We start from the raw sequence: 48,249 nt of genomic DNA on the forward strand, positions 1-48,249 counted from the left end.
TATGCAGCAGATAAAACTCGGATTAAGAGAAAACCGACAGCAATTCACCTTACTGGTTATTGTTAATGCTTTTGTTGGTGGTATGGTCGGAATGGAGCGGTCAATTTTACCACAAATCGCCGAGCAGGAATTTGCCATTGCTGCTAAAACTGCTATACTTTCTTTTATTATTGTTTTTGGAATTGTGAAAGCCATAACTAATTATTACACCGGAGTTTTAGCAAATAAATTCGGACGTAAGAATCTATTAATTACCGGTTGGATTATTGCCATTCCAATTCCCTTTATACTCATGTATGCACAAAGTTGGAACTGGATTATTGCTGCCAATGTTCTACTAGGTATAAACCAGGGACTCGCTTGGAGTTCAACCGTAGTGATGAAGATTGATCTAGTCGGTGAAAAGCAAAGAGGTTTTGCTATGGGTCTTAACGAATTTGCCGGTTATATTGCTGTTGCCGTAGTAGCTTTCCTTACCGGTTGGATCGCTTCTGAATTCGGAGTTCGTCCCTACCCTTTTCACATCGGTATCGGGTTAGTTATTCTTGGTCTATTTACCAGTCTCCTATTTATCAAGGATACACGACATCATGTCAATGCAGAAACAAAAAACAATACTGTTCCACTATTGAAAAACGTATTCTGGGATACTACCTGGCGGGATAAAAACTTAGGCTCTGTCTCTCAGGCTGGAATGATTAACAACCTGAATGATGGAATGGCATGGGGAATTTTCCCGATTCTTTTAAGTAGCAAAGGATTTTCGCTTGAAGAAATCGGTATCATCGTATCTGTTTACCCCGCTGTCTGGGGATTAGGTCAGTTATTTACTGGAAAAATGGCTGATAAATTTTGTAAAAAGAGCATGTTGTTTATAGGTATGTTATTGCAGGCCGTCGCTTTACTGTTCTTTGCCGGGGCTACCTCTTTTACACACTATATTATTCTGTCTGCCATTCTTGGGTGGGGTACCGCAATGGTATATCCGACTTTTTTGGCAACAGTAGCCGAAAATACACATCCGCAAGACAGAGCTAAGAGCATTGGTGTCTTCCGACTCTGGCGAGATCTCGGCTATGCTATCGGTGCGATATTAACCGGAATAATTGCTGATACCTTCGGGATTTTATCCTCTATTCTCTTTATCGCTTTTCTTACATTTATTTCTTCAGGGATCATTCTTTTCAGAATGCAATGTCGTCAAAAACATCACGCAACAACCTGAAAACAAATCGACTTCTCACAACTATCAGATCAGGTTAACAAATCATTAAACCTACTCTCTCCTCGTAATTTAGAATCATTATTAAAAGTAATTGTTCTAACTTTGTAGTAATGAGATCGTGGTTTATTATACCTATAATGACCTTACTGGTTCTTCAGTCTATCAATCTGAATTTGGTAGATCTGGTTAAAATTCCTGTTCTCATTGAGCACTACAACCAACATCAAGAGGAGTATGGAGATGATTTTTTCTCTTTTCTTGACAAGCACTATGGACACGATAAGGAAGAGCATAACACTGAACATTCAGAACATCAGGATCTTCCCTTTCACCACTCATTACAATTTCTTACCGGTGTAGAGTGGCAGTATTCAACTGTATTTTCCTGGAAACATTATTTTGTATTTGAATCTTCGCATTATTTCGTTTATAAAGCACCTCACAGTGCGAGTGCTGCTATTTCGATTAATCAACCACCCCAGAAAACCTGTTAGAAAAAGAATTTAGTTATTCATTTTTTATCAGGTAAAACATGTTATCATCAATTATACGTTCCAGTGTAAGGAACAAATTTATAGTACTTCTTTTCACGATTTTTATAATCGGATACGGTGTCTATTCTATTTTTCAAATTCCGGTCGGTGCCGTACCGGATGTAACCAATAATCAGGTTCAGGTTCTGACGACATCCAGGAATTTGTCTACGTTGGATATTGAGCAATTTATTACGTATCCTATTGAACTGGAGATGGCAAACCTCCCTGGAATTCAGGAAATCCGATCCGTTTCCAAATTCGGGTTATCTGTCGTAACACTTGTGTTCGATGACAAAATGGGGACTTATTTACCCCGTCAGCTTATTGCTGAAAAGATTAAATCGGCCACAGAAAAAATTCCCCCGGAATTTGGATCACCTGAAATGGGACCTATAACAACCGGACTCGGAGAGATCTATCAGTACACACTGGAAGTTGAAGACGAATTTAAAGACAACTACTCTTTAACCGATCTCCGTACTATTCAGGACTGGATTGTAAAACGGCAACTTGCGGGAATTCAGGGAGTCGTTGAAGTCAACACATGGGGCGGTTATCTTAAGCAATACGAAGTTGCCATACGAACAGAAGACCTGAATGCCGTAGGTGTGACTATTTCCGAATTATTTAATGCGCTCGAAAATAATAATGGAATTGCCGGAGGAAGTTATATCCAACGGGAGGGACAGGCTTATTTTATACGTGGTGAAGGACTCATCGGAAGTATGGAAGATATCCGGAACACGGTTGTTGCTGTCCGGAACACAACTCCCATACTGGTAAAAGACATAGCCGAAGTAAAAATCGGTCACGCGCCAAGATTCGGAGCAGTAACCGGAAACGGAGAAGGAGAAAAAGTACTCGGACAGATCATGATGTTAAAGGGAGCTAATTCCGAAAAGGTCATCTCTGAAGTTAAAAGCCGTGTAGAAAAGGTACAAGAATCACTTCCTCCGGGTGTTTATATTCATCCCTTTCTCGATCGGAGCGATCTTGTAGAAAAAACCATCTCTACGGTCATTGAAAATCTGGTAATTGGTTTTCTAATCGTCGCCGTGATCGTCGTTCTTTTAATCGGGAATTTTCGTGCAGGGATGATCATTGCATCCGTTATCCCGATTTGTTTTCTTATCGCCCTCTCCTTCATGCATATCTTCCAGATTGATGTAAATCTTATGAGTATGGGAGCCTTAGATTTTGGGATTATCATTGACGGTGCTGTGATTATAGTTGAATTTGTTGCCCTTCAATTATTCCGGAAATCGGGTGAATTTAAGAATATTTCTGGTCCGGAACTTCATTCTCTTCGCGATTCCATCACCATTGAGGGTACAACAAGAATGATGAAATCTGCCATATTCGGTCAGCTGATTATTATTATCGTTTTCATACCTATATTATCACTGGGTGGTGTTGAAGGGAAAATGTTTATTCCAATGGCACTAACGTTTATTTTTGCCATTATTGCCGCCATACTTGTTTGTCTAACTTACGTACCGGTAATGGCGTCCATTTTTCTTAGTACGAAAGAACAACCTCGCTTTGCTATTTCGAGAAAAATAATGGATTTTCTGGACAAACTCTATGTTCCGGTTCTAAAGACTGCTTTGAATAAGAAAAAAACGGTTCTTCTGGTAAGCCTGGCTGTTGTTGTATCCGGAATTTTTCTATTCAGACAAATGGGAGGCGAATTTATTCCGAAGCTTGACGAAGGTGATTTTGTTATCCAACCTGTAATGAAGACCGGAAAATCACTTGACGATGTCATTGCCACGACGACAAAAATAGAGAAGATACTACTGGATAAATTTCCTGAAGTAAAAACAGTAGTGACAAGAATCGGAGCGGCGGAGGTACCCACAGACCCCATGTCTATGGAAGAGACCGATGTTATGGTAATGTTACACCCCAAGTCAGAATGGGTAACCGCCGAAACAAAAGATGGATTAGCTTCTGCAATTGGAAAAGAGTTAAAGAAGATTCCCGGAGTCGAAATTGAATTTACGCAACCGATTGAAATGCGCTTCAATGAATTGATTACCGGTGTACGTTCTGATATTGCCATCAAGCTTTTCGGGAATGATTTAGATGTCCTGCAACGCAAAGGACAAGAGATAAAATCGCTCATTCAACATATAGAAGGTGCGGCCGATATCGTTGTTGAAAAAGTAACTGGTTTACCTCAACTTTCTGTCCGTTATAATCGGGAAAGCCTTGCCGCACATGGCTTACAAATTGCCGATATAAATTCACTGGTTGCCCTGGCTTTTGCCGGTAAAAACTCAGGTGTAATTTTCGAAAAAGAAAAACGATTTGATCTTGTAATCCGATTAAGTGAAGACAAACGAAAGGGGATTGAAGATCTGAAAAACTTGCTGGTAGACACGCCAAAAGGCACCAAAATTCCTCTTCGGGAACTGGCGGACATTCGAATTACAGAAGGACCTGCCAAAATTTCCCGCGACGAGACCAATCGTCGGATTGTTGTAGGAGTTAATGTCCGGAACAGTGATCTCCAAACGGTTGTAGACAAAATCCAAAAAACGCTGGATGAAAAATTATCGATTCCTCCCGGCTATCGGATCACTTATGGAGGTCAGTTTGAAAATTATCAACGTGCTACCAATCGGTTATTATTAGCTGTTCCCGTTTCTTTGATTCTGATCTTCCTCATGCTCTATTTCGCATTCAAATCAGTTACGGAAGCCCTGCTGATTTATACCGCTATTCCAATTGCAACCATGGGAGGGGTCTTCCTTCTATGGGCGCGTGACATGCCGTTTAGTATATCGGCAGGAGTCGGTTTTATCGCTCTTTTTGGAGTAGCTGTTCTCAATGGGATTGTACTTCTTGAGCACTACAAAACATTTGATTTTTCAGGTGGTACTACTTCGATAAAAAACTTAATTATTGAAGGAGCCCGTGATCGATTATTACCGGTTATGCTTACTGCCAGTACAACAGCTTTAGGGTTTCTTCCTATGGCTATCTCTAGCGGAGCAGGTGCAGAAGTACAACGTCCTGTTGCTACAGTAGTGATCGGTGGTCTAATCACTTCTACGCTTTTAACACTGATTGTACTTCCAGTGTTCTACTCTATTCTAAAACAAAGACAAATTACAGCTAAAGGTACCGGAATGAAAACAACACTTGTATTACTCTTGCTTATCAGTCCTATGGCGCACGCACAGTCACCTGAAATGGATTTGGATCAGTTAAAGCAAATGGCTCTGGAAAATAATCGGGAGATCAAATCGAATCAGTTAAACGTAGAAGCCAATCGTCTGTTAATTCGCTCTGCCTTCACATTTTCGCCCACCGAAATTTATCAGGCATTTGATCAGAATGACCTGGCTCTGAATGGTCTTCCTAACTATAAATTTGGTCTGCAACAGGATTTTGAATTCCCCACAAGTTATGGCAGTCGTAAACACTTAACAGAATCGCGTTATCATCTTGCTAATCAGGAGTACCAATTTCTGACAGCGCTTATTTTTCAGGAGATAACCCGCAAGTACTATCAGGTAAACTACCTGCATAGCAAAGAACGGATTTTACGTGAACTGAATGCTTCTTATGAGAATTTCACACAACTTGCCCGACAACGCTTTGAAGCAGGAGAAACTAATAGTCTGGAGAGCTCATTAGCCACAGCCCGACATCAGAAAGTACAAACGGAACTCCGTTCTGTATCTCTCGAACTTAAAGCTGCCTATGAGGAATTATACAGTCTAACCCAATCTCCTTCAGAGTTTAGTATAAAAGAAACAAAATATGCGCGGTTCCAGACTACTGAAAACGATACTCTGACCGCATCGGGAAAAGACGTTGTTCAATTTCAGAAAACAGTTTCTGTCAATGAATACAAGGTACAGAAACAGCAATTCCTTCCCGGAATAAGTATGGAATATTTTGCAGGAACAAACCGGGGAATCAATCAATTTCTTCACGGATACCAAATCGGGTTAAAAATTCCGTTGCTATTTGGTGGGGATAAAGCTCAGGTCAAAGCCAAAGAACTGGCTGTTCAGATGGCTGAACTCGATTATGCAAATTATACATATCGATTGGAACGTTACAAAAATCAACTTCAACAACTTTTGGAGGCACATGCACTAAAAGTAACCTATTACGAATCCGAAGGGCTTGATCTCGCAGATAATATCCTTCGTACTTCCTCCTTGAGTTACGAATTGGGAGAAATTGATTTTTTCCGCTATATCCAAAGTCTGGAAAGTGCCCAAATGATACAACTTGAGTATCTGGATGCGCTGAATAGTTACAACCAAACTGCTATAACACTTAGTTATTTACTTCTTTAAAATCAAAAAAATGAAAATCTCATATCTATTTCTTCTGACTCTGTTTCTTATAGCCTGTTCACCAAGTTCCCCCGAAACCCAAGAACAACAAAAAGAAGCATTCCACCTTGTCACTCTTTCTGAAGAACAATTACTGACGAATGACTTGAAAATAGGTTCTATTGAAACGCATTTCTTCAACCGCAAAGTTCAGACAAACGGAACAATTGATGTTCCTCCCGCTAACCGCTTTAAAATAAGCGCCTACTTTAAGGGGTATGTAAAAGAAATCCGCGTTATTGAAGGAGATGTTGTAACTAAAGGTCAGCTCCTGGCACGCATCGAGCACCCGGACCTGTTAGAACTCCAAAAGCAATACGCTGCGACAATAAGTCGTTTTACTTATATTGAAAAGGAATACAATCGTATTCAACTACTCGAACAAAATGACGCTATCGCAAAAAAAGAGCTGAATCGCATCCAAAGTGAGTTTGAAACACTGAAAGCTGAACGCAATAATCTGGAACAACAACTGGTATTAATTCATTTACCAATATCGAAGATTGCAGAAGGTAACTTTTTTAGTAGTTATGGAATATATGCTCCCACATCCGGACAGATCACTCAGATTAATGTTTCAAGCGGACAGTTTGTGGGGGATGAAAAACCTATTCTGGAGATGATCAATACAGAAAAAATCAGAGTTGAACTGGAAGTTTTTGAGAAAGATATTGTCCACTTAAAGGAACAGCAACCTGTTCACTTTACTGTTCAGGGAGACGACACTATCCATACGGGAGTTATATTCAGAATCGGGTCAGAAATAAAAGCCGACAGAAGAGTCACCGTTACAGTTGATATTACGGATTCAAAATCGCTTGTTTTTAAAACAGGGGCATATGTATCTGCCAATATTATTCTCGATCAAAAAAAGCTACCTGCTCTTCCAGGTTCGGCGATTGTCAAAAAGGGAGAACAATACTTTGCATTGCTTCTGACCCGAGAAGAAGGCAAATATTACTACTTTAAGCAGGTGAAAGTCCCGGTGACATTAACAAACGGCAACTGGTATGGGATTGATCCGGAGCAAATTGACACGTCAGCCCAATTTCTCCTGAATGGTGCATTCGATCTTATCTATTAAAAGTACTACGTAACAAAAGTCACTTTGTCGTTAGTTAATTATCAATATCTTGATCAAAAAAAGCTATGTTTAAATACTACCTACATTTATTGATTCTAATTCTGAGTACATTTTCACTACAGGCTCAGGATGAATTTGAGTATTCCGTCGAACTAACCCCTGTTATAATTCCAGGTTTACCGGGAGTACATTCTTATGCATTTGGTCAACACGAAGGAAAGTGGTTAATTTTGGGAGGACGTTTAGATGGTATTCATGCCCGACAACCCTTCAATGCCTTTCCTGCATCACAAAATAACACTGAAATTTTTGTAGTAGATATAACAAGTCAGCAATTCTGGGCTGCTCCTTTAGCAGTTTTACCTACAGGTATCGCCGAACAGTTGCAATCTACCAATATGAACTTCTACCAAGATGCTGATACCTTATACATCATTGGTGGCTACTCATTTTCTACCAGTGCCAATGACCATATCACCCACGACAAGATGACCTCTATTCTTGTTTCTGCAACTATTGATGCTGTTATTAACGGAAGTTCATACACCAATTATTTTAAGCAAATAACAGATCCCATATTTGCCAATACCGGGGGACAGATGGGTAAAATCGGCACCTTTTTTTATCTCATTGGAGGACAACGATTTGACGGCAGATACAACCCTATGAATAATCCTACCTTTACCCAAACCTATCATACAATGGTTCAAAAATTCAAAATCAGTAATAGCGGCCAGTTGTCTTTCTCCGATTACTCATCAGTGAGTGATCCGATACACTTACGTAGAAGAGATTATAATTTGCTACCCCAACGATTCTCTGACGGAACAGAGGGATATATGATTTCCTCCGGAGTATTTCAGCAAGATACGGATCTTCCTTTTCTATACCCTGTTTATATCACGGAAAATGGATATACGGCTGTTACAGAATTTAATCAGTACTTGAGTAATTATCACAGTGCTACTGCTGCCCTTTATTCTGTAGCCAATAACACAGCACATAATTTATTCTTCGGAGGAATTAGTCAATATTACTACGAAAACGGACAACTTATTCAAGACGATCTTGTTCCCTTTGTAAAAACAATCAGTAGAGTCAGCCGATCTTCAGATGGTACCCTGACTGAGTTTAAGCTCCCTGTTGAAATGCCGGGTCTCAAAGGAGCCGGGGCAGAGTTTATTCCGGCAGAATCAGCGCCTTATTCAGAAAAGGACATTCTTCTGATCGATCAACTAACGGAGGATGAAACGGTAATAGGTCACATTTACGGTGGAATAGAAAGCTCTTCCTTAAATCCTTTTTCCAATAACAGTGTAAATCAGACACAGGCCGATCCCATTATTTATGCTGTCACATTGATAAAAGCACCTGATCTCGGAACAGAGGAAATTCAGGGAAATAATCCTTTCAATATGTCGGTTTTCCCTAATCCGGTTAAAGATCAATTTAAAGTAGAAATAGACTTACAATATGCTACGTCTGCAAGATATTTCATTTATACCATGGAAGGAAAAATGGTTCAGGAAGGCCAATTTGATCAACCAAAAAACGGAATACATACGGAAACAATAAAACTGAAAAGAACAAAAAATAACCAGACGGTCAATTTTGTTGTAGTAGTTGACGGAAAGTACTTTTTATCCGAAAAAATAGTATTATACTAAAATGGAAACCAACAAAAAAAGCAGGTAATAATTACCTGCTTTTTTATATACAGTTGATTCTGTAATTACTTCACAAACCCTGTTATTGTCTTTTCAATAATAGCAACACATTCCATTAATTGCTCTTCAGTCATTACTAATGGAGGAGCGAAACGGATAATGTTTCCATGTGTAGGTTTTGCCAAAAGACCGTTATCTCTTAAAGAAAGACACAATCTCCATGCTGTATCACTATCCGGTGTATCATTCACAATAATCGCATTTAACAACCCTTTTCCTCTCACTTTCACCACTAAGTCAGAGCTTTCAATGATACGATTCATCTCCTTGCGGAAAAGCTCTCCTAATCGCATCGCGTTTTCTGAAAGTTTTTCGTCCCGGACAACTTCCAAAGCCGCAATAGCAACCTTAGCTGCGACAGGGTTTCCACCAAAGGTAGATCCGTGTTGCCCCGGCTTAATTACCATCATTATTTCATCATTCGCCAGTACTGCTGAAACAGGATAATTTCCACCTGAAAGCGCTTTACCAAGAATTAAAATATCAGGTTTTACATTTTCATGATCACAGGCCAAAAGTTCTCCTGTACGGGCAATTCCTGTTTGTACTTCATCAGCTATGAAGAGTACGTTGTTTTGTTTACACAATTCCTGTGCACCTGAAAGGTATCCGTCCTGCGGAACATAAACACCTGCTTCTCCCTGGATTGGTTCCACTAAAAAAGCAGCCACATTTTCCTCTTTCAAAGCCTTTTCCAACGCAGACAAATCATCATACGGAATACGGATGAATCCGGGAGTATAAGGTCCAAAATTCTTTCTTGCATCCGGATCGTTAGAGAAAGAAATAATTGTAGTTGTTCGTCCGTGGAAATTATTTTCACAAACGATTATTTTTGCTTCATTTTCAGCTATTCCCTTCTTCTCATACGCCCATTTTCGAGCCAGCTTAATTGCTGTTTCTACAGCTTCAGCCCCGGTATTCATGGGAAGAACCTTATCAAAGCCAAAAAAATCCGTCATGAATTTTTCATAGACGCCTAATGAATCATTGTAGAATGCCCGTGAAGTCAGCGCCAGTGTTCCTGCCTGATCCGCCATTGCCTTAACAATCTTCGGATGACAGTGCCCCTGATTGACAGCCGAGTAAGCCGATAGAAAATCAAAGTAGTGCTTTCCTTCCACGTCCCAAACATGCACTCCTTCACCTTTTGCCAGTACAACTGGTAGTGGGTGATAGTTGTGTGCTCCATGTTTGTCCTCCAGTTCCATCAGTTGCGATGAGGATAATTTTTCCTGAGTCATGTCCATAATTTTATGTATTTAATGTAATCACACTCATCGCGGAGAGTGTACATCCTTTCCTACTTTTATTGGAGAGAAATCATCCGGTTAACAAAATTAATGAAGGAAAAATGAATAAGCAAATCTAAAAGGGGATTCAACAGGACATCATGCAAAGAAAAAGGTGTAGATTTTTCTACACCCCATCTACTTTATTCACTTCACCACAACTATCCTTTTTTCACTTTCATATACCGCTGCAATGCCCAAATAGGGAATATGTTTCGGTAATTGATGTATCCGGTCGTACAATTCAGGTTAAATATCCCGGAAATATTCTGTTGCGGCCAGTCTCCCGTATCAATCTGGCGATCTACCAGGAATTGAATAGCTTTTTCCACTTTTTCGTCAACAGGATATCCCGCTTCAAACAACCCCAACAAGGCCCAGGCTGTATTTACCACCTGACCATCCTCATTTTCAATGTATCGTTTCTCCGCACATGCCTGCCATACTTCTCCCCAACTGCCATCAGCTTTCTGGATTGAAAACAAACCATGACAAGCTCTAGTTACAGGATTTTCACTATCATTTGCGTCATATTTTATGCCTCCCGCCTGAACAAGGGCTTCTATCCCAAACCAGGTTGCATACGTATAACAAACACCCCAATTTGCATACCAAAGCCCGTCATCCTGTTGGCGATCCATGATAAATTTCAGCCCTTTAGCAACTGCTTTGGATATATCATCTTTCCGGTAAGACGGATTGAATTTTCTGTATGCCAATAATCCCTGAATAGTAGCCGAACTGCATTCAGTATACGAATACTCAATCATGATATCCCCAAAAACACGGGAAGGGTTCATTTTTTCCAACCACTTTGGAGCACGTGTCGGCTCGTAAGAGGCCCAACCACCGTCTTTATTCTGACAAGAGAGCAGAAAATCTACGGAATATGTCAAATTTTTGACAATTTCCTGATCTGATGCGAGGCCCAATTTATTTAACCCTAAAACTGTACGCATCCCTTCAGAAGTACAATCTGTTACCGGCCATCCGTTTTCTTTCGTTGAAAACGGCCACCCTCCTTTGGAAGGAAGACGATCAAAACGTTCTGTCTCCCATCGGTCTTCATCCAGAAAGGTGTAGTTAACGAAATGATCAATTTTCTTCAGCGCTTCTTTTATCCCCGGTATACGATCCGGATCTTCCAGAAGTGCCTGCGCCACGAAACACGTATCCCAGAGTTGGGTACCATTATACATGTTCATTTTAATACCATCTTCGCTCAACCAGATATAATCCTCCAAACGCTCTCTGTGTTTCTTAAATTCAGGAGACTCGATTCCGTCAATATAATATACAGCCAGCAAATTAAGAACCTTGTTCACGGGCCCCAGATTCACACTATCTGTATGTCGATCTTCAGCGTGAATACGGTCAGCGACGTTTTTGAGGGCTTTTTTCCGTAATCCTTTCCAGGTGATTTTTTCAAGTACTCCCAGAACTCCTGCCAAAAATTTATACAATCCTTTTTCCGTATAGTAATCGTCAATCGGACAGCAAGCTCTACGAGCTTTTTTCCAGTTTACCTGATCATACTTTCCCTGGTATAGCATATCCCGAAAAGCACGCAGATTATCATCTGTTTTGGTTAATTTTCTTCCATACATATATGACATAGGAAGATAAACCATCCGCGTATGATTCCAATAATTCCCAGGGTAAAATGGCAACCATTTTGGTAACAGCCATAACTCCGGCATCAAGGGGTCCATTCCTTTCCAGTCATACAATCCAATAGCGGCAAGATAGAACTTTCCCCATGAAGGAACGCCTGTAACACCACCATTCGCATGAATCCATGCAATTGCTTTCTGTACGGGTTCACTATGTATATCCTGTCCGCCAACAACCAGACCAGCAAGATTTACTGCTGTTCCGAACATGGAAGAATCTCCTTCAATATGTAATCCCCATCCTCCATCCGGATTCTGATGATTCAATAAATAACGTCTCATCAATACCAGACGCGCTTCGTCCGGCATTGAATCGGAACAATAGGTTGCTATCAGTAATCCTGGAAGTAAAAAATGGGGTCCTCCGGACTCTCCGCACCAGTTCCCGTCTTCCTGCTGAATGGAAAGAAAATAGTTAAGCCCATTATTCAATGCTTCATCAGCTGTTTCCGGTTTCTTTCCAACAGGTCGGGCATATTTATCTCTATAGAGATTATCCTGCGCGTTCGGGTTTCCGGATTTGTCCCAGATAAATTCTTCATCCATCTTTTTCCAGAGCTCCTTATCACTCGTTGTACCCGCTATTTCCTGTGCTTTTTCTTTATTGAAAAACCACAACTGACGACCGTTGGTATTCGTAAATGTCCACGCTTCCTTGAGAGACTGCTTCATAGCAATTCCTGATCTAGTTTATAACTCTTGTTCTTCTGATTATATCTGTCCCAAAAGGGGTATCCGATGCTTTCCTTACTTCACACGACGTAACATCACATCTCCCAGATACTCTAACCTTTCCTTGTTCTCTTCACTTATTGTGGTAGAACGCAGACGCTCCAGTGCCTTATCGTGTAGTTCTTCCATCTTATTCAAACACAACTGAGGTAGGTTCATTTCCGTAAACAACGCTTTAAATTCTTCAATTTTAGACGCTTCATTTGTCTCGTTAAATAAAGTCTCTATTCGTTGTTTTTGCTCGGGCGTTGCCATTTTTATTGCATTTGTCAACAAGAATGTTTTCTTGTTCAGCAAAATATCTCCTCCTACTTTCTTTCCAAACGTTTTAGGGTCTCCGAATGCATCGAGATAATCATCCATAATCTGGAACGCAAGCCCTGTGTACAAACCAAAATCATATAATTTCTGACGATCATCTTCTGACGCGCCAGCGATAACTCCACCAATTTCCATAGAAGCACCAAACAAAACAGATGTCTTCAAACGGATCATTTCCATGTATTCTTCCGGAGTAACTTCGTCCATTGTTTCGAAGTTCATATCATACTGCTGCCCCTCCATCACTTCGATAGCCATTTTACTGAAAACTGCTAACAAATCAGCTGCTTTATCTTCGTTACCCAGCGTTAACAGATTATACGAATGGGGTAACATAGCGTCACCGGTAACAATCGCTTTGTTTACACCAAACTTTTCGTGTACGGTTACCTGACCGCGACGTACTTTCGCCTCGTCCATGATATCGTCATGAACAAGTGTGAAATTATGGAATACTTCGATAGCGATAGCTGCATTCAACGCCTTCTCATATTTTTCATCATACGACATATAACTCATCAGTACCATAATCGGACGCAATCTTTTCCCGTCCAATGTCATAATATGATGAGCCGAATCAGTAAGATTCGAAGGAAAATTCTTCAGCGAATATTGCTCAAGGTAATTTTCAATAATTTCTTTATAATTGTTCAAATCGATTTTGTTCATTGTTTCCATTTCCTAAAATTTATAAATTACCTCAACGTCTAATCCATTAAGCGCTTTTTCAGTCGCTTCCCAATCTTTTGTAAAACCAAGCATAAATCCTCCTCCTCCGGAGCCACATATTTTCAGGAAATAATCCCCGTTATGCAATCCGCCTTTTACCGCATCTTTAAATTGATCCGGGATCAGGTAATGCATTTCTTTCAGTTGAAATTGCACCAGGTTGTCCAGGTTCATGTATAGTTCTCCGGCTTGATTGTCTAAAAAGGACTGAATACTACCATTAGTAAATTGTACCAATTCACGATCCATTCGCTCTCTAAAACCCTGATCTTCACAAGAAGTTTTAAAGCGATTCACAAGACCTGAAGTACTTCTGCTAAGACCTGTATTCAGAAGAAAAACAACATTTTTTCCTTCCGGATTGAACGCTGGAATTTTAACCGGCGCTACATCATGTGTATTTCTGAATAAAAGAGGCTGATTCAATAGAATACTCAACGGGTCAATCCCGGAGCTAGAACCATGAAAATAAGATTCCATCTGACTCAGTGTTTTTTTGAGGACAGATATCTTCTCTTTAGTAAGGTTTTTCAGTTCGGATTTGAACTCATGTGCTTTGTCCAGATAGCGCAGAAATATAGCTGCAACGATAGCTCCGGAACTCCCCAGTCCAAATCCCTGTGGGATGTTACTCTCGAAAAAGAGACCGTCTTCCAACTCCTTCTTAAACTTCTTTACATTCAGCGCAAAATTCTCGTCCATGTGATTTTCGAGAATATGATGACAGAAATTGGTGAGGCTTAAGTTAGACGACTGTATGGAAGGATCTGTAAGTCCGTCTTTACAGAATGTAAATTTTCCTGAAAAACGATCATACGGTATTGTAAGAGCCATGCTGTTATACATCAGGCTATACTCTCCGAACATCAAAACTTTTGAGTTAAGGGTATCCATTTTCGGCAATTTATTTTACTGAAACCGGTCCTGTTCCTTGTTTGTCAAAAATGACCTTTTTATACGTATCCTGTAAATCATTCATGATAAAGCTTTCTACTTTATCCTTGTACTGTTCCGGATAAAGGACATGCACATTAGGTCCTGCATCCAGTGTGAAACAAACAGGAACTCCTGTTTCACGACGGTATTCTAACAATCGTTCTATTGCCAGTAATGTTCCCGGTTTCATTAACAGATAATAATCCACGGATGTCATCATCATAGCGTGCAATGTCAGTGCTTCCGATTCTGCAATATGAATAAATTCTGCATAATCTCCGTTCTTCAATACCTCAGCTAATCGTGCTGTACGTTCGTTTGCCTGCAGAAAACGCTGATCAGCATATTGATGATTGTTCATCAACGAATGTCCTGCACTGGAAGAGACTTTTTTCGGCTCATCTTCCACAATCAGAATCGCATCGTACATATTTGAAAAATTCGCATGAATATCCGTAACAGGAATTGCAAATTCATCCGACGAACCGGGTATCAACGTGTTTTTACCCCATTCTGCCCAATTCGCAAACATAGAACGTGAAGCACTTCCTGACCCTAAACGGGCAAGATTGGATGCCACATGGTAAAATTCCTGATCCAGTTCTTTATTCTCCAAGCGATAGGTAGCTTCATATAGAGAAAGTGCAATAGCGCCGAATGCCGATGCAGAAGAAGCTATTCCGGCAGAATGCGGGAAGCTGTTCTCAGAATCAATACGTACAGCATAATCGGTAAGAAATGGGAAAAAGCGTGCATTATCCTGCATGTATTTTGCCACACGCTCCGAAAATTTTTCATTTTTCTGTCCCTCGAAAAAATAGTCCAGCTCTACAGGAGAAATCGTTTCTTTTTTCTGCAAAGCCAGTTTAACTTCCGTGTAAGAGTTCGAAAGTGTAAGACTCAAAGATGAGTTACAGGGAATCTGATTAGCTCTTTTTCCCCAGTATTTTACAATTGCAATATTGGACGGACATTGCCATGTCAGAGCCAATTGCGTTTCACGTTTTTCTGTTGTTGATTGCATTTGATTGGTTTCTTTCTTCTTTTATCTAAAAATCAATTCACGATACGTAAACATAGTATCATATCCTTTTTCAAGGAAATAGGCTCTTGCCTGCTCTTCTTCCCGAAAAGTCGCAAGAAAAAAATCTCCTCCCCAGGCTCCCAGTGATTTAATCTCAAACGGATACTCAGGGAAACGCTCTTGTTTTAGCGTTCGCATTCCCAGAATTTCCGATAACAGATTTTCACTTTCCGACAACGACTTCTCAAAGTCGCTAATGGTTTCTGCACGTAGAGATTGAGTTATAATTTCCTGAATCTGTTTTACATCTTCTGGTGCTGTTTCTCTCTTATTAAATCGTTTAATCTCATTGCGAGAATTTTGTTTATTTCCACTATAAACAAACAAAAAATTACTTGTAACGGATTCCGGCAGTTCTATCTCCTGCGTTTTTCTCCCCGCAACCTCATAAAGTATCGGCTTCACAGCAGTTGCGCAGGCTATGTCATAGCCTGAACCGCCAAACGTCTCCTCTAAAATCTTATATGGATTAACTCCTGACCACTGCGCCAGTAAACTAACTAATGTAGAACTGGACCCCAGCCCCCATTGCAGGTTAAAATCAGACTGAGCTTTAAATCGTAATCCGGTTTCAAATAATTCCGGTTTCTCCTCTCGGATGACATTTAGCAAATTCACTAACACATCTGACTTTTCCTGATCAGAAGTCTCAAGAATGTTAAATGCCGTATCCAGACGAGTTGTAAACCATACCTCGCTCAATTCAAAGCTTTTCCACTCTATCCCTGACGCAGAAGTTTCTTCAACCTGTAAGGTTTGTCCGTAGTGAAGAGGAATAGCTAAACATGGCGCTCCTTTGAGCACCATGTATTCTCCGAACAGCATCAATTTCCCTGATGCTCTGTATGTTTTCGTTTCTGTAACTATCATATATTCATGCAACCTGCGTCCTGTACCATTCGGAGTTCTTCCACAAATTTCCGCACTCCTGAAACCGATACACTTCGGTCTTTAAAATATTCTACTACACGGTCTTTTTCAGAATTACACACATCCAACTGTTTCATAATATTGAACAGGTGCATTTTCATGTGCCCCTGCTGAATTCCGGTAGTTACTAATGACTTAACGGCTCCAAAATTATTCGCCAGACCTGCCGCCGCCGCAATACCCATTAATTCACGGGCATCCGGATTCCCTAGCATAGCCATAGAAAGCTTGACCAAGGGATGCAGATTTGTCAATCCTCCGACAACTCCCAATGCAATAGGTAAATGTAGTGTGAATGTAAACTTATCTCCGTCTATCTGACAATCGGTAAGAGATGAATACCCTCCGTTCATAGATGCGTATGCATGCCCACAAGCTTCAACCGCGCGAAAATCGTTTCCACTCGCCAAAACCACAGCATCTATACCGTTGTAAATTCCTTTATTATGTGTTGTTGCTCTATACGGATCAATTTGTGCAATACGAACTGCCGTTCGGAAACGACGGGCAAAATCAGCACCGTCTGTCCCCGGTACAAGGTTATCAAACTCTTTCACATCACATTCCACCCAACATTTTACCATACAATTTGGCGTAAGGTTGGATAAAATACACATAACGATTTCAAGTCCTTCCCCTGAAAATTCAGATTGAGAAGCATACCATTTCTTGAAAAGGTCAGCAAAGCGCTCCAGACAGGAATTAACAAAGTTTGCTCCCATCGAATCCTTTGTTTCGAAGGTTACAAACAACTGCATCAATCCTTCTTCCTGATCACTAAAATCTTTCAGTTCAACATCAAGAATACCTCCACCACGCTTACGCATATTTTCAGTAATATCTTCCGTTCCTGAAATCAGGTAATGTTTTAATTCGTTAAATCGTTGGATCAGTGTCTCTTTATCATCTTTCCAAATGAAGTGAACCTGCCCTACTTTTTGAGTATCAACGATCTCAGCATGAAAACCACCTCTGGAAAACCAAAACTTAGCGGCATTTGAAGCGGCAGCAACTACTGAACTTTCTTCAATTACCATTGGCACTACGTACGGTTTTCCGTTAATCATAAAATTAGGTGCAACGCTGTAAGGAAGATGAAAATTAGAAATAGAATTTTCACTGAATTCACTAATCATTTCCTGAATAACTTCATCCTGGTGCTCAAAACCTTTAAATCTTTCGATAACTTCATCGCCGTTATCAAACAGCCCGCCAATCACCTCTAACTTCTCCTCTCTCGTAAGCTTTGAAAAACCATTTAACAAACTCGCTCTATTATTCATCTTCTCTTATTTATCTATCTACGCTCTTCTATTAGTCCCTTCGCTACCACAAAGGTACGTCATTTAATCCACTATTATTTGCCCGTATCGGTGTTCAATACAGCGGGTTTACCTTCTTCTTTCAGTATCGGACGGATAATCCCAACGGCTTTATTCAATAAACGAAACTGTTTCGCCGGACGTATAACAAAATCTACCGGATGCTGCATAGCAACCCGAAAAAAATGCTTCAGTAAAAACTGTTTATCCCGGTTCATCCCCGCAAGAATAGAAAGAGGCCCCGAAGACTTCTCTCCTCCCGCATTCAAATATTCGAAACAAGCCATCTTAAGATCTTCATCAATCATCACCTGATAAAGTGCATTCGCAAGGATGTTAATTGTTTCAACCCCTCTTGATCGATTCAAATAGTAAGCATTTATTGCCTCTGCTATTTTCTTTTTATCGGAAAAATCAACTCCGTCTAACTTTGAATTTAGTGTGATAATATCCGAAAAGACAGCTGTCATACCTCCCCCTGTTAACGGGTGACGCATATTCAGAATATCTCCCAAAAGAGCGACCCCGTCCTTATGCCTTGCCTGTGCCTTCATCTTATGATTTGGCATAACTTGTAACGGATCATTCTCCAAAGCCGTAACAAAAGGTTGTTGCATTCCTTCAGGTAACAAAGGTGTGACTTCCTTTTTCAGGGATTCTTTCAATTTCTCTCCCAAACGCGGAGGCTTTGTCCCAGGGTAATCAATAAGAATTCTCCATTCGTTATCATTGATCGGATAAACCAAAACCGGAGAGTCTCCCGAAACGATCATATGACCGTGACTTTCTTTCAACGGTTTAACATCCTTCAAGACTAACCCCATGAAGTAGCTACTTACTTCCTTATTCGGGACACTTAATTTTTCACGAAACAACGACAATGGCCCATCACACACCACCGTTAACGGCGCATGTGCTTCAACCTGATTCCCGGTAGATTTGTCCGTGTATTTCACTCCTGTCACACGACCATCGGATTCTATTGTATCTGTTACATCTCCTTCAACAAGGTTGACATTCTCCAGATTCTGTAACTCTGTGCGAATAGACGTCAGGAATTTCCCATTTCTCAAACCCAGACCATAAGCAGCAAACCCTGCATCTTTGTATTCAATCGAGAAGTTACGATCTCCCTTAATTAAAGTGTAACCATACACGGGTTGTGCCCCGAAGCCTTCCGTAAGGTAATCCAGCTTCAACGCTTTTAACGATTCCAGACCTCCGGGTTGCAATAGTTCTCCTATAATACGATCCGGTTCAGACAAATCTCTCTCAACAACAAGTATTTTCCGCCCTGTATCTTTTTGAGAACATGCAAAAACACCTCCTGCCACGCCAGCTCCAACTACTATGATATCATACTCCGACTGCATTGCGTTGTTCAATTTTATTTATAATGTCTTTAATCGTTTTATCTCCGCTTCTATTGTAGAGCTTTTCTAAAAAAGTTCTAAATTCTGACTCCGTCGCCTGAAAGTCCATGTCGGACATAAAATAGCGCGCCGTTTTCCCTTTTCTGATCTTTACATTTTTAATCAAAACATCCTGATTACCATAAAGTTCAAAAAGAGTAGCTATTGCCATCAACTGAGGAATTGCACAAAAACGGAAAACATCATAATTTTTCAGAGCACTCATATAATTTAAACAGTGAGGAACATGCTGAAGCGCATTTACAACCAAACTATTCAATACTTCCATTCCCTGTTTTTCATTGTTTTGCAAGTCAGCAGGGTCGGAAACAACTTTATTCCAGGCTGCTTTTGGCCAGAACAGACGATCACCGTCAAGATCCTCGGCAAAATCCCTGATAATATTCGTTTTCTGCAACAATAACCCCATATGATTGGAAAGAGCTTCATCTTTCAGACGGTCATCATCTTCTATTCCCGATGCTATAAACAACTGGCTCAAACCAATTCCCACCAAACCGGCAACATAATAACAATAGTCATCCCAATCTTCGTACGAATCAACTTCTCCCACAAAGTACTTATTCATTCCAAACGCCATGCGTTCAGTAATATCCGTAATAACTACTTTGTACTTTTCTTCCAGTTTATGATATTCACGAAGCACTTTATCAAAATGCTTCATCAAATCTCTGTAATCCTGGGTATCTCCTACATTATCCAATGTAAATGCTTCCTGATTCATTCTGGAAGCAAATGTATTTAACCACTCAACTTTCTGTTCGTGGTCTATTTTCATATCATCTTCAACCGTATCCAAGCCGCGAAGAATCAGATAAAATAAACAGACAGGCTTCCGGAGCTCTTCAGGCAACTGTTGAATTACCACAGAAAATGAACGGGAAACTTTTTTCAGTGCTTCAAAACAAAACTCATCATCCGACATATCCGGAGCCATCGTATCCAAACGCTCTTCCGAAGGACGAAAGTCTTTAAACTTCCGTTTCATCTGAAACAAATACGTTAGCTCAGACGGGTGAACTGAATAATATAATAATCTTTCCAGCATAGAAAAGTTTTGCTGTAAGACGGGGACCTACCTTATAAGTTACACCTAATTTCATTTTTTTAAAATTTTAACACTCTTCATCCTGTACACAATCCTCTTCTAACATCAGATCATTTCATTATTTTTGCAAAAAAAGCCATGCTGAAATTTATTGTTTACATTTTCCCTGCCACACTATTTTTCTATTCGTGTTCACCGGATACCGAGAGTATTGAAGCTGCCATCCTTGCTGGAGACTATAGCATATATGAGAAGTTGGAAAAATGTGATTGTAATGAATTGGAAAAACAACAAAAAGGATCTACCGAAACTTATATAAAAGCAGACATTCCTTTCAGTGGAACCTGTTACAGAAACTACCCCAACACAGAACTGGTAATGGAGGAAAAACAATTATTCAAAGGCAAGTTATACGGTTACACTTTTATTTATGACATGGAAGGGAACCTCATGACAAAGACACTATACAAAGACGGGATTTTACTCAATCCAACAGCCGACAACGCTATTACTTGCTCTTGCAGTGAATTAACTGATTATAGAGATACGCTGAACGGACAAGATTTCAAACTGTATCAAAACGAATTCTTCACCGGAGTCTGCCATAATTACTATCCTGACTCCACACTTTCTCTTTCTGCAGAATATCGTGCTGGTGTAAAACATGGGAAAGTAACATTTTACAACAAACAAGGGGAAGTAATCGTTAATGAGTTATACGAAGAAGGAACACGAACTGAACAGCAATAAACACTGGAAACATTCGATTAACACCTCCCTGTGGAAACATCAGGGAGGTTGCGCCCATTATTTTGTTATTTACCTGTTATCTTCGTAAGATTAAGAATTTCTGTAAATGGCAAAAAAGAACAAACTTGTAACCAAGGAAGATGAAAAAAAGGAGAAAACAGCAGCTAAAAGTGGCTCCAAATTTTCTATTCCTTCGTTTAAGGGCGGGAATTTCTTAAAAGGTAAACTGAATAAGAATAAAACCCGGAATATTCTTGGAGCTGTTTTCTTACTCTTTTCTGTTTATTTTCTTTTGGCGTGTATCTCCTATTTCTTCACCTGGCAGGCAGACCAGGATCGGGTAATTGGTAAGAGTCTTTGGGAGTTTCTATTTGAAGAAAATGCTGATCCGGTGGAAAACTGGCTAGGAAAATTCGGTGCATGGATTTCCCATCTTTTCATTTATCGCTGGTTTGGTGTCTCTTCCATGCTCTTCTCTTTTGTAGCATTGGTGATAGGATCAAAACTATTACTTCGGCTACATATTATGAAAATCAGTAAAATGCTGGCAATTTCGTCTATCAGCATTGTATGGTTCAGTATTTTCCTTGGTTTTTTTGCTGCTCACATCTCCAATTTAGGAGGAACTTTTGGTTACGAAATTAATGAATGGCTCAAGTTGAATCTTGGAGGATTCGGCGCCTTCTTATTTGTTGCCATTACCGGATTTATTGGATTTATCATCCTGTTCAACCCCAACATACAGGCGTTCATGGTCCGGCTAAAAGGAGAAGCTTCAGAAGAAACTACACCTAAAACGGAAGAAGAACATATTAATACAAACGAGTACGAAGCTGTAAGCACCATTCGGGAGGAAGATATTACAGAAGAAAAACCCGCAACGACCATTGACCTTACTGAAGAAGACGAAGAAGAAATGACAGAGGAAGAAGAGGAAGCCTTTGAAACTCTGGAAATCATTTCTACCGGAGAAGCTGAAAAGCAAGCGAACACTTCTTCTGACAACGAAGAAAATGATAATGATCTGAGTGATGATGAAGATTTCTCGGTTGAGATAGCAGAAACCGAAGAAGAACTAACAGATAGAGAAATCAACCGGAAAGTAGAAGAGTTCGGAGAGTATGATCCCACACTCGAATTGTCCAGCTATAAGTTACCCCCAATTGACCTGATGAGGGATTATGGCGGTAAGCAAATTAACGTTGACAAATCGGAACTTGAGAACAATAAAAACAGGATTGTTGAAACGCTCGGAAATTACAAAATTGAGATTTCCAAGATCAAAGCTACTGTGGGACCTACAGTCACTTTGTATGAAATTATTCCTGCTCCGGGAGTGCGTATTTCGAAAATAAAGAACCTGGAAGACGATATTGCATTGAGTCTTGCCGCTCTCGGAATACGTATTATTGCTCCTATCCCCGGAAAAGGAACGATCGGAATTGAAGTTCCTAATTCAAAACCGGAGATGGTTTCCATGCGCTCATTAATTTCTTCCGAAAAATTCCAGAACGCAGATATGGAGCTTCCCGTTGTGATGGGAAAAACCATCACCAACGAAACTATGGTTTTCGATCTTACAAAGATGCCTCACCTTTTGGTTGCTGGAGCTACTGGTCAGGGTAAATCTGTCGGATTGAATGCCATCATGATTTCCATACTCTACAAAAAACACCCTGCTCAGGTAAAGTTTGTTCTTGTCGATCCTAAAAAAGTGGAATTAACGTTATACAATAAAATAGAGCGACATTTTCTGGCTAAACTTCCGGGAGAGGAGGATGCCATTATTACGGATACCAGTAAAGTAGTTGCTACACTAAATTCGCTTTGTATTGAGATGGACGATCGTTATGAGCTGTTGAAAGAAGCACATGTGCGAAACATCAAAGAATACAATCATAAATTCATCAACCGAAAGCTTAATCCTGAAAAAGGACACCGGTATATGCCGTATATTGTTGTTCTTATTGATGAGTTTGCTGATCTTATTATGACAGCCGGCAAAGAAGTTGAGCACCCAATTGCGCGACTGGCTCAGCTTGCACGTGCCATCGGAATCCACCTTATCGTTGCAACTCAGCGTCCTTCGGTGAATGTTATCACCGGTATGATCAAAGCCAACTTCCCCGCGAGGATCGCTTTCCGTGTTCTTTCTAAAATTGACTCGCGAACCATTCTGGACGGCTCCGGAGCTGATCAATTGATCGGACGGGGAGATATGCTTATTTCTACAGGAAATGACCTTACCCGTCTTCAATGTGGTTTTGTCGACACACCGGAAGTGGATGAGGTTTGTGACTTCATAGGAAACCAACGTGCCTATCCAAGCGCTTACGAACTACCTGAGTATGTTGGTGAAGGAGGAGATTCTACAGATGTCGATATGGAAGACCTGGATTCGATGTTTATTGAAGGTGCCCGTGTAATAGTAACCCACCAACAAGGATCTGCCAGTTTATTACAACGTAAACTCAAGTTAGGCTATAACCGTGCCGGAAGAATTGTAGATCAACTTGAAGCTCATGGAATAATCGGGCCTTTCAAAGGTTCTAAAGCGCGGGAAGTATTGGTTCAGGATGAAATACAACTGGAAGAGTTGCTAAAATCAAAAGGACTTTTGTAATTTTGGCATGGTTTATGCGTAACTAGCATTAAAATAATAAACATCATGAGATTTTTAGTAGTATTTTTTTTATTGGCCACAACGCCATTCTTTGCTCAGGATAAATCACAATCCATCCTGAATGATTTGAGTAAAAAGATCAAATCTTACAAATCCTTTTATCTGGATTTTAAAGCTACCATAAAAAACACGGATACCGGAATCAATGAAAACACTACCGGAAAAGGATGGGTGCAAGGTGATAAATTTCATACTGTTTACGGAGAAAACACAATTATTTCAAACGGAATTAAATTGTGGGTTGTTTCCAAAGAAGATAAAGCGGTTTATATTTCTTCTGCCGGAGATGAAGATGATGAATCATTAAATCCTAAAAAGTTAATGAGCATTTGGGAAAATGGTTTTTCCAGTAAGTATGTTAAACAGGAAGGAAATAATCACGTTATTAATTTGTATCCGAAAGATCCGGGAAAAAGTGAATACCACACGATTATCCTGAAGGTTTCTACTTCAAATGATCTGAAATCCGTTCAGGTTAAAATGAAAGACGGAACTTCAATGACTTATGAAATGGTAAAATTTGATGGAAATATTGATATTCCTGCTTCAAAATTTGTTTTTGACAAACGTAATTACCCAGGTTATCAGGAAGTCGACAATTAAAAAACTATACTAATTTATGAAAAGAGGGGGCAGCCCCTCTTTTTTGTTTTCCAAAGGTTTTAGCCGTGTTTTTTTAACAAGTGATTCGAATTAATCTCTAAATTAGCGACAAATTCAACACAATTTTCATGATATGTTAACCATCGGGAAGATAACAGAAGACATTATTAATCGTTCACCTTTTTTACGAGAAGCCATCACTGAAGAACTCATTAATATTTCTGCATTAGCCAGGAAGCTAAAGCCCGAAATAGAGGAGTTGATGAAAAAGGAAGTAAAGGAAGGCGCCATCGTTATGGCTATTAAACGTATGTCTCCCGGTTCGTATCACAAAATCAACATGAAAATTCGCCACATGATGGGTGAATTGGGTGACTTCCTTGTTCGTAGTGATCTGGAAGATTACACGTACCAGAATTCAGACAACCTGAAAAACAAACAGATAGAACTCATGCGCAAACTATCTGAAAAACAAGATACATTTTTCACCGTATGCCATGGCGTTACAGAAACTACCTATATAACAAGTAGTGTTGCCGCTCCCTTGTTTAAGGAGATTTTCGCCGGAGAAAGTCTGCGGGCTCACATTGCCAATTTGGCTTCTGTTACCATAAAACTTCCTACAACCAACAAGGATATATCAGGTGTTTACTATTACATTCTGAAACATCTGGCATGGGAAGGAATTAATATTGTTGAGATCGTATCTACCGCAAACGAGTTTTCAATTATTGTTGACACCAACGATATTGATTTGACTTTCTCGGTTCTCATGCGCCTGAAAAAAGGTATTTAAGAGTCTACCTCAAAAAGAAACAGCCTTCACGTAACATTTTTTAGTTATCATGAAGGCTGTTTTTTTATTTCCTCTACGTTTTATTTATTCTCTAGCAATTCTGTAAGAATCTTTCCCGTTGTTCCTCCGGGCTTTGTCAGCCCCAACAAAATAGCCAAAGTAGGTGTAATATCAGTGATTTCAACTTCCCTGTACACATTGGTTGAAGAAACTCCTTTTCCAAAGAAAATCAAAGGAACCTGCGTATCATAATTAAATGCAGAACCGTGACTTGTCCCCTGTTTACTCGCAAAAGAATCCTCCTTTACCCCCAGATAACCCGGTTCTAATGTAAAAAGTACATCACCTGCCTCTGCCGGATGGAAACCTTTCGCAATCCGAACTGACCAGTCATGTACGAAATTATTATTCATCAATTCAGAAGAAGTGTAAGCCTGTTTAACATGTGCGTACGCAGCTACCTCTGCACGCACAAACGTCACAACTTCCTGTTTATCAAAACCATTAATCTGAATAAGGCTATCATTCAGGTATATAGAGTAATTATACATATCCGAGACAATATCCTTCCCAAACTTTTCTTCCGTTCTCTTTTTAATCTGTTCAATAAATGGTTTGTAAAAGAAATACCCTGCAGCCATTTTGTGATCAATCAGATATTGCGGAATAGGTTCAACCGCATGATCCGCTGTCAGAAACAACAGGTACTCCCCTTTCCCAACCGACTCGTCCAGAAAATTTAGTAAATCAGCGATATCTCTGTCCAGACGAATCATGACATCCTGCATCTCTTTTGAATAAGGGCCATACGAATGCCCTATTATATCCGGAGAAGAATAACTAACAGCTAAAAAATCGGTTACCTCGTCTTTTCCTAACCCTTCACTAACAACTCCTTTTTTTGCAAAATCCGTCAGGAAAGTATTAGCAAAGGGTGTTTGCACAAATAACTTGGTTAAACTTTTCCCTTTCTTAACCGCTTTTTTTAATTCGTATGGAAATACAGGATTTTCTCCTGTCACAGCACGTTCAAAAGCATAATCATCTTCTCTGCTTTCCAGGTAAGTTGAGATCGGTTTTATCGTTTCCCAGATCGCTGGAAAATATGTTTGAGCTGCATTTTCTTTATTAAACCTTGCTACCCACTCCGGAAGTTTTTCTCTGTAATAGGTTCCCGTCATAAAACCACCGTTGGAATAATCATACCAGTATGCTCCATCAGGATGATGCCCACCGGGCAGAATGGCTCCACGATTCTTTATCGAGACGGAAAGAATTTTAGCACGACTATCAGTCAATTTAATCTGATCGGTGATGGTATTTGCTTTCAGGCGGGCAGGTGAGAAATTCCCCTCTGTTTTTTCGGATGACCCTACCGGTAAACTTGTTATATCCTCTACGCAATTTACTCTTTTCTGTTCAGCTTTACTATACCAGGTGTTTGCTACAATACCATGATTTGCAGGAGTTGTCCCGGTATAAATTGATGCATGTCCCGGTCCTGTAAAGGTTGGAACGTAATTGTAATGACAGTTCTGGTAATTTACTCCTTCTTTCATCAATCGCACAAATCCGTCCTCCCCATAATGATGAGCAAACCGATATAGGTAATCCGCTCTCATTTGATCGACAACTACTCCTACAATCAATTTAGGATTTTTCTTCTGCCCCCACCCTACCATTGATGACAGGATACAGATCAATACTAACCAACTTGTTTTAACCATTTCCAAGTGTTTTAAAATATTCTTTGAGGTACTTATCATTCACGGTTCCGGGAGTAAAAACTTCCAGTAGTACAGGACGGTTATTTTCAACCGGTCTGTATAGCTCTGCAATATTCGTTTCCAGTTCTTCTTCTGAAGAAGCTGATAAATAGGTTATATCAAATGCTTTACAAATATATTCAGCAGAGTATGCGTGTTGTGTAACGAAATAATCGTCTAATTGCTCAGTTGTATCCGGACCGGGAATGATCCTGAATATTCCTCCTCCGCCATTGTGAATAACAATTATGCGCAGATTTGTCGTTAAAAACTGATTCCAGAGTGCATTTGAATCGTAGAAAAACGAAATATCACCTACAATAAGCGTGTGAGCCGACTTTGTATCTGCATATGCGGCCCCTGCTGCCGTACTGACACAACCATCAATTCCACTGGTTCCTCTGTTACTTCTGTAGGTAACAAATCGCAGCGGATCAAACAACTGTGCATAACGCACCACCGAACTATTCCCCAAGTGTAGTACGCTTTTCTCGGGAATAGAATCATGGACGATTTCCATTACTTTTAAATCACAGAATGACAAATCACGCAGGTACGTATGATGTAGATCTATCGCTTTGTAATCTGCCATTTTCCACTTATTTCCAAATCCAGACACAGTCTCTACTTCCAATCCGGCTGTAAATTGGGCCAGAAAGTCGACAGGTGAAACGGGAATTGACTGTGTCAAATGCTTGTAGGTATCCATAAACGGCATATCCTCCCCTATCCTCCAGTGTTTTAGAGTTGCTGACCGCAAAAAAGCTTTTATTTTTTTAGAAACGACAGCTCCTCCAAAGGTAATTAACAAATCTGGGAGGTATTCCTCTTTTTCTCCTTCAATAACTGCAAGTGTCCTGTCAATACAATGAACTGCTCTTTGATGGACAATATTGGAGGTGTTTTCAACCAACACAGTCGTATCATCATCGTTTAAAAGAGCATCCAGTAAAGTTGTAAATCGCGGATCACGATCCTGTTGTCCAACAATAATCATTTTCCGTTTTGCGTGCTTCCATTCTTCCCGTAACGAAGATATCACAGCATCACTCAAGTATTTTTTTACCTCCGGAAAATGAATGGATTCTCTTTCACGGGTAGTTTCAACTTTTTGAGCGTACAAAGGCTCTTCAAACGGTATATTAATATGAACCGGTCCCTTTGCAGAAAGATTAACAGCTGTTTCTACTTCTCTGTGATACAACCACTCCTGAGTTTCTGTAGCAGGCTCCACAGGCAAACTCACCTGATAGTCAATAAAATTGGAATACACCCCCGCCTGGCGAATCGTTTGCCCGTCTCCCTGATCGATCCACTCTAACGGTCTGTCGGCAGAAATTACTAAAAAAGGAATTCGTTGATAGAATGCTTCTGCCACTGCGGGAGCATAATTCAGCAAAGCACTTCCGCTCGTACATATAACAGGCACCGGTCTTCCGGTTTGTTGGGCTATTCCCAATGCAAAAAAGGCAGCGCTTCGCTCATCCGGTAATGAAATGGTCTTGAACTTTCCCGAACCAACAATACCCACCACCAATGGTGCATTTCTGGAACCCGGGGAAAAAACAATATCAGTTACTCCATGCTTCAACAGTGAATGAACCAGAATCTGAACCCCCGTTTTTACGGTACTATCTTTCATGTTTACTTAAAAATTGTCCCAGCGTATTTGCTTTTCGAACGGTTTCGTCCCATTCCTTACCAGGAACAGAATCTTTTGTAATTCCACCACCCACATACAAATCTACTGAATCGATATAACACTCCATACAACGCAAGTTTACGAAAAGATTAAACTTATCTCTTCCCACCCTTCCTATAAAACCGGTATATAGTTTCCGTTGATGTTCTTCATATTTCCTATACAAAGCACGAGCTTCCTCAAGTGGAATACCACACACTGCCGGTGTAGGATGAAGTCGTCTGATAAATGGTTCCAGACGATCTTCTTCCAGCATAAATTGAAAACGGGTGCACAAGTGTTTAACCGGTCCTGCAAATCGTTCTTCTACTTCCGATTGTTGTTGTAAAATCCCCTCTTCCTGTATCGCTTTCAGAATGTATTTTTCCACATACGCCTGCTCTTCCCTTTCCTTCTCTGTCCAATCTTCATTTGTATTTGCAGGCAATGTACCTGCAAGTGCCATAGAATGAAAATGACCTGCTGAACGCGCCAATAATGTTTCGGGAGTTGCTCCTAACCATGTTCCCCATTGCTCAGAAACAAGAATATAAACCAATGTGTTCGGATAGGCTTCTTCCAACGCATCGAAAACTTCCAGAATTCCGGCTGCATCCCAATGACGTCGATCAATCCTCGAAAATACTGTTTTCTGAATTCCCCCCTCCATCTCCTTCAAGAGTTCCTCTAAAGCAAAGCTATACCCCTCTCTTGAGACAGCTATCTGAGTGCTTTCACTTTTTAGTTGAGGAAGGAAATTTTCTCTTTCAATCTGTACTTCAGAAATAAAAGCAAAAACCTCTTTACCGTCATCTGTGGAGACAACAAATCGCCCGGTTTGATTTAACACATTCTGAAGTGTTGTTTTCTCCCAACGTCCTGAAAAATACTGTATAGATTCTCCGGGAAAGCGATATATAAGATACTCGTCCATGTCACACACAAAATTAACAAAGAATACGATAGTTCGTTGCAGTTCCCGAAACAAATGCTTTTGTTTACTCGATCTTCACCGGCTGCTTATTTTCATCAATAGCTACGAAAGTAAATTCACCACTTACGGCCTTCTCTCTCTCATCCGAATACATCTGTTCTATAAAGATATCTACCCGTACTTTAAGACTTGTGTTTCCTAAATATGTTATTCTTCCTACTAACTCTATGATAGTTCCCGCCGGGATGGGTTTTTTGAAATCAATACGATCACTGCTTACTGTTACCATCCGTTGTCTGCTAAAGCGTGTTGCTGTTATAAAAGCAACCTCATCCATTAACTGCATGGCAGTTCCTCCGAACAGCGTATCATAATGGTTGGTTGTATTTGGAAAAACAGCTTTAAAAATACGTGTTTCCGACCTGCTAATTTTTTCATCTTTTGTCATAACTTCCTTTTATTATTATCCGTGTTTTTTTCAATCGTTGTTAAACAGTCATGGCAAAGACAATCGGAAAAACATTGCTTTAGTAGTTCCTGCTGCTCTGCTGTTAACACCACTGTACGACAATGACATTGATTAATTTGATTTGCATTGCACATAAACTCTCTTCCACATTGCGAACATTTTTTATTCCCTTTTTGCTGCATCGATTAACCTGTTTTACGTTGAGAAGCGCATGATACACATACTCTCTTAGTACTTTTATTCCGGATTTATTATTGAAGATGGGGTACAACAACAGCACTCGTGTTTACTAGTAACAAGAACACGAGTATCAATGTATCATACCTGGTTTTCAACTTCAAATCGCGAAAGTTAAACCCTTTCGGAACAGGCAGGTCTCCTGACTTGTAACAATTCCGGCACCCTTCCCATCCATTCGTTGACAGACAGTGGATATTTCAGCCAAAACCTTTACGTTACTTACAGTTGCGCGACAGTTCGTGATTTACACACGATTCCCTTTTCGTACATCATTCCGATGTAACCTTTTCCGTTTGATTACAAAATCAACTTAAAGAACTCGCGTCAAAGGTAGAATATTTATCCCAATTGTTCGTATTGATTAAAAAGATCGCCTTCCTGTCAAGAGACAGGCAAACTAATTCGGAATAGATGAATGAAATTGGCTATCTTTGATGAATAAGCCCGAATGCAGAATTTTATTTTCGAAAACTACGATACAGTAATATGCGAAAGTGCTTGGTTCTTCTCTTTTTCTTCGGACTGATACTTTCAGTAACAGGTCAGAATCAAATCATTTCTACCTACCGCGAATCCGGACAACTTCCTTTTATTGAATTCAAAAGTAACCCTAAACAGTCTTACGGTTTTGACTCTTTTCGTTACCCGGAATGGGAAGACAAATATGATCTGTGGAACTTGCCCCTTTCAGACAACTACTACATACCCTATAAGTCTGTAGGTTTTCGGTCAAAAGACCAGGTAGATGCTGTACTTGTTAACCCTGTCGATTTTAACCCCGGGAAATTATCCTTCAGAATAAATGACACGCTTAAAACAGGGCTAAAATATGTATTCAGAAATGACAGTACAATTACTGTACAACTTCCCGAACAGGAAGACAGCTATGTACTTAAAGCCTATTATGACAGCATTATTATCGGTCGGCTGCGGGTCAATATTTATCGGAAAGAAACGGAAAAACTGATCCTGATCCCCCTTGTACCGAGTACCTTCTCGAAAGATAGCATCCGTACATATCTGGATAAAGTTTTTAAGCCTGCCAACCTCAGTTTTGAAGTCGAAGTTGGTTCCTGTTTTATTCATCCCGACTTTGATTCTACTATTCTTTTTGACAATCCTCCTCAGGGATTTGATCATTACACGCATCAAATGCGTAGTTTGCGTGACACCTGGTTCGATCTACACCCCAAAGCCGAAAAAAAGGCAAACTATATTTTCATTATTTCAGGATTCGTAGATCCCCAAATAAAAAGCTTCATGCCTCGAAACAAAGCTATGGGGTTCTTAAAAGAGGAGGCGGATTCTGTTTTTTATATGCAACTGGCAAAAAGTCTGGGAAGAGGAATCGGGTTTTTGCAAGAAAGTTGGGCAGATCAAGGTCCACCAGCAGGATCTACAGACAATCTGATGGACACGCTCGGAGGAATTGGTCTAACCCATTTTCAATGGGATCAGCTTCATCACGGAAGCGGAAGTTATTCTTTTTTTGATGCAGATGAAGATGTTCGCACCAATAATGGTCGGGTTGCATATTATTTTTGGGAGGAAGACGAAAATGGCTACATCCGGACAGATGAAGGCAACTTACTTTCAGCCATAAAAAGACCTTTCAAAAAGAACTATTTGTCCTACCATCTGGATATTCAGGATCTTCTCTTCAAACCTTTATTTTCGGTTGGTCAATATTTCGTTTGCTGGTGGCATATTATTGCCAGCACTTTTATTTTGCTACTAGTCTGGATCAGTAATACACAACTTCGATCACGATTTGAAAAGAAAGAAGGAAAAGTAAGAATCTGGGAACTTTTACTAAAAAGAGGCGTTTCGTTAATCGGACTTACACTAATCGTGTTTGTTTTTTTCTTTATCAACGCAGAGCTTGATAAGTATGAAGTAACTTCGGGGTACCTTGAAGAACTTAAAGGGACAGAATACCCGCAGGCTTATCGTTACATCCTATACAACAAGAATCTGAAACGTGCCAATGAGGAAGAAATGTCTTCTGAGATTTTACTCAAGCGCGAAGAAAGCTGGTTCATGAAACGCCGTAAAAAAGTACTCTATTTTGAAGCACACAAGGACAGTACAGGTAAGTGGAACAAGTACAAATTAAAATCGGAGAGTGATTCTCTTATTGTGGTCACATTTCAGTATAAAGAACCTGCGTCCAGTCATTATTTTGTGGTCAATTATATGGATAAAAATGGTTATTACGATCATCAGAAAGTATTCAATCATACCGGTTTTAATATCACGAACCGACTTATTCCTGACGAGGATCCAGCCAAACGAATTTTAGTTTTTGTCAACGGGTACCGCCCCACTTCTATCGGTCGTACGTTTGAAGAAAACTTTGCTGACATTCGTAAAAATGGCCTGGAATTTCCCGATTCACGAAATCTGATCTACAGCTTCGATCGGTATGATTACTGGCGCCCCTGGCAGGAATTTGATCTTGTCATGCAAAAACGCATCAATCCGAGTGAGACGTTTTATGCAGATGGTCATTTTTCTGTGTCCACATCTAATCACCGAAGTCTGCTCAACTTTACATCTCTTGCAAACAAATACCCAAAACGCTGCCCAGATCCCAACCACCACATTTGTCAATATACCGATGCAGGTGGTTCAAGATGGTTTGGCTCAACCAAGCGAAAAACAGCTACTCTTCTTCCTGACAAAGCAAACAAATCAGGTTTTAACAAACGAAAAGAGAATGGGAAAATAGCCGGTTTAAATTTATTACAGTTACTTAATGAAGTTCCGAACAAATCATTTAATGACACCTTGTTTATTGTAGCTCATTCGATGGGATTTGCTTATACACTGGGAATGCTGGAAGAGTTAAGAGGTAAAATAAACTTTGGGGAATTTTATATCATTGCTCCTGAAAATGCAGAAAGCGGCAAAATATATTTGAAGGAATGGCAAAAAGTATGGCAGTACGGTTGTAATCATGAACGGTGGAAATCGTCAGCTCCCTGTATGTTAGATGGCGTGGCTCCGCAAACCAAGGTTGACGGACTGGATGACACGCAACACATCTATATTCCAGATACACTCTACAAAAGGCACGGATTTTTCAACTCACATTTCATAGGTTATTACACCTGGATACTGGATATTCCGGAAGACCAGCCTGGCTATATGAAACAACGATAATACAAAACAAAAACTCCCGCTGCATATGCAACAGGAGTTTCTTATAGTACTTGCTTTTTTCTACTAAATAAGTTCTTCCAAAATCATGGTTCGGGTTTTTCCCTCTTTGAACAAGTTAATTGTCTTTTCATACAATTCGTTGTAATTCCCTTCTGTAAAACCAAGTGCAATCGCTATCCGATGAATCACTTTTTGCTCTCCCGAAGTCACCTCTCCATCCAGAGCAATCATTTCGCACAACTGTACAAACCGCTCAATTCGTTCTTCTTTTCCGGAAGGTGGTGTAACAGGATAACGCTCAGGATTCTCACAAATATCTTCAACCTGTGCCTGTGTCAGACTTAAACGTCGTGCAATTCGGTTAAGCAATACCTGTTCTTCCTCACTTACACCTCCGTCAGCTCTCGCTAATAACAAAAGGTTTCTGAAGTGACCTTTATCTTGTTTTCGCTCTCCCGATTCGAAAATTTCTGCAATTGACATGTTCAAAAAATTTTCGGCAAATATAACTACCTTTTAATGATAATCAGCATCCCAATGATGTTTTTTCAGCTTAAATTCTTCGTGCCAATCGTAACTATTGTTCTGAATATTTCCCGGTTTCCAGGGGTCAAACCTTCTGAACCGGGTTTCTATCATACCCTCACGCATTTTCATCCGGGCACCTTCTCCCTTAATTTCATAACCAGTGCGCAAATGAAGAAAATAGCGTAATGAGTCACTATTCTTCAACTCAATGGTATGAAACGAATTGAATACTTTTCCCTCATCCTTCTTCTCAATGACAGCAGCATCAATTGTTCTATCAGTGAGATTCTGATACTCGGGCAACTCTCGTTTAGCTGTCAGATAATACAGGTTGTGCATTAACATATAATCCAACCCGGCATAAAATCCTCTGTACACATTTTCATCAGCATATCCGCTATTCTGATACTTTTCAGCGCTACTGTATTTTAAATGACATGTCCAGCCTTCGGGAGACACGGGAATTCCATTTTCTTTTGCGAAATCTTCCACAATACCATTTGTCATATTATGCGTACCATATATAGGTGCCTGATTCAAATCAGCATGCACTTTGTCTTCAATTCCGTACGCGTCAATATCTACGCCGTGAAGGTAATTCATCAACGGGAGATAGAAATTTCCCCAGTTACTTTCCTCCCATGTACGTTCAATCCTCTTTACTGTCTTCTCTGCATCTTTCCCCCACTTCCCGGACATAGCTGCTAAAATGGTAATCATTTGTCCATTAACGTTTTTGTAGGGAATCCAGATCTTGGTTAGCCCCCACTGGAATCTTCCCGGTTTCTTTTTAAAAGGCTGAGCGTTTTCTGCCTTATCCGTATACATCCTTTCACCTATGTGACTCAACGGATATTTAAATGCAAAAACGTTCTGTCCGGGAAACACTTTTTCGCCATCCGGTCTGAAAATTCTCCATTTTGTTTTCCCGGGTTTCTCAGGATACTTGTAACGGCAGTAATTGATCATATTCGTAGCATGTCTTCTTGCCTGAAAGTTAAAGTCATATTTTATACGAGTCCCATCCTGCAGCACTACCGAATTCATCCTGTCATCAAAGGATTTTTCTACCAGCATATATCCCATTAACAGCCATAACACCTGATCCTGTGACATCTCAGGTGTAGCTTTTACATCCGTCAAATCTTTCAATGGCTCTCCGTCAAAACAATAATCTGATGTCTGTATCTTATACACTTTACCGGTTCCGGGAGCAATTGTTTTACTCTGATTGAAATGCCTGTAGTTATCCGGATTAGCCAGTGAATCTATAAAATCACACGGAATATCATCACGCGCTATATATCCGTTAATCACTCCTTCGCCTCCAAACATTTCTTCTCCAAAACGATCCAACCGCTCGTACGCCTTGATGGCATAATAGAGTTCTGTCTTCGTTTTTTCAACATCTTCATACCGTTGATTATTGAGTAAAAGTCTATACTCGGTCGCTAATACACCAATGTAAAACCCCAGATAAATGGTTGCGTCTACAACTTCAATATCATTTACCCACCAGATTCCTTTGCGACTTTGGATAGGAAGTGAATGCCCGACACCTTCTCCAACCTTAACAAAATCATTCTGAAGTCGCCATCTGTAATACCAGTATTTCTTCAGGTTTATCTGATCATCTGTACGTTGAAGATTCTGCCCGACTGTTCCTGATACAATACAAAGAAATAAAAAGGTGAGAGAACAGTACTTAATCATTCTTCCCTGTAAACCTTATCCATTTTTGTGTTCTGTAGAAAGGTCCCAGATAACCACGAACATTTAGTTGATTCTTATTCGAATCTGACAACCAGATTTTACACGAGTATATTTTCCCGTTTGCTGGGTCAAGAATTTCACCACCTTTGTACTCACTTCCTTTCTTGTAGAGACCTTCCACTATTTTCATCCCCACAATTTTCTTCCCTTTTCTATGATCTTCACATTCTTCACAAACCGGATCATCAGGTCTACCTGGACGCGGATAAAGTTTCACAATTGCTCCTTCTACCTTTCCCTGAACAACCTTCAGTTCAACAATTGATTTTGGCTTGTTGGTTTCGTCGTCAATCGTGACCCAATACCCCTCAATATCAGATTGTGCAAATACAGGCATAATAAAACATACTAATACAGCTGCAATAAATGATTTCATAGTCCTTTTTTGCCCCAATTTACAAAAAAACACAATATATCCTTCAATAGAAAAACGGGTCTTTCAAATTTATCTCTGTGCCGTATCCCTTAGCATTTGTGTGAGCATTCTCACTAAACTTTGATAACAATTACTAACTTTACCCGATACGAAAATTGATAAAAATTAATTATACATCATGAAAAATGTAGCAGTAATCGGTTCGGGGACAATGGGTAACGGAATTGCACATGTCTTTGCGCAAAAAGGATATAAAGTAGCATTAATTGACATTTCACAATCTGCTTTAGATAAAGGTGTCGCGACGATAACCAAGAATCTGGACAGAATGATCGCCAAAGAAAAAATTTCGGAGGCAGATAAATCAGCAACTCTGGGTAACATTACCACTTTCACCGACATGAAAGAAGGCGTAAAAGATGTTCAACTGGTTGTTGAAGCAGCTACAGAAAATGTTGATCTGAAACTTAAGATTTTCCGTGATCTTTCGGAAGCAACTTCGGACGATGTCATTCTAGCAAGTAATACAAGTTCTATTTCGATTACCCAAATTGCGGCAGTTACTAATCGTCCGGACAAAGTAATCGGAATGCATTTTATGAATCCGGTTCCGGTTATGAAGCTGGTAGAGATTATCCGGGGATATAGTACATCTGATGAGGTTACCAGTCTTATTATGGAGACATCGAAAAAGCTTGGTAAAGTTCCTGTAGAAGTAAATGATTATCCCGGATTCGTCGCAAACCGCATTCTAATGCCTATGATTAATGAAGCAATTATTACTTTACATGAAGGCGTTGCCGGTGTTGAAGAGATCGATACAGTAATGAAACTTGGAATGGCACATCCAATGGGACCACTTCAGTTAGCCGATTTTATCGGGCTGGATGTTTGTCTTGCTATTATGAATGTATTATACGAAGGATTCGGTAACCCCAAATATGCTCCATGCCCACTTTTGGTAAATATGGTGACAGCTGGTAAAAGAGGAGTTAAATCAGGTGAAGGATTCTACTCCTGGACACACGGGACAAAGGATCTGATTGTTTCTGACAATTTCAAAAAATAATCTAGAGCCATCAAAACGAAGCAGTTAAGCTTTTTGAATTTTATTGAAAAAATTTGGTTTTTTCAATAAAACTGCTAGTTTTGCAATGCCTGCTTTAACCTAACGAGGTATAAAGTATTTAGAAGTGTATTTTTTAACCCTAATTTTTTATATCATGAAAATTAAATTTGTATTTGCTGCAGCAGCAGTAGCGATGCTTTCTCTAGCATCTTGTAAGAAAGATTACGTTTGTACTTGGGAAGCTGATGGTGTTTCTTTATCTCAAGACTACCCAGGTTTAGATAAAGATGCTGCTGAAGCTACTGAGACTACTTGTAAAAACGCTGGAGGAACTTGGTCTACAAAATAATTGAAGACTCATTTTTCTTAGAAAGGAGCATTAAATTAATGCTCCTTTTGTTTTATCTACTTTTTTATATACCGGAAACAGATATCGCACCTCCCTCTCCTAAAACGACCCCATAGTTAATAAAACTACAATTTCCTTACAATCTTGTTAAGATATTAATAGCTAACCTCTTGGATTCATTTTCTTTCCTACATTTAGTCGTTAATAAATGTATAATTGTAAACTATGAAAAGAAATCTGTTTGTCTTCCTACCCGCAACGCTAATGTTTACACTTGTATCTTGCAAGAAAGACTACACTTGTGAATGCTCTGCCTATAGCTATTCCAGTTCTGAAATCTACCTTAATGTTTCAGAAAAGGATGCAAAAAGTAAATGTGAAAATTTAGAAACCAGTATTCATAAAGAAGGAGAAGGAATCCCCGGAATGAATCAAGTTAAATGCTCTATCAACTAATATTTATAAATATGAAATTAAAATCAATTTTGGCTATTGCTGCTGTTACTCTTATCAGTTTGTCATCCTGTAAGAAAGATTATGTTTGTGTCTGTAGTGCTTTTGGCTTCTCAGGTGAGGCTGAAGTAATAGAGAATTCTACTAAAAAAGACGCTGAGAGCAGATGTGAGGAAATAGAAAAAGATTCCAAGGAAGCTGTAGCAAGCGCAACATGTTCTATTGAGAAAAAAGATTAATTATCTTTTTATACCCCATGAATAAAAAAATCCCCGCTTGCAATAAACGGGGATTTTTATTTTATCTTAATAACCCGGCTATGCTACCTTTAATTTCGCCAGCTTGGATTTAGAAAATTGTTCCTCTGCATATTGTGCAGTAATCTTTAATTCTTTCATTTCTTCAGATGAAGGGGCTTCGAACATTGCATCATTCAGAATCGCCTCGCAAATTGAGCGCAAACCTCTTGCCCCCAATTTAAAATCAACTGCCTTCTCCACGATAAAATCCAATGCCTCCGATTCAAATGTCAAACGAATGCCATCTAATTCGAACAAGCGAACATATTGTTTAACCAATGCGTTTTTAGGCTCTGTAAGAATTTTTCTGAGACTTGCTGCATCTAGCGGATTCAAGTAAGTCAAAACCGGAAAACGACCAATTAATTCAGGGATTAACCCGAATGACTTCAAATCTGTCGGATTTATATATTTCAATAAGTTCTCTCCGTCAATTTTCTCGCGATCTGCCGAGCTAAAACCTATTGCCTGACTATTTACACGTCGCGCAATAACTTTTTCAATTCCATCGAAAGCTCCACCACAGATAAACAGTATATTCTTTGTATCAATCTGGATCATCTTTTGCTCGGGATGCTTTCTTCCTCCTTGTGGTGGTACATTAACAACAGAGCCCTCCAATAGTTTAAGTAAAGCCTGTTGAACCCCTTCTCCGGAAACATCTCTTGTAATAGAAGGATTGTCTGATTTTCGGGCAATCTTATCTATCTCATCAATAAAAACGATTCCTTTTTCAGCAGCCTTCGGATTGTAATCAGCAGCCTGTAGCAGACGGGAAAGAATACTCTCCACGTCCTCTCCAACGTAACCAGCCTCTGTTAAAACCGTTGCATCAGCAATACAAAACGGAACATTTAACATGCGTGCAATCGTTTTGGCGAGTAATGTTTTCCCTGTTCCTGTCCGTCCTACCAAAATGACATTGGACTTTTCAATCTCTACTTCATTCTTGGAAGGTTTTTGCCCCAATCTTTTGTAGTGATTATATACTGCCACGGATAAGACTTTCTTTGCATCATCCTGACCAATAACATAATCCTCTAAAGACGCTTTTATTTCTTTCGGCTTGAGAACATTTACAGGTGCATCCTCCTGTTGCGGGTATGCAGCCGTTTCATCTTTTATAATGCTTTGCGCCTGCGTAATACAGTGATCACAGATGTGTCCTGAAATCCCGGCAATCAAGACATTCACCTGACTTCTTGATCGTCCACAGAACGAACATGTGGTTTCTTTTTTTGACATATAGTTTTAATCCTGACAAAAAAGGTCATACGTCAGTGACGTTTGACCCTTTTTCTAATTTTCTGCAAAGATAGTCTATTTTGAATTGCGAAGCAAAACCTCATCTACCATTCCATAGTCTTTCGCTTCATGTGCGGTCATCCAGTAATCCCGATCCGAATCAGCATATACTTTATCATACTCCTGTTTACTGTGAGAAGCAATGATATCATACAATTCTTTCTTCAATTTCAGAATTTCACGAGCAGTGATCTCGATATCTGAAGCCTGTCCCTGCGCACCTCCTAACGGTTGATGAATCATTACACGAGAATGCTTCAAAGCAGATCGCTTTCCTTCAGCACCTGCACACAATAAAACCGCTCCCATCGAAGCTGCAATCCCCGTACAAATTGTGGCTACATCACACTGAATGTATTGCATCGTATCATAAATCCCCAATCCTGCATAAACAGAACCTCCCGGAGAATTCAGATAAATTTGGATATCTTTCTTAGCATCTACAGACTCCAAAAACAATAACTGAGCTGTAATGATATTCGCCACCTGATCATTAATTCCCGTACCAAGAAAAATAATGCGATCCATCATCAAACGTGAGAACACATCCATCTGAGCGACATTCAACTGGCGCTCTTCAATGATATAAGGGGTGAGTGAGGATTCAATATAACTTTCCAGGTGCATACTACTAATTCCCTGGTGCTTTGTTGCGTATTTTTTAAATTCATTCTGGTCAAACATATCTCTTCTGTTTTAGTTCAATTGGGTTAAAGATAAACATTCTGAAGCTTTCTCCGACAACCTGAAGATTCAAATTATTCACCAGAGTCTACTACTAACAAAAAAGGCCGTACAATACAGTACGACCCTTAAAACCTAAGCTAAGCTTTTATTTAATTTCCCTGAGCCAGCTTAACAAACTCATCATAGGAAACTTCTTTTTCGTTCAATTTCACAATTCCTTTGAACAGTTCTGTCAGTTTGCGTTCAGCCAACATATCGTATACGCGATTTGCTTCTTCCTGATTCGCTAAAACTTTTCTTGCAGACTCTGTCAACTCCTGATCTTCAGGAGCAGGAATACCATACTGTGCATATTGAGAAACAAGTAATGACTTGGCAAACTCAAGTGCTTCATCCGGATTAATTTTCACTTCATTGTCCTTAAACAATTTCCCCTGAATCAACTGCCATTTCAGACCTTTAGCGTACTCATCGTACTCTGCTTCAATCTGTTCATCAGTAATTTCTTTCTGATTTGACATTTTAATCCATCGCTTAAGAAACTCATCAGGTAAAGTCATTTCTGTCTTCTCCATCAAATGATCATACACTTTACGTGTGAACAAACGGTCGCTATCACCATCAAACATACCGTTCATATCATTAGAGATGCGCTCACGCATTTCCTCTTCTGACTTTACTTCACCTTCACCGAAAAGTTTATCAAATAACTCCTGATTCAACTCTGCCATTTCCATTTTACGAATCTCGTTGATTGTAAACTGGAATTTATCGTTCAGATTAGGAAGGTCTTCCTTCGTTACTCCCAACATAGCAGCAAGATCCGCTTCACCTTTTGCCAACTTAGCAGGATCAACTACTAATTTATCTCCTACTTTTTTACCTTTCAGCTCTTTCAAAGTAGCTTTATCTTCTACAAATTCAATACTTACTGTAGAAGAATTCATTACCCCACCTTCTTTGATCTCTCCGTTTTCGTCCAACTCAACAAACTGACCCAGTACTAATTCCGTACCTGTCACTTCTTCTCCGGCGATCAATTTACCGTAACGACGACGCAAATCATCAATCTGCTGATCTACTAATTTGTCATCTGTCTTTACTTTAACGTAATCAAATTTGTTACGTCCTGAAAGTTTAATTTCAAACTCAGGTGTTAGTCCGATTTCGTATTGAAACTCGAAATCCGAAGGATTATCCCAGTCACCTTTTACTTCAGCATCATACTTTGGAATCGGATTCCCTAATATCTCAAGCTTTTCAGCATTCAGGTAATTGTACAGGGCTTCGTTTACCGTTTTATTCAGTTCTTCAGCCAACACACCTTTACCGTACTGCTTTTTCACAAGCCCCATTGGAACTTTTCCTTTACGGAATCCTGGAATATTAGCGCGTTTTCTATAATCTGCAAGTGCTTTCTCTACTTTTTCCAGATAATCTTCAGGAGCAATCTGCACTTTCAAAACTGCGTTTAACGCATCAACGTTTTCACGAATTACATTCATTTCAACACAAATATGGTTAAATAAAAAATGGTATAAGTGGCGAACCGATCTTATACCATTAGATTGTGCGGGTGGAGGGACTCGAACCCCCACGCCGTGAAGCACTAGATCCTAAGTCTAGCGTGTCTACCAATTTCACCACACCCGCAATAAACAAAGACCTTTAACCCGTTTGGGACTGCAAAGATAACGTTTTTTTGAATCTCCAAACATTTTTTTCATTTTTTTTTGCTCTTTTTTTATTCATCCGGTTTAGCAACTCTTTTATACACAAGTCCCATCCTTCACCCCGACACTAAAACACTCTTTGTCAATATAAAATCTCCTATTTTATTATCCCCAAAAGAAAAAATGTACCTGACAAGATTTTCATAAGCAAGGTTTCATTGTTACCTTTGTCGGAAAAACAGAGAGAATGTTATCAATTGATCCAAAATCACTCCCTATCCCTCAACTCCACGGATACTTATTAGGAGCCATCGGTCCCCGTCCGATAGCTTTTGCCAGTACGATTGACGAAAACGGACACAATAATCTGGCTCCTTTTAGCTTCTTCAATGTGTTCAGTGCAAACCCTCCTGTACTTATATTTTCTCCGGCACGTAGCGGAAGAACAAATGAGACAAAAGACACCTATAACAATGTTAAACGTGTTCCGGAGTGCGTGATCAATATTGTCAGTTATGATATGGTACACCAAATGAGTTTGGCAAGCTCTCCCTATTCTCCCGAGATTGATGAGTTTGTAAAATCCGGATTCACTCCGCTTCCTTCCGAAACGGTTCAGCCAATGCGTGTAGCAGAGTCCCCTGTTCAGTTTGAGTGTAAGGTAACGGAGGTGAAAGAACTTGGCAACGGTGGAGGAGCCGGAAATCTCGTTATTTGTGAGGTTACACGCATACATATCAATGAGGAGGTTTTGGACGAGAATGGGAAAATTGATCAATTAAAAATTGATCTGGTTTCACGTATGGGAGGAAACTGGTACTGCCGGGCAGACAAAAACTCTATGTTTGAAGTTCAAAAACCCCTTACAACCATAGGAGTAGGATTTGATAATCTTCCGGATGACGTTCTTAACAGCGCTATACTTACAGGAAATGATCTTGGTATTCTGGCAAATGTGGAAGAACTCCCTAACGAGACAGATGTAAACGAGTATAAACTCATCGAATTAAGCGATTTGTTCGTAAAATTAGAGGACAATCCTGTTGAACTCGAGAAAGAATTGCATAAATTAGCACAATCCTTATTAAAAGAAAATAAAGTTACAGAAGCCTGGAAAACGCTTTTGTCTTTCAATAATTAACCCGTAAAACACGAAAAGTTATATGTATACATTAGTAGGAAACATCAAGGTCATTAATGACACGCAGGTTATTTCAGAAAAATTCAAAAAAAGAGAGTTTGTTGTTACGGACAATTCCGGACAATACCCTCAGGATGTTTTGTTCCAGTTAACACAAGACAAAACCGATTTGCTTAATGACATGCAGCTCAATGAGATGGTTTCCGTTTCTTTCTTTATCCGCGGAAGAGAGTGGACTAGCCCTTCTGGTGAGGTGCGCTATTTCAACTCTCTTGATGTATGGAAAATTGAAAAACAAAGCGGAGGAATGCCAACTCCACAAGATATGTCTCCCGCTTCTTCGGATAGTGCAGAAACGTTTGTAGAAGAAGGAGACGACGACCTTCCATTCTAGTTACAGGAATTTATTTATCTTCAACACCTGGTTATTTTTGATAATCAGGTGTTTTTTTTGAGCCTATGACGAATTTTTTTCAGAAGTATGTTCCCTCTCCTTTCAGTATTGCTATTTTACTGACGCTTTTCACATTTATCCTGGCTCTTGTACTCACCCGTCCTGAACATACGGGCATATTGGAATACACAGGAAAACTAGCAACTGACTGGCAAAAAGGGCTTTGGGACACTTCCTCCGGCGGACTTTATTTCGGCTTCCAGATGATGTTGATTCTGATTCTGGGGCACTGCCTCGCTTTAACTCCTTTTATTGCCCGGGTACTAAATAAACTGCTGATTTATTGCACCAACAGTGCAACCAGTGCCTTTACAGTTGCCCTGACAACCATGTTGGTCAGTTATTTTAACTGGGGAATGGGATTAGTTTTCGGAGCTTTATTAGCACGTAAAGTCGGAGAGAAATTCAAAAAAAATAACCGTGAGCTCAATTATGGATTGATTGGTGCCGCTGCCTATAGCGGGATGTTAATCTGGCACGGAGGAATTTCAGGTAGCGCTCCGACAAAAGCAATGGAACCGGACTCAATCACTGCTATGATGACAAATGCAGGTTATCAGGCTTCCAACACTCTCCCTTCTTCACTCTCTTTTGAGGAGACTCTACTCTCCCCTTTAAACCTCACTACCGCTTCGGTGATGCTTCTCCTCATTCCCTTCCTGCTGTATTTCATCGGAAAGAAAACTCAGTCAGAATCGCTTCCTTTTCTCGATTTAGCAAGTGAAACAAGCCCTACTACCGAATCTACTCCGTCAACCCAACTTGATTCTAACACCGTATTCGGATCAATCATAGGAATACTATTTATCATAACGGCTTTATGGGTTGCCTATAATTTTGAAGGCTCGACAGCGCTGGGTTTTATCTCTGTCAACTTTATTAATTTCACCCTACTTGGCCTCTCACTACTCCTACATGGTTCCATCCGTTCCTTTTTACACGGAATTAACACTTCTATTTCTGATGGTGCAGGCATCCTGATCCAATTTCCGTTATATTTTGGAATCATGGGAATCATGAGCGGTTCGGGATTAATACAGGAAATATCTGATTTTCTCACCTCCACTGCGACACCAACCAGTTTTCCCGTTCTTTCTTTTCTGGGGGCTGGAATCGTCAACTTTTTTGTCCCCAGCGGAGGAGGTCAATGGTACATTCAGGGACCTATGCTTCTTCAATCCGCACAGGAACTGGGAGTAAGTATTCCTAAAACCGTTATGGCGTTATCGTATGGTGACCAGTGGACGAATATGCTACAACCTTTTTGGGCACTCCCACTACTGGGAATTACAAAACTGAAGGCCGGAGAAATTCTTCCTTACACCCTATTGTTATTTGTTACTGGCGGCGTTGTTTTTATTTCCGCACTCCTTATCTTTTAGACAATCTTTCGGATCAATTCCCAAAGAACGATTCCGGCAGAAACCGAAACATTGAAGGAGTGTTTCGTTCCAAACTGAGGAATTTCTACCACTTCATCACAACAATCAACAACTTCCTGCTGTACTCCATCTACTTCGTTTCCAAAAATAAGGGCAACCGGTTCTTTCCCGTTCCATTCCAATGTTTGTAACATCGTAGTTTGTTCCGTTTGTTCCAAGACCAGAGTACGCACTCCTTCTGACTTCAGTTGGTGAATCGCATCAACAGTCGACTGAGCATACTCCCACTCGACCGTTTCTGTAGCTCCCAATGCTGTTTTATGAATGTCTCTGTGTGGTGGTTTTGCTGTAATACCGCAGAGAAAAATCTTCTGAACATTAAATGCGTCTCCTGTTCTGAAAAATGTACCGACATTATTCAGGCTACGGATATTATCCAAAACAAGGATAACAGGAAATTTATCCTGCTCTTTGAATTCCTCGTTGGAAACTCTTCCCAACTCCCACAATTTCAATTTCCTGTTTTGGTTATCCATCCGATTTCATTTTTGACAAAAATAAAGAAAGTGAACATATTAGCATTTTTTCTTTCAAGAACTGTTCATAATTATTGAAAAGTCCCCTGATCGTAAATTGGGTGTTTTTCGGGTTTATTTTACATTTACGATTCTAAAAAATCACAACATTGGCAGGGAAAGAGAAAAAAGTAGCGGAGACTCCTTTGATGAAGCAATATAATCAGATCAAGGCAAAGCATCCTGATGCTTTGTTATTGTTTCGCGTTGGGGATTTTTATGAAACTTTTGGAGACGACGCAGTAAAGGCGTCCAAGATATTGGGAATCATTCTTACGAAACGAAAAAATGGTTCGGCTTCTCATATCGAGTTGGCAGGCTTTCCGCATCACTCGCTTGAATCTTACCTGCCCAAACTGGTAAAAGCCGGACAGCGTGTTGCGATCTGTGATCAGCTTGAAGACCCGAAAATGACAAAAACAATTGTCAAGAGAGGGGTTACCGAACTCGTAACTCCCGGAGTTGCTTTTAATGATCAGGTACTTCAAAACAAACAAAATAACTTTCTTGCCTCCGTTCATTTTGGGAAAAATAGTTCAGGAGTTGCATTTCTTGATATATCGACAGGTGAGTTTCTTGTAGCAGAAGGAACGGAAGAGTATATTGACAAGCTTTTACAGGGATTCAAACCCAGTGAGGTATTGTACCAGAAAAATCGCACCTCGCGGTTTAAAGAAGTTTTTGGAGAAGGATTCTACACCTTTAAACTGGAAGACTGGGTTTTTACAACTGATTTTGCCGATGAGATTCTTAATAAACAATTTGGTACAGCTTCTTTGAAGGGATTCGGAATTGAACATCTTTCACAAGGAATTATCGCAGCCGGAGCGGCTTTGCATTATCTTTCTGAAACGCAGCACGACCGGATCGGACACATTACACGAATTAATCGAATTGAAGAAGATAAATACGTTTGGCTAGACCGATTTACGATCCGAAATCTCGAATTGATCCATTCACAAAATATCGGTGCGACAGTTTTAATCGATATTATTGATAAGACACTCACTCCGATGGGAGGACGTATGCTAAAACGCTGGATGGTTTTACCAATGAAAGACCTCAAAACGATACAGCAACGACTGGATGCTGTTGAGTTCTTGGTTACACATCCTGAAGATGCAGAAACACTTGCTTTTCACCTGGATCAGATCGGAGATCTGGAACGATTGATTTCGAAAGTTGCTGTCGGACGGATTAACCCCAAGGAGGTTATTATTCTCCGTAATGCAATTCGCGAATTACAACCGATTCGCGAGAAATTGAGCGCTGCTGATTCGGAAGCCATTTCACAAATCGCCGGTCAGTTGGACTTATGTGAGAAGTTCCTGGAAATGATCGACACGCAGCTGCATCCCGAACCGGCTATTGCAGTAGGAAAAGGATCTGTAATTGCCGATGGTTTTCACAAAGACCTGGATGAACTCCGAAAAATTGCTTTTTCAGGGAAAGATTATCTGGATCAACTACAAGAAAGAGAATCCGAAGCAACAGGGATTCCATCACTGAAAATTGCCTTTAATAATGTATTCGGCTATTATATTGAAGTCCGTAATACGCACAAAGACAAAGTACCTGAAGGCTGGATCCGTAAGCAAACCCTCGTAAATGCCGAACGTTATATAACTGAAGAGTTAAAAGAGTATGAAAGTAAAATTCTGGGAGCAGAAGACAAAATACACGCTCTCGAATCTCAACTTTTTCAGGAACTTATTCTTTCCATGGCCCCCTACACGGAGACCATTCAACGCAATGCGCAACGCATCGCTATGTTAGATTGTCTGCACTCGTTTGCTACAGTTGCCCAGGAAAATCAGTATACCAAACCCGAAGTAAATGACGGGAAAGTTCTTGATATCAAAAATGGGCGACATCCGGTCATTGAAAAACAGCTGCCTCTGGGAGAAGAATACATTGCCAACGATGTCTATCTGAACCCAGACAGCCAACAAATCATTATGATAACGGGGCCCAATATGTCCGGTAAATCAGCCATATTGCGTCAGACAGCGTTGATTACTCTACTGGCACAGATCGGGTCATTTGTTCCTGCCAGTCAGGCAAAAATCGGAATTGTAGATAAAATCTTTACCCGTGTCGGAGCTTCGGACAACATTTCAAGTGGCGAATCGACGTTCATGGTAGAAATGAACGAGACAGCCAGTATTCTGAATAATGTCACAGACAAAAGTCTTGTTCTTCTGGATGAAATCGGGCGGGGAACCTCGACGTATGATGGGATCTCAATCGCATGGGCTATTACCGAATATCTTCATCAGCATCCACAGGCACATTGCAAAACGTTATTTGCAACCCACTACCACGAATTAAATGAAATGACTCATCAGTTTGATCGGATTCGCAATTTCAATGTCGCAGTTAAGGAAATCGGAAACAAGGTCATTTTTCTTCGTAAGCTTATGGAGGGAGGAAGCGAACACTCCTTTGGTATTCATGTCGCTAAAATGGCCGGAATGCCTCCTCAGGTAATTCAGCGCGCTACAAAAATGCTGGTGCACCTTGAGAAGACACACAAACCCGAGGAGCGAAACAAAGTGGTAGAAGCCGTCAGTTCACCGGAAATGCAACTCAGCATCTTTCAGCTTGATGATCCTGTTTTACAAAACATCAAAGAGGAATTGATTTCGATTGACATTGATACACT

General features: G+C 40.0%; 39 protein-coding genes, 1 tRNA gene and 1 riboswitch. Of the genes, 18 read left to right on the top strand and 22 right to left on the bottom strand.

What is annotated here, in order from left to right; translation table 11 throughout:
- From AC4PL9_RS09440 to AC4PL9_RS09460, 5 genes are all read left to right on the top strand, one after another.
- On the top strand, positions 1 to 1,225 hold a 1,225-nt coding region (locus AC4PL9_RS09440; protein WP_491604505.1), incomplete at its 5' end, for an MFS transporter.
- Between the two features lie 110 nt (positions 1,226 to 1,335).
- Complete coding sequence (locus AC4PL9_RS09445) at positions 1,336 to 1,719, top strand: hypothetical protein (RefSeq protein WP_491604506.1); 384 nt, start codon at positions 1,336 to 1,338, stop codon at positions 1,717 to 1,719.
- Between the two features lie 38 nt (positions 1,720 to 1,757).
- The gene (locus tag AC4PL9_RS09450) at positions 1,758 to 6,083 is read left to right on the top strand and encodes a CusA/CzcA family heavy metal efflux RND transporter (protein WP_491604507.1); all 4,326 of its coding nucleotides are present in this window, start codon (positions 1,758 to 1,760) and stop codon (positions 6,081 to 6,083) included.
- A 10-nt stretch (positions 6,084 to 6,093) separates the two neighbouring features.
- On the top strand, positions 6,094 to 7,206 hold the full coding sequence (locus tag AC4PL9_RS09455; protein ID WP_491604508.1) for an efflux RND transporter periplasmic adaptor subunit: 1,113 nt from the start codon (positions 6,094 to 6,096) through the stop codon (positions 7,204 to 7,206).
- A 65-nt stretch (positions 7,207 to 7,271) separates the two neighbouring features.
- Complete coding sequence (locus tag AC4PL9_RS09460) at positions 7,272 to 8,873, top strand: T9SS type A sorting domain-containing protein (RefSeq protein ID WP_491604509.1); 1,602 nt, start codon at positions 7,272 to 7,274, stop codon at positions 8,871 to 8,873.
- A gap of 65 nt (positions 8,874 to 8,938) precedes the next feature.
- Here AC4PL9_RS09460 and rocD read toward each other — a convergent pair whose 3' ends face one another.
- The 9 genes from rocD to AC4PL9_RS09505 all read right to left on the bottom strand — a co-directional run bounded on the left by rocD (position 8,939) and on the right by AC4PL9_RS09505 (position 20,373).
- On the bottom strand, positions 8,939 to 10,177 hold the full coding sequence (gene rocD / locus AC4PL9_RS09465; RefSeq protein ID WP_491604510.1) for an ornithine--oxo-acid transaminase: 1,239 nt from the start codon (positions 10,175 to 10,177) through the stop codon (positions 8,939 to 8,941).
- 209 nt (positions 10,178 to 10,386) lie between these two features.
- Positions 10,387 to 12,570 carry a terpene cyclase/mutase family protein gene (locus AC4PL9_RS09470; RefSeq protein WP_491604511.1) on the bottom strand — a complete coding sequence of 728 codons (2,184 nt, stop codon included), beginning with the start codon at positions 12,568 to 12,570 and terminating at the stop codon, positions 10,387 to 10,389.
- A 75-nt stretch (positions 12,571 to 12,645) separates the two neighbouring features.
- A complete protein-coding gene (locus AC4PL9_RS09475) occupies positions 12,646 to 13,620 on the bottom strand; it encodes a polyprenyl synthetase family protein (RefSeq protein ID WP_491604512.1) in 975 nt (324 codons plus the stop codon).
- A gap of 12 nt (positions 13,621 to 13,632) precedes the next feature.
- Complete coding sequence (locus tag AC4PL9_RS09480; RefSeq protein ID WP_491604513.1) at positions 13,633 to 14,574, bottom strand: mevalonate kinase family protein; 942 nt, start codon at positions 14,572 to 14,574, stop codon at positions 13,633 to 13,635.
- A 10-nt stretch (positions 14,575 to 14,584) separates the two neighbouring features.
- A complete protein-coding gene (locus AC4PL9_RS09485; RefSeq protein WP_491604514.1) occupies positions 14,585 to 15,640 on the bottom strand; it encodes a diphosphomevalonate decarboxylase in 1,056 nt (351 codons plus the stop codon).
- Between the two features lie 21 nt (positions 15,641 to 15,661).
- Entirely contained in the window at positions 15,662 to 16,570 is a 909-nt protein-coding gene (locus AC4PL9_RS09490) for a GYDIA family GHMP kinase (protein WP_491604515.1), read from the bottom strand.
- The gene (locus AC4PL9_RS09495; protein WP_491604516.1) at positions 16,567 to 17,913 is read right to left on the bottom strand and encodes a hydroxymethylglutaryl-CoA reductase, degradative; all 1,347 of its coding nucleotides are present in this window, start codon (positions 17,911 to 17,913) and stop codon (positions 16,567 to 16,569) included. The genes AC4PL9_RS09490 and AC4PL9_RS09495 overlap by 4 nt, the downstream gene beginning before the upstream one ends.
- A 74-nt stretch (positions 17,914 to 17,987) precedes the next feature.
- Complete coding sequence (locus AC4PL9_RS09500) at positions 17,988 to 19,325, bottom strand: FAD-dependent monooxygenase (RefSeq protein ID WP_491604517.1); 1,338 nt, start codon at positions 19,323 to 19,325, stop codon at positions 17,988 to 17,990.
- Positions 19,309 to 20,373 carry a squalene synthase gene (locus AC4PL9_RS09505; RefSeq protein WP_491604518.1) on the bottom strand — a complete coding sequence of 355 codons (1,065 nt, stop codon included), beginning with the start codon at positions 20,371 to 20,373 and terminating at the stop codon, positions 19,309 to 19,311. Before AC4PL9_RS09505 ends, AC4PL9_RS09500 begins: the two co-directional genes overlap by 17 nt.
- A gap of 198 nt (positions 20,374 to 20,571) precedes the next feature.
- Between AC4PL9_RS09505 and AC4PL9_RS09510 the strand changes: the two genes are divergently transcribed.
- From AC4PL9_RS09510 to AC4PL9_RS09525, 4 genes are all read left to right on the top strand, one after another.
- Complete coding sequence (locus AC4PL9_RS09510) at positions 20,572 to 21,183, top strand: toxin-antitoxin system YwqK family antitoxin (protein ID WP_491604519.1); 612 nt, start codon at positions 20,572 to 20,574, stop codon at positions 21,181 to 21,183.
- A gap of 106 nt (positions 21,184 to 21,289) precedes the next feature.
- The gene (locus AC4PL9_RS09515; protein ID WP_491604520.1) at positions 21,290 to 23,806 is read left to right on the top strand and encodes an FtsK/SpoIIIE family DNA translocase; all 2,517 of its coding nucleotides are present in this window, start codon (positions 21,290 to 21,292) and stop codon (positions 23,804 to 23,806) included.
- A 45-nt stretch (positions 23,807 to 23,851) separates the two neighbouring features.
- The gene (gene lolA1 / locus AC4PL9_RS09520) at positions 23,852 to 24,469 is read left to right on the top strand and encodes an outer membrane lipoprotein periplasmic chaperone LolA1 (protein WP_491604521.1); all 618 of its coding nucleotides are present in this window, start codon (positions 23,852 to 23,854) and stop codon (positions 24,467 to 24,469) included.
- Positions 24,470 to 24,602: 133 nt separating this feature from the next.
- Positions 24,603 to 25,265 (top strand): aspartate kinase, encoded by a 663-nt coding sequence (locus tag AC4PL9_RS09525; RefSeq protein WP_343789887.1) that lies wholly within the window; start codon positions 24,603 to 24,605, stop codon positions 25,263 to 25,265.
- Positions 25,266 to 25,345: 80 nt separating this feature from the next.
- On the opposite strand, the gene AC4PL9_RS09530 is transcribed toward AC4PL9_RS09525, so the two are convergent.
- The 5 genes from AC4PL9_RS09530 to AC4PL9_RS09550 all read right to left on the bottom strand — a co-directional run bounded on the left by AC4PL9_RS09530 (position 25,346) and on the right by AC4PL9_RS09550 (position 30,297).
- Positions 25,346 to 26,992 (bottom strand): alkaline phosphatase family protein, encoded by a 1,647-nt coding sequence (locus AC4PL9_RS09530; protein ID WP_491604522.1) that lies wholly within the window; start codon positions 26,990 to 26,992, stop codon positions 25,346 to 25,348.
- Complete coding sequence (menD, locus tag AC4PL9_RS09535; RefSeq protein ID WP_491604523.1) at positions 26,985 to 28,673, bottom strand: 2-succinyl-5-enolpyruvyl-6-hydroxy-3-cyclohexene-1-carboxylic-acid synthase; 1,689 nt, start codon at positions 28,671 to 28,673, stop codon at positions 26,985 to 26,987. The genes AC4PL9_RS09530 and menD overlap by 8 nt, the downstream gene beginning before the upstream one ends.
- Entirely contained in the window at positions 28,663 to 29,646 is a 984-nt protein-coding gene (locus tag AC4PL9_RS09540; RefSeq protein ID WP_491604524.1) for a chorismate-binding protein, read from the bottom strand. The genes menD and AC4PL9_RS09540 overlap by 11 nt, the downstream gene beginning before the upstream one ends.
- A 64-nt stretch (positions 29,647 to 29,710) precedes the next feature.
- Positions 29,711 to 30,094 carry an acyl-CoA thioesterase gene (locus AC4PL9_RS09545; RefSeq protein WP_491604525.1) on the bottom strand — a complete coding sequence of 128 codons (384 nt, stop codon included), beginning with the start codon at positions 30,092 to 30,094 and terminating at the stop codon, positions 29,711 to 29,713.
- Positions 30,091 to 30,297 carry a cysteine-rich CWC family protein gene (locus AC4PL9_RS09550; protein ID WP_491604526.1) on the bottom strand — a complete coding sequence of 69 codons (207 nt, stop codon included), beginning with the start codon at positions 30,295 to 30,297 and terminating at the stop codon, positions 30,091 to 30,093. The genes AC4PL9_RS09545 and AC4PL9_RS09550 overlap by 4 nt, the downstream gene beginning before the upstream one ends.
- Before the next feature lie 170 nt (positions 30,298 to 30,467).
- A riboswitch (cobalamin riboswitch) is annotated at positions 30,468 to 30,658 on the bottom strand.
- A gap of 183 nt (positions 30,659 to 30,841) precedes the next feature.
- Here AC4PL9_RS09550 and AC4PL9_RS09555 point away from each other — a divergent pair.
- Positions 30,842 to 33,520: a hypothetical protein gene (locus tag AC4PL9_RS09555; protein WP_491604527.1), complete on the top strand. Its 2,679-nt coding sequence runs from the start codon at positions 30,842 to 30,844 to the stop codon at positions 33,518 to 33,520.
- Positions 33,521 to 33,583: 63 nt separating this feature from the next.
- Here AC4PL9_RS09555 and AC4PL9_RS09560 read toward each other — a convergent pair whose 3' ends face one another.
- Genes AC4PL9_RS09560 through AC4PL9_RS09570 form a run of 3 tightly spaced genes read right to left on the bottom strand, consistent with a single transcriptional unit; the run spans position 33,584 to position 36,197 of the window.
- A complete protein-coding gene (locus AC4PL9_RS09560) occupies positions 33,584 to 34,003 on the bottom strand; it encodes a TerB family tellurite resistance protein (RefSeq protein ID WP_491604528.1) in 420 nt (139 codons plus the stop codon).
- 33 nt (positions 34,004 to 34,036) lie between these two features.
- The gene (locus tag AC4PL9_RS09565) at positions 34,037 to 35,761 is read right to left on the bottom strand and encodes a hypothetical protein (protein ID WP_491604529.1); all 1,725 of its coding nucleotides are present in this window, start codon (positions 35,759 to 35,761) and stop codon (positions 34,037 to 34,039) included.
- The gene (locus AC4PL9_RS09570; protein WP_491604530.1) at positions 35,754 to 36,197 is read right to left on the bottom strand and encodes a DUF2147 domain-containing protein; all 444 of its coding nucleotides are present in this window, start codon (positions 36,195 to 36,197) and stop codon (positions 35,754 to 35,756) included. The genes AC4PL9_RS09565 and AC4PL9_RS09570 overlap by 8 nt, the downstream gene beginning before the upstream one ends.
- Positions 36,198 to 36,375: 178 nt before the next feature.
- Here AC4PL9_RS09570 and AC4PL9_RS09575 point away from each other — a divergent pair, with 178 nt between their 5' ends.
- The 4 genes from AC4PL9_RS09575 (at position 36,376) to AC4PL9_RS09590 (ending at position 38,307) form a co-directional block, all read left to right on the top strand.
- Positions 36,376 to 37,266, top strand: coding sequence for a 3-hydroxybutyryl-CoA dehydrogenase (locus tag AC4PL9_RS09575; protein WP_491604531.1), 891 nt, complete (start codon positions 36,376 to 36,378; stop codon positions 37,264 to 37,266).
- A 154-nt stretch (positions 37,267 to 37,420) separates the two neighbouring features.
- Entirely contained in the window at positions 37,421 to 37,615 is a 195-nt protein-coding gene (locus tag AC4PL9_RS09580; RefSeq protein ID WP_343789918.1) for a hypothetical protein, read from the top strand.
- 225 nt (positions 37,616 to 37,840) lie between these two features.
- Positions 37,841 to 38,071 carry a hypothetical protein gene (locus tag AC4PL9_RS09585; RefSeq protein WP_491604532.1) on the top strand — a complete coding sequence of 77 codons (231 nt, stop codon included), beginning with the start codon at positions 37,841 to 37,843 and terminating at the stop codon, positions 38,069 to 38,071.
- Between the two features lie 11 nt (positions 38,072 to 38,082).
- Positions 38,083 to 38,307 carry a hypothetical protein gene (locus tag AC4PL9_RS09590; RefSeq protein WP_491604533.1) on the top strand — a complete coding sequence of 75 codons (225 nt, stop codon included), beginning with the start codon at positions 38,083 to 38,085 and terminating at the stop codon, positions 38,305 to 38,307.
- 78 nt (positions 38,308 to 38,385) lie between these two features.
- Here the strand turns inward: AC4PL9_RS09590 and clpX are convergent, their stop codons facing one another.
- The 4 genes from clpX to AC4PL9_RS09610 all read right to left on the bottom strand — a co-directional run bounded on the left by clpX (position 38,386) and on the right by AC4PL9_RS09610 (position 42,012).
- Positions 38,386 to 39,612 (bottom strand): ATP-dependent Clp protease ATP-binding subunit ClpX, encoded by a 1,227-nt coding sequence (gene clpX / locus AC4PL9_RS09595; RefSeq protein WP_491604534.1) that lies wholly within the window; start codon positions 39,610 to 39,612, stop codon positions 38,386 to 38,388.
- Positions 39,613 to 39,687: 75 nt separating this feature from the next.
- Positions 39,688 to 40,356 carry an ATP-dependent Clp endopeptidase proteolytic subunit ClpP gene (clpP, locus tag AC4PL9_RS09600; RefSeq protein WP_491604535.1) on the bottom strand — a complete coding sequence of 223 codons (669 nt, stop codon included), beginning with the start codon at positions 40,354 to 40,356 and terminating at the stop codon, positions 39,688 to 39,690.
- 152 nt (positions 40,357 to 40,508) lie between these two features.
- Positions 40,509 to 41,864, bottom strand: coding sequence for a trigger factor (tig, locus tag AC4PL9_RS09605; protein WP_491604536.1), 1,356 nt, complete (start codon positions 41,862 to 41,864; stop codon positions 40,509 to 40,511).
- Between the two features lie 66 nt (positions 41,865 to 41,930).
- Positions 41,931 to 42,012, bottom strand: a tRNA-Leu gene (locus AC4PL9_RS09610).
- Between the two features lie 267 nt (positions 42,013 to 42,279).
- Between AC4PL9_RS09610 and AC4PL9_RS09615 the strand changes: the two genes are divergently transcribed.
- The 3 genes from AC4PL9_RS09615 to AC4PL9_RS09625 all read left to right on the top strand — a co-directional run bounded on the left by AC4PL9_RS09615 (position 42,280) and on the right by AC4PL9_RS09625 (position 45,009).
- Positions 42,280 to 43,173, top strand: coding sequence for a flavin reductase family protein (locus tag AC4PL9_RS09615; RefSeq protein ID WP_491604537.1), 894 nt, complete (start codon positions 42,280 to 42,282; stop codon positions 43,171 to 43,173).
- 22 nt (positions 43,174 to 43,195) lie between these two features.
- A complete protein-coding gene (locus tag AC4PL9_RS09620; RefSeq protein ID WP_491604538.1) occupies positions 43,196 to 43,567 on the top strand; it encodes a DUF3127 domain-containing protein in 372 nt (123 codons plus the stop codon).
- 65 nt (positions 43,568 to 43,632) lie between these two features.
- Positions 43,633 to 45,009 carry a TIGR00366 family protein gene (locus AC4PL9_RS09625; protein ID WP_491604539.1) on the top strand — a complete coding sequence of 459 codons (1,377 nt, stop codon included), beginning with the start codon at positions 43,633 to 43,635 and terminating at the stop codon, positions 45,007 to 45,009.
- On the opposite strand, the gene AC4PL9_RS09630 is transcribed toward AC4PL9_RS09625, so the two are convergent.
- Positions 45,006 to 45,545 carry an RNA methyltransferase gene (locus AC4PL9_RS09630; protein ID WP_491604540.1) on the bottom strand — a complete coding sequence of 180 codons (540 nt, stop codon included), beginning with the start codon at positions 45,543 to 45,545 and terminating at the stop codon, positions 45,006 to 45,008. The genes AC4PL9_RS09625 and AC4PL9_RS09630 overlap by 4 nt on opposite strands.
- A 149-nt stretch (positions 45,546 to 45,694) precedes the next feature.
- On the opposite strand from AC4PL9_RS09630, the gene mutS reads away from it, so the two are divergent.
- On the top strand, positions 45,695 to 48,249 hold a 2,555-nt coding region (gene mutS / locus AC4PL9_RS09635), incomplete at its 3' end, for a DNA mismatch repair protein MutS (protein ID WP_491604541.1).

The organism is Wandonia sp. (assembly GCF_984588085.1).

What these genes read in the sequence shown, in the direction of transcription:
- AC4PL9_RS09445 (WP_491604506.1), top strand. Translation starts at nt 1,336, where the DNA reads ATGAGATCGTGGTTTATTATACCTATAATGACCTTACTGGTTCTTCAG.
- AC4PL9_RS09450 (WP_491604507.1), top strand. Translation starts at nt 1,758, where the DNA reads ATGTTATCATCAATTATACGTTCCAGTGTAAGGAACAAATTTATAGTA.
- AC4PL9_RS09455 (WP_491604508.1), top strand. Translation starts at nt 6,094, where the DNA reads ATGAAAATCTCATATCTATTTCTTCTGACTCTGTTTCTTATAGCCTGT.
- AC4PL9_RS09460 (WP_491604509.1), top strand. Translation starts at nt 7,272, where the DNA reads ATGTTTAAATACTACCTACATTTATTGATTCTAATTCTGAGTACATTT.
- rocD (WP_491604510.1), bottom strand. Translation starts at nt 10,177, where the DNA reads ATGACTCAGGAAAAATTATCCTCATCGCAACTGATGGAACTGGAGGAC.
- AC4PL9_RS09470 (WP_491604511.1), bottom strand. Translation starts at nt 12,570, where the DNA reads ATGAAGCAGTCTCTCAAGGAAGCGTGGACATTTACGAATACCAACGGT.
- AC4PL9_RS09475 (WP_491604512.1), bottom strand. Translation starts at nt 13,620, where the DNA reads ATGAACAAAATCGATTTGAACAATTATAAAGAAATTATTGAAAATTAC.
- AC4PL9_RS09480 (WP_491604513.1), bottom strand. Translation starts at nt 14,574, where the DNA reads ATGGATACCCTTAACTCAAAAGTTTTGATGTTCGGAGAGTATAGCCTG.
- AC4PL9_RS09485 (WP_491604514.1), bottom strand. Translation starts at nt 15,640, where the DNA reads ATGCAATCAACAACAGAAAAACGTGAAACGCAATTGGCTCTGACATGG.
- AC4PL9_RS09490 (WP_491604515.1), bottom strand. Translation starts at nt 16,570, where the DNA reads ATGATAGTTACAGAAACGAAAACATACAGAGCATCAGGGAAATTGATG.
- AC4PL9_RS09495 (WP_491604516.1), bottom strand. Translation starts at nt 17,913, where the DNA reads ATGAATAATAGAGCGAGTTTGTTAAATGGTTTTTCAAAGCTTACGAGA.
- AC4PL9_RS09500 (WP_491604517.1), bottom strand. Translation starts at nt 19,325, where the DNA reads ATGCAGTCGGAGTATGATATCATAGTAGTTGGAGCTGGCGTGGCAGGA.
- AC4PL9_RS09505 (WP_491604518.1), bottom strand. Translation starts at nt 20,373, where the DNA reads ATGAAACGGAAGTTTAAAGACTTTCGTCCTTCGGAAGAGCGTTTGGAT.
- AC4PL9_RS09510 (WP_491604519.1), top strand. Translation starts at nt 20,572, where the DNA reads ATGCTGAAATTTATTGTTTACATTTTCCCTGCCACACTATTTTTCTAT.
- AC4PL9_RS09515 (WP_491604520.1), top strand. Translation starts at nt 21,290, where the DNA reads ATGGCAAAAAAGAACAAACTTGTAACCAAGGAAGATGAAAAAAAGGAG.
- lolA1 (WP_491604521.1), top strand. Translation starts at nt 23,852, where the DNA reads ATGAGATTTTTAGTAGTATTTTTTTTATTGGCCACAACGCCATTCTTT.
- AC4PL9_RS09525 (WP_343789887.1), top strand. Translation starts at nt 24,603, where the DNA reads ATGTTAACCATCGGGAAGATAACAGAAGACATTATTAATCGTTCACCT.
- AC4PL9_RS09530 (WP_491604522.1), bottom strand. Translation starts at nt 26,992, where the DNA reads ATGGTTAAAACAAGTTGGTTAGTATTGATCTGTATCCTGTCATCAATG.
- menD (WP_491604523.1), bottom strand. Translation starts at nt 28,673, where the DNA reads ATGAAAGATAGTACCGTAAAAACGGGGGTTCAGATTCTGGTTCATTCA.
- AC4PL9_RS09540 (WP_491604524.1), bottom strand. Translation starts at nt 29,646, where the DNA reads ATGGACGAGTATCTTATATATCGCTTTCCCGGAGAATCTATACAGTAT.
- AC4PL9_RS09545 (WP_491604525.1), bottom strand. Translation starts at nt 30,094, where the DNA reads ATGACAAAAGATGAAAAAATTAGCAGGTCGGAAACACGTATTTTTAAA.
- AC4PL9_RS09550 (WP_491604526.1), bottom strand. Translation starts at nt 30,297, where the DNA reads ATGCAGCAAAAAGGGAATAAAAAATGTTCGCAATGTGGAAGAGAGTTT.
- AC4PL9_RS09555 (WP_491604527.1), top strand. Translation starts at nt 30,842, where the DNA reads ATGCGAAAGTGCTTGGTTCTTCTCTTTTTCTTCGGACTGATACTTTCA.
- AC4PL9_RS09560 (WP_491604528.1), bottom strand. Translation starts at nt 34,003, where the DNA reads ATGTCAATTGCAGAAATTTTCGAATCGGGAGAGCGAAAACAAGATAAA.
- AC4PL9_RS09565 (WP_491604529.1), bottom strand. Translation starts at nt 35,761, where the DNA reads ATGATTAAGTACTGTTCTCTCACCTTTTTATTTCTTTGTATTGTATCA.
- AC4PL9_RS09570 (WP_491604530.1), bottom strand. Translation starts at nt 36,197, where the DNA reads ATGAAATCATTTATTGCAGCTGTATTAGTATGTTTTATTATGCCTGTA.
- AC4PL9_RS09575 (WP_491604531.1), top strand. Translation starts at nt 36,376, where the DNA reads ATGAAAAATGTAGCAGTAATCGGTTCGGGGACAATGGGTAACGGAATT.
- AC4PL9_RS09580 (WP_343789918.1), top strand. Translation starts at nt 37,421, where the DNA reads ATGAAAATTAAATTTGTATTTGCTGCAGCAGCAGTAGCGATGCTTTCT.
- AC4PL9_RS09585 (WP_491604532.1), top strand. Translation starts at nt 37,841, where the DNA reads ATGAAAAGAAATCTGTTTGTCTTCCTACCCGCAACGCTAATGTTTACA.
- AC4PL9_RS09590 (WP_491604533.1), top strand. Translation starts at nt 38,083, where the DNA reads ATGAAATTAAAATCAATTTTGGCTATTGCTGCTGTTACTCTTATCAGT.
- clpX (WP_491604534.1), bottom strand. Translation starts at nt 39,612, where the DNA reads ATGTCAAAAAAAGAAACCACATGTTCGTTCTGTGGACGATCAAGAAGT.
- clpP (WP_491604535.1), bottom strand. Translation starts at nt 40,356, where the DNA reads ATGTTTGACCAGAATGAATTTAAAAAATACGCAACAAAGCACCAGGGA.
- tig (WP_491604536.1), bottom strand. Translation starts at nt 41,864, where the DNA reads ATGAATGTAATTCGTGAAAACGTTGATGCGTTAAACGCAGTTTTGAAA.
- AC4PL9_RS09615 (WP_491604537.1), top strand. Translation starts at nt 42,280, where the DNA reads ATGTTATCAATTGATCCAAAATCACTCCCTATCCCTCAACTCCACGGA.
- AC4PL9_RS09620 (WP_491604538.1), top strand. Translation starts at nt 43,196, where the DNA reads ATGTATACATTAGTAGGAAACATCAAGGTCATTAATGACACGCAGGTT.
- AC4PL9_RS09625 (WP_491604539.1), top strand. Translation starts at nt 43,633, where the DNA reads ATGACGAATTTTTTTCAGAAGTATGTTCCCTCTCCTTTCAGTATTGCT.
- AC4PL9_RS09630 (WP_491604540.1), bottom strand. Translation starts at nt 45,545, where the DNA reads ATGGATAACCAAAACAGGAAATTGAAATTGTGGGAGTTGGGAAGAGTT.